Below are 43,171 nucleotides of genomic sequence, written 5' to 3'. Positions count from 1 at the left end.
CGGGCGTGCGGTGCTGGACGCGCTGATCGCGCTGGCCGCCCGGCGCGGCGACCGCGAGATCGTGCTGAGCGCCCAGCTCTCGGCCGTGCCGTTCTACGCACGCGCCGGCTTCACGCAGAGCGGTCCGGGCTTCGAGGAAGCGGGCATCCCACACGTGGAGATGCGCCGCAGCCTGTAGCGCGCCGGCATCGGCCGCGCTTGGTGCGACCGGCGCTGCGAGGCATCATGCCGGGATCATGACGAGGCAGCCCCGATGAGCACCGCAAGCGACGCACTGTTCAAGAAACTGGCCAACGACCTGGGCGTGGAGTTCTCCGAGGAGATTCGCGCCGTGCCGCACTACGAGGTGTCGGTCGAGCACGACGGCATCCTCTACGTCAGCGGCCAGATCCCGCGCATCCGCGGTGCGGTAGCGGTGGCAGGGCGCGTCGGCGCCGAGATCTCGCGCGAGGAGGCCCGCCATGCGGCCCGCATCTGCGTGGTGAAGGCGCTGGCCGTCGTGCGCCAGGCCGCCGGCGGCGACCTGAGCCGCGTGAAGCGCATCCTGCGCATGACGGTCTACGTGCAGAGCGCGCCGAACTTCACCGAGCACAGCGAGGTGGCCGACGCCGCCTCGGACATTCTCTACACGCTGTTCCAGCCGGGCGGCGGCCACACCCGCACCACGGTCGGCGTGGCCCAGCTGCCCAAGAACGCGGCGGTCGAGATCGACATGATCGTCGCGCTGGGCGACCGCGAGGCGGGCAGCAGCACGTTCTGAGCGGCCGGGGCGGACCGCGCGGCGGTTCAGGCGGTCGCGCTCAGCGCTTCGATGGCTTCGCCCAGCTCGAGCCAGCGCGTCTCGAAGGTCTCGATCTGCTCGCTGAGCAGCTTGAGGCGCTTGCCGCGCTCGGCGCGTTCGGCCGCCGTCAGCGACGGGTCGGACAGGCTGGCCGCCAGGGCGTCGCGCTCCGGCACCGCCGTGGCCAGCCGGGCTTCGAGCTTGCCGAACTCGGCCTTCAGCGGACGGGCCTGCTCGGCTGCCCGCTGGCGCGCCTGGGCCTGGGCCTTGCGGTCCTCGCGGCGGTCGACAGGCTCGTCCGGGGCTTTCGACGGCTTCGCGGTCGCCTCGACCACGGTCGGCGCTGCGGTCGCGCCCCGCGCCGCCTGGGCGTAGGCGCGGGCCTGCTCGCGCGACTGCTCCAGCAGCCAGCGCTGGTAGTCGTCGAGGTCGCCGTCGAACTCGCGCACGCCGCCGGCGGTGACGAGCCAGAACTCGTCGCAGACCTCGCGCAGCAGCGCGCGGTCGTGGCTGACCAGCATCACGGTGCCCTCGAACTCGTTGAGCGCCAGGGACAGCGCCTCGCGGGTGGCGAGGTCGAGGTGGTTGGTCGGCTCGTCGAGCAGCAGCAGGTTGGGGCGCTGCCAGACGATCATCGCCAGCACCAGGCGCGCCTTCTCGCCGCCGCTCAGCGAGCCGACCGGTTGGTGGACCATGTCGCCGGTGAAGCGGAACTGGCCCAGGAAGTTGCGCAGCTCCTGCTCGCGCGCGCCCGGCGAGACCTGCTTGGCCAGCCGGATCATGTGTTCCATCGGCCCGCTCTCGGGCGTCAGCACGTCCATCTCCTGCTGTGCGAAGTAGCCGATCGCCAGGCCCTTGCCCTCGGTCACGCTGCCGCCCAGCGCCGGCAGGGCGCGCGCCAGCGTCTTGACCAGCGTCGACTTGCCCTGGCCGTTGGCACCGAGGATGCCGATGCGCTGGCCCGGCATGACCGAGCGGTCGATGTCGCGCACGATGGTGATCGGCTCGCCGCCTTCGACCGCGTAGCCACAGCGCATTTCGCGCATGGCCAGCATGGGGTTGGGCAGGTTGTCGGGCTCCCGGAACTCGAAGGCGAAGTCGGCCGCGGTCAGCACCGGCGCGATCTTCTCCATGCGCTCCAGCGCCTTCACGCGGCTCTGTGCCTGCTTGGCCTTGCTGGCCTTGGCCTTGAAGCGGTCGATGAAGCGCTGCAGCTGCGCCACCTTCTCCTGCTGGCGCCCGAATGCGGCCTGCTGCTGGCTCATGCGCTCGGCGCGCATGCCCTCGAAGGCGCTGTAGTTGCCGCCGTAGCGCGTGAGCTGGGTCTCCTCGAGGTGCACCGTCACGCGGGTGATGGCGTCGAGGAACTCGCGGTCGTGGCTGATGACCAGCATGGTGCCCTCGTAGCGCTGCAGCCAGGCCTCCAGCCACACCAGCGCGTCGAGGTCCAGGTGGTTGGTGGGCTCGTCGAGCAGAAGCAGGTCGCTCGGGCACATCAGCGCGCGGGCCAGCTGCAGCCGCATGCGCCAGCCGCCGGAGAAGCTGTTGACCGGCGCGTCCAGCTGGGCGCTCTTGAAGCCCAGGCCCAGCATCAGCGCCTGGGCCCGCGGCGAGGCGTCGAAGGCGCCGACCTCGGCGAGCAGGCCGTGCGCCTCGCCGATCGCGTTGCCGTCGTCGGCCGCTTCGGCGGCGGCCAGCGCGGCCTGTGCCTCCATCAACCGGGTGTCGCCTTCCAGCACGAAGGCGGTGGCCGGCTGGTCGGTCTCGGGCATGTTCTGCGCCACCTCGGCCATGCGCCAGCGCGGCGGGATCGAGAAATCGCCGGCATCGGCCTGCAGTCGGTGCGTCAGCAGCGCGAACAGCGAGGACTTGCCGGCGCCGTTGCGGCCGACCAGGCCGACCTTCTCGCCGGGGTTCAGCGTGAGGTTGGCGCCGTGCAGCACGATCTTGGGGCCGCGGCGCAGGGTGAGATTCTTGAGAACGATCATGAGGACAGCAGGGAAGCCCGGGTCAGCAGCAGCACCTGGTCGTCGCCGGCGCTGGTTTCGAGCCACACGGCCTCGAGGGTGGGAAAGGCGCGCTCGAAGTTCGCGCGCTCGTTGCCGATCTCCAGCACGAGCACGGCATCTTCGGTCATCTGCGCCGGCGCGTCTTGCAGCAGCTTGCGCACGAAGTCCATGCCGTCCTCACCACCGGCCAGCGCCAGCTCGGGTTCGGCCTGGTACTCGGGCGGCAGGTCCGCCATCGACGCGGCATTCACGTAGGGCGGGTTGCAGAGGATCAGGTCGTAGGGGCCGTGCACGCGCGCCAGGCCGTCGGAGCGTAGCAGCGTGACGCGATCGCCCAGGCCGTGAGCGTCGACGTTGATCTTCGCCACGGCGAGCGCGTCCTCGGACAGGTCGCTGCCGTCGACGCTCACCTCGGGCCAGGCCATCGCGGCCAGCACCGCGAGGCTGCCGTTGCCGGTGCACAGGTCGAGCACGCGCCGCGTGTGGGCGCCGAGCCAGGCGTCGATCGTGCCGTCGGCCAGCAGCTCGGCGATGAAGCTGCGCGGCACGATGGTCCGCTCGTCGACGTAGAAGGCCACGCCCTGCAGCCAGGCCTGCCTGGTCAGGTAGGCCGCCGGCAGGCGTTGGCGGATGCGACGGTCGATCAGCGCGTCGACCACCAATCGCTCGCTCGCGGACACCGGTCGCGCGGCGTGCTCGTCCAGCCCGTCGAGCGGCAGGTCCAGCGCCCACTGCACCAGCCAGGCGGCCTCGTCGAAGGCATGGGTCGTGCCGTGCCCGAACGACACCCCGGCCTCCTGCAGGCGCGCGGCCTGCGCCTCGACCAGCTCGATCAGCGTCATGCGACCAGACGCTCGAGCGTGCTGCGGTAGATCTCCTTCAGCGGCTCGATCTCGGCCACCGCGACGTGCTCGTCGATCTGGTGGATGCTGGCATTGACCGGCCCGCATTCGACCACCTGCGGGCAGACGGTGGCGATGAAGCGGCCGTCGGAGGTGCCGCCGGTGGTGGACAGCTCGGTCGTGCGGCCGGTCACCTGCAAGATCGCGCTGCCCAGCGCCTCGGTCAGGCTGCCGGGGCGCGTGAGGAAGGGCCGACCGCCCAGCGTCCAGTCGATCGTGTACTGCAGGCCGTGGCGGTCCAGCACCGCGGCGAGGCGCTGCTGCAGGGTCTCCGGCGTCGATTCGGTCGAGAAACGGAAGTTGAAGTCGACCACCGCCTCACCCGGGATGACATTGCTCGCGCCGGTGCCCGCGTGCAGGTTCGAGACCTGCCAGCTGGTCGGCGGGAAATGTTCGTTGCCGCCGTCCCAGACCACTTGCACCAGCTCGGCCAGCGCCGGCGCCACCGCGTGGATCGGGTTCTTCGCCAGGTGCGGGTAGGCGATGTGACCCTGCACGCCTTGCACGACCAGCCGGCCCGACAGCGAGCCGCGGCGGCCGTTCTTGATCATGTCGCCCACCGCGTTCACCGAGGTCGGTTCGCCGACGATGCAGCCGTCGAGCCGCTCGCCGCGCGCCTGCAGCCAGCGCACCACCTGCGTGGTGCCATCGAGCGCCGGGCCTTCCTCATCGCTGGTCAGCAGCAGCGCGATCGAACCAGCGTGTCGGGGATACGCCGCGACGAACTCCTCGATCGCGACCACCATGCAGGCGATCGAGGTTTTCATGTCGGCCGCGCCGCGCCCGTAGAGACGGCCATCGCGGTGGCTGGGCACGAACGGGTCGCTGGTCCAGCGCTCCAGCGGGCCGGTGGGCACCACGTCGGTGTGGCCGGCGAACACGAGCGTGAAGCCGTCGGCGGAACGGCCGCGGCGCACGGCCCACAGATTGGTGACGCGGAAGTCGTCCGGGCCGCTCTCGAGGGTGTGGCAGTCGAAGCCCAGCGCCTGGAGCCGCTGCGCGACCAGCGCCTGGCAGCCGGCGTCTTCGGGCGTGACGGAAGCGCGCGCGATCAGTTGCTCGGCGAGCGCAAGCGCCGTCGGGGGCAGGGCACTCATCCGCGCGATCGACTCACAGCGCGCCGAAGTTCGTGCGGCGATCGTCCTGCCGCACGTCGAGCGTGATGTCGGTGAAGGACGGACCCTCGTCCTTCTCTTCCTTCTTCGGCACCAGCTTCGACTGCGTGGGACTGTCGTTCTGCAGCCGCCACATCAGGTTGGTGGGCGAATCGGCATAGCTCAGGCCCTCGTCGCGGGTGATCACGCCGTCGTTGATCAGGCGGGCGAGCTCCTGCTCAAAGGTCTGCGAGCCTCGGCCAGCGACTGCTCCATCGCCTCCTTGACGCCCGGGAAATCGCCCTGCGCCATCAGGTCGGCCACCAGCTTGGTGTTGAGCAGCACCTCGACGGCCGGCACCCGCCCGCCCTGGGTCGAGCGCACCAGGCGCTGCGACACCACGGCCTTGAGTGCGGAGGACAGGTCGCCCAGCAGGGCCGGGCGCGCCTCGGGCGTGTAGAAGCTCAGGATGCGGCCCAGCGCGTGGTAGCTGTTGTTGGCGTGCAGCGTCGAGACCACCAGGTGGCCCGACAGCGCATAGGAAATCGCCGCGGTCATGGTCTCGCGGTCGCGGATCTCGCCGATCAGGATGCAGTCGGGCGCCTGGCGCAGCGCGTTCTTCAGACCGATCTGCAGCGACTGCGTGTCGCGACCCACCTCGCGCTGGTTGACGATCGCCTTCTTGTTGGTGAACAGGAACTCGATCGGGTCCTCGATGGTGAGGATGTGGCCGGCGAGGTTGCGGTTGCGGTGCTCCAGCATCGCGGCGAGCGTCGTGCTCTTGCCGGTGCCAGTGGCGCCGGCCAGCAGGATCAGGCCGCGCTTCTCGAGGATCAGCGTGTTCAGGATCTCCGGCAGCTTCAGCGAATCGAGCGTCGGGATCTCCACCGGGATGCAGCGGAACACCGCGGCGATGGAGCCGCGCTGCCGGAAGGCGCTGAGCCGGAAGCTGCCGACGCCCTGCAGGCCGACGCCCATGTTCAGCTCGCCCAGCTCCTCCAGCTCCTCGAGCTGCTTGGGTGTCAGCAGCTCGGCCAGCAGCTGCCGCGGCTGCTCCGGCGTGAGCGACTGGTCGGACAGCTGCAGCAGCTGGCCGTTGATCTTGATCTGGATCGGCGCGTTGGCCGTGAGGTAGACATCCGAGGCCCGCTTCTCGGCCATCAGCCGCAGCACCCGCTCCATGTTTCCGCTCATCGCACCGACCCTTCCCGTTTGTTGTTCCGGTCGCCGCCCCCGCGCCGCTCGATCAGGCGCCGCGCAGCAGCTCGTTGATGCTGGTCTTGGCACGCGTCTGTGCGTCGACCTTCTTGACGATCACCGCACAGTACAACGAGTACTTGCCGTCCGCGCTGGGCAAATTACCGGAAACCACGACCGAACCCGCCGGCACGCGGCCGTAGCTCACCTCGCCGGTGGCGCGGTCGTAGATCTTGGTGCTCTGGCCGATGTAGACGCCCATGCTGATCACCGAGTTCTCCTCGACGATCACGCCTTCCACCACCTCGGAGCGGGCGCCGATGAAGCAGTTGTCCTCGATGATGGTCGGGTTGGCCTGCAGCGGCTCCAGCACGCCGCCGATGCCCACGCCGCCCGACAGGTGCACGTTCTTGCCGATCTGCGCGCAGGAGCCCACCGTCGCCCACGTGTCGACCATGGTGTTCTCGTCGACGTAGGCGCCGATGTTCACGTAGCTGGGCATCAGCACCGCGCCCTTGGCGATGTAGCTGCCGCGCCGGGCCACTGCCGGCGGCACCACGCGCACGCCGGTGGCCCGCATCGCGGCCTCGTCGAGGTGGGCGAACTTGGTGTCGACCTTGTCGAAGAAGCCCAGGTCGCCGGCCCGCATGATCTTGTTGTCGGTCAGTCGGAAGCTCAGCAGCACCGCCTTCTTGACCCATTGGTTCACCTGCCACTGGCCGACGCCCTGGCGCTCGGCCACGCGCAGGCGGCCCTTGTTCAGGTCGGAGATGACCTGCTCGACCGCCTCGCGCACTTCGGGCGCGTTGGCCGCGGTGATGGTGGCGCGGGACTCCCACGCGGCGTCGATGGTCGATTGCAGTTGGGTATGGGACATGGAGACTCAGCTGGACTGGATGAAGGAAACGATGCGTTCGGCCGCTTCGACGCATTCGTCGATGCCGGCCACGAGCGCCATGCGGATGCGCCCCTGGCCAGGTTCGTGCCCTGCGCCTCGCGGGCGAGGTAGCTGCCGGGCAGCACCGCCACATTGTATTGAGCGAGCAGCTCGCGGGCGAAGCGGATGTCGCTGCCGCCGCAGACGGCCGCCGGCAACCTGGCCCACAGGTAGAAGCCGGCATCGGGCAGCGCGACGTCCAGCACGCTGGCGAGCCTCGGCGTCACTTGCTCGAATTTCTGGCGGTAGAGCGCCCGGTTGGCCGCCACGTGGGCTTCGTCGCCCCAGGCCGCGAGGCTGGCGCGCTGCACCGCCGGGCCCATGGCGGCGCCGTGGTAGGTGCGGTACAGCAGGAAGGCCTTCAGGATCGCCGCGTCGCCGGCCACGAAGCCCGAGCGCAGCCCCGGCACGTTGGAACGCTTGGACAGGCTGGTGAAGGCGATCAGGCGCCGGAAGTCGCTGCGCCCCAGCGCCAGCGCGGCCTGCAGGCTGCCGAGCGGTGGCTCGTCACGAAAATAGATCTCCGAGTAGCACTCGTCGGAGGCGATCACGAAGCCATGCCGGTCCGACAGCTCGAACAGCCGCTGCCATTCGTCGAGCGGCATCACCGCGCCGGTCGGGTTGCCCGGCGAACAGACGTAGAGCAGTTGGGTGCGGGCCCAGGTGGCGTCGTCGATGGCCGACCAGTCCACCGCGAAATTGCGCGCCGGATCGCTGTTGGCGAACACCGTCTGCGCACCGGCGAGCAGCGCCGCGCCTTCGTAGATCTGATAGAACGGGTTGGGGCAGACGACGGTGGCGCCGGGGCGCGTGGGGTCGATGACGGTCTGCGCCAGTGCGAACAGGGCCTCGCGCGAGCCGTTGACCGGCAGCAGCTGCGTCGACGCATCGAGCGTCACGCCGTAGCGCCGGTGCACCCAGGCTGCGCACGCCTCGCGCAGCGCCGGCTCGCCGGCCGTGGCCGGGTAGCTGGCCAGGCCGTCCAACGCTGCAGTAAGCGCCTCGCGGATGAAGGGCGGCGTCGGATGCTTGGGCTCGCCGATACCGAGGCTGATGGGCCGCAGCGCCGGATTCGGCAGCACGTCGCGGGTCAGTTCGCGCAGCCGCTCGAACGGGTAGGGCTGCAAGCGGGAAAGCAGGGGGTTCATGCGGGCGGATTATCCTGCGGGCTGCATCGTGAACGGCCCGCCCGACACCGCGATTCTTTCGTGTGCAAAATGCTTGCGGACGAACCAACGCCACCGCATGAGCCAGACACGCCGACTTCCCGCATCGCTTCCGGCCGACGCTTCGGACCTAGCGCTCGACGGCCAGTTGTGCTTTGCGCTGTACGCCGCGTCGCTGGCAATGACCAAGGTCTACCGGCCGCTTCTCGCGCGCATCGGCCTGACCTATCCGCAGTACGTGGTGCTGCTGGCGCTTTGGGAGTGCGACGGGCTCAATATCGGTGAGCTCGGCGAGCGCGTCTCGCTCGATTCAGGCACGCTGACGCCGCTGCTCAAGCGCATGCAGGCGCTCGGCCTGATCGAGCGCACCCGCAGCGCCGCCGACGAGCGCCAGGTGCTGATCACGCTGACGCGGGCCGGGCGTGATCTCAGCACCGCCGCGTTGACCATCCAGGAGCAGGTGGCCTGCGCGACGGCCTGTTCCAACCGGGAGCGCCAAGGCTTGACGCAGGCGCTGCAGCAGTTGAGGGCGGCGCTGCTCTCGAACGCCGACACCTGAGGGCCCGACCGCGGGCCTCGCTCAGGTCGGCAGCCCGCGCTCCGTGGCGTGCTGCGGCAGCACGACGAGCGGTTCGGGCTTCCAGCCCTTCTTGCGGTGCTCCGCGACCACGTTGGTGTAGATACCACCGCGCACGTACCACCTGGCGGTGATGCGGGCGAAGCGCGGCGCGGTGGTCTCGACGATCTTGCCGAGGATGTCGTTGGTGACCTTCTCGTGGAAGGCGCCCTCGTCGCGGAAGCTCCACATGTACATCTTCAGGCTCTTGAGCTCGACGCACAGCCCGTCGGCAATCATGTCGATCGTGAAGTGCGCGAAGTCGGGTTGCCCGGTCAGCGGGCACAGGCAGGTGAACTCTGGGATCTGGAACTGGATGACGTAGTCGCGCTCCGGCGCCGGGTTCGGGAACACATGCAGTTCCTTGCTCGGCGCGGTGGGCGGATTGGGGGGCATCGGGGCGCTGCCGGGGCGGCGTGCGCGGGCTGGATTTCTTGGCGGTCTTGGCCATGGTTCGACGCCGCTGCACATCCCGCGCAGTCGACGTTTGCTTGCAGTTCAGGGGAGGGCCCGATGCTATCATCCCGAGCACTCTCAAGCCGGCTCGCGAGCCGGTTTCTCATTACAAATCAACGAGTTAGCGGCGCAGTGCGGGGCCACGCAACAGCCCGGCGCAGCGCCCTGCGAACCGCCCGCGATGCGCCTCAACTCGATCAAGCTCTCCGGTTTCAAGTCCTTCGCCGAGCCGACGAACTTCCAGCTGCCCGGTCAGCTCGTCGGCGTGGTCGGGCCGAACGGCTGCGGCAAGTCCAACATCATGGACGCGGTGCGCTGGGTGCTCGGCGAGAGCAAGGCATCCGAGCTGCGCGGCGAGTCGATGCAGGACGTGATCTTCAACGGCTCGGGCAACCGCAAGCCGGCCAGCCGCTCCAGCGTGGAGCTGGTGTTCGACAACGCCGATGCGCGCGCCGGCGGTTCCTGGGCCCAGTTCGCCGAGATCGCCGTCAAGCGCGTGCTCACCCGCGACGGCACCTCCAGCTACTACATCAACAACCAGCCGGTGCGGCGCCGCGACGTACAGGACGTGTTCCTCGGCACGGGCCTCGGGCCGCGCGCCTACGCGATCATCGGCCAGGGCACGATCAGCCGCATCATCGAGTCCAAGCCCGAGGAGCTGCGGCTCTTTCTCGAAGAGGCTGCCGGCGTCTCCAAGTACAAGGAACGCCGCCGCGAGACCGAGAACCGTCTGAAGGACACGCGCGAGAACCTGCAGCGTGTCGACGACATCCTGCGCGAGCTCAACGCCAACCTCGACAAGCTGGAGAAGCAGGCCGAGGTCGCCGCCCAGTACCGCCGCCTGCAGGAGGCCGGCACGCTGAAGCTGCACCAGCTGTGGTTCCTGAAGCACCGCGACGCGGCGTCCGAGGAGGAGCGCGTGCACAAGGCCGTGCTCGAGGCCACCAATGCCATCGAGTCGCGGCTGGCCGAATTGCGCCACGTCGAGGCCGAGCTGGAGACGGTGCGCCAGTCGCACTACGCGGCGAGCGACGCGCTGCACACCGCCCAGGGTTCGCTGGCCGAGGCCGCGCTCGAGGTGAGCCGGCTCGAGGAACGCATCCGCTACGTGGTAGAGGGTCGCCAGCGCGTCGAGCAGCGGCTGGCCGAACTGACGGGCCAGAACGCGAACTGGGACGAGCGGCGCCTGCAGGCGGTGGCCGAGCTCGACGAGATCGCCGCGCAGATCGCGCTGGCCGACGAACAGGCCGAGCTGCTGGCCGCGCAGGCCGAGGAGCAGTCGGGCGCCTTGCCGGGCGTGGAAGACACGGTGCGCGCCGCGCAGGGCCGCGCCAACGAGCAGCGCGGCAAGGCCGGCCAGGTGCAGCAGCAGATCCAGTTGCTGGCCGCCGAGTCGCGCAGCGTCGAGGAGCAGAGCCGCGCGCTCACGCAGCGTCGCGAGCGCCTGGCCGGCGAGCGCCAGACGCTGGCAGCGCCCGACGAGGCGCGCCTCGAAGGCCTGCGCGTTCAACTCGCCGGCGCCGAGGAAGGCCAGGCGGTGGCCGATGCGCGTGCCGAGGAACTGACCGCGTCGGTGCCCCAGCTCGATGAAGATCGCCGCGCCCGGCAGGAGCGCGTCAACACCGAAGCGGCCCGCCAGGCCGACCTGAGCGCCCGCCTCGATGCGCTGCGCGCGCTGCAGGAGAAGGTGCAAACCGAGGGCAAGCTCAAGCCCTGGCTCGCCAAGCACGGGCTCGACGGGCTGAGCGGGCTGTGGACGCGGCTGCACATCGAGGCCGGTTGGGAGACCGCGCTGGAAGCGGCGCTGCGGGAGCGCATCAATGCGCTCGAGGTCGGCCGCATGGAGACGGTGCGCGCCTTCGAGGGCGATGCTCCCCCGGCCAAGCTGGCCTTCTACACCCCGCCGAGCGGCGCGATCGCCAACACCCATGCCACGCTGCCTCGGCTGTCGGACCTATTGCGTCTGGGCGGGCAGGTCGGTGATGCCGGGCTGGCAGCGCTGCTGAACGACTGGCTCGAAGGCGTGTACACCGCGGCTTCGCTCGACGAGGCGCTGGCCGACCGCGGCAAGCTGACCCACGGCGAGGTCATCATGACGCCGGCCGGCCACGCGGTCAGCCCGTTCGCGGTGAGCTTCTATGCACCCGACTCCGAGCAGGCCGGCATGCTGGCGCGCGCCCAGGAGATCGAGAACCTGGAGAAGCAGACACGCGCCCAGGCACTGATCGTCGACGAGTCGCGCGCCGCCCTGGTGCGGGCCGAGGCTGCCTACACCGATGCCTCGTCGCGGCTGGTTAGCGCACGTCGCGAGGCCGCCGAGGGCCAGACGCGCACCCACCAGCTGCAGGTCGAGGTGCTGCGGCTCGCCCAACTGAGCGAGCAGACCAGCGCACGGCGCGAGCAGATCGAATCCGAGCTGGCCGAGATCGACGCCGGCCTGGAAGAGCTGCAGGAGCGCCGCGTCACCGGTGAAGCCCGCTTCGAGGAGCTCGACCTGCAGCTCGCCAACGAGCAGGAGCGCCATGCCGACCTGGAAGAGGCGGTGATCCAGGCCGAACGCCAGCTCAGCGCCGCGCGCGAGCAACTGCGCGCCCTGGAGCGCGAGGCCCAGGAGGCCCAGTTCAGCTCCCGCGCGCTGGCCGCGCGGCGCGGCGAGCTGCAGCGATCGATCGAGACCGCCGCCCAGCAGGTGGCCACCAACGAGCAGAGCGCCGCCCAACTGCAGGAAGAGCTGGGGCGTCTGACCGACGCCGCCGCGCAGGCCGGTCTGCAGACCGCGCTGGCGCTGAAGCTCGAGCGCGAGCAGGCGCTGGGCGCGCAGCGCAGCGCCTACGACGAGCTGTCGGCCCGACTGCGCCAGGCCGAAGAACAGCGCCTGGGTTTCGAACGCAGCCTCGAGCCGCTGCGCGAGAAGATCGGCAAGCTGCAGCTCGAGCAGCAGGCCGCACAACTGGGCGGTGCGCAGTACCTGGAGCAGTTGACGGCCGCGCAGGTCGACCTGGAGGCGCTGGGCAAGAACATCGAGGACGACGGCGTCAAGCTCTACGGCCTGCAGGGCGAGATCGACCGCATCAACCGCGAAGTGGCGGCGCTGGGCGCAGTGAACCTGGCCGCGCTCGACGAACTGACCGCCTCGCGCGAACGCAAGACCTTCCTCGACGCGCAGTCGGCCGACCTGATCGACGCGATGACCACGCTGGAAGACGCCATCCACAAGATCGACCTCGAGACGCGCGACCTGCTCAAGGGCACCTTCGACACCGTCAACGAGCATTTCGGCCGCATGTTCCCGGAGCTGTTCGGCGGCGGCAACGCCAGGCTGGTGATGACCGGCGACGAGATCCTCGACGCCGGCGTGCAGGTGATGGCGCAGCCACCGGGCAAGAAGAACAGCACCATCCACCTGCTGTCAGGCGGCGAGAAGGCACTGACGGCGATCGCGCTGGTGTTCGCGATCTTCCAGCTCAACCCGGCGCCGTTCTGTCTGCTCGATGAAGTGGACGCGCCGCTCGACGACGCCAACACCGAGCGCTACGCCAAGCTGGTGCGCAGCATGGCCGAACACACGCAGTTCCTGTTCATCTCGCACAACAAGATCGCGATGGAAATGGCCGAGCAGCTGATCGGGGTGACCATGCAGGAGCAGGGCGTGTCGCGCATCGTCGCGGTCGACATGGACGCGGCGGTCTCGATGGCCGAGGCCGCATGAGAGAGGCCATGAACCAAGCGTTCGCGCGGGCCGCAGCGCCGGGCCGCCCCCAGCAAGGCCCGACCCTCCGGGAGGGTCGCTCGACGGACCCGGCGAGCGGGGAGCCGTCATGAGCACGCTGCAATTGTCCTTGGCCATTTTGGGGGGGCTGGTGCTCGCCGCGATCGTGGCCCACGGCACCTGGCAGGCGCGCCGCAACGAGGTGAAGCGTGTGGCGCTCGAGCCCGGGGCGGAGCCCGCGCCGCTGCAGGAGCCGAGCTTTGCGCCGACCGAGCCCCCCCCGGCCGACGATACCGGCCCGAAGGCGGAGGCCGAAGACAGCCAGCCGCCGCGCATCGAGCCGACGCTGGTGCGCCGCGCCGCCGGCCTGCCGCGTCTCGACGCGCTGATCGACGCGATCGCCACGCTGACCGTCGACAACCCGGTGAGCGGCGAGACCGCGATCGCCCACCTGCCACCGGCCCGGCGTGCCGGCAGCAAGCCGTTGCTGGTCGAGGGACTGAACGCCGAGTCGGGTGAATGGGAAACGCCGGCCGCCGGCCAGCGCTACGGGGAGTTCCAGGCCGGTGTGCAACTGGCCAACCGCAGCGGGGCGCTCAACGAGATCGAGTACTCCGAGTTCGTGCAGAAGGTGCAGGCCTTCGCCGAACCCATCGGTGCGCTGCCCGATTTTCCCGACATGCTCGACGTCGTCGCGCGGGCCCGCGAGCTCGACGCCTTCGCCGGCCAGCACGACGCTCAGCTCGCGCTGCGGCTGGTATCGCGCGGCGCCGCGTGGTCGCTGGGCTATGTGCAGCAGCACGCCGCCCGCCACGGCTTCATGGTCGGTGCGCTGCCGGGCCGCCTGGTGCAGCCCGGCGAGGACGAGGGCGCGCCGCCGGTGCTGACGCTGCAGTTCGATCCGCAGGCAGCGCTGGCCGACGAGCCCAGCCAGGCCGCCGTCCGCGAGCTGACGCTGGCCTTCGACGTGCCGCAGACCGCTGCCGCGGCCGCACCGTTCGCTGCCTGGTGCGCCGCAGGCGAGGCGCTGGCTGCCGAGCTCGACGCCGCGATGTACGACGACAGCGGCCAGCCGCTGCAGCCGGCGGCCTTCGCCTCCATCGGCCAGGCGCTCGAAAGCCTGTACGAGGCGCTCGCGGCACGCGACCTCGCGGCCGGCAGCGCCGCGACGCGCCGGCTGTTCAGCTGAACGCGAGCGGGCACCTGCCGATGTCCGACCGCGCGGAAGATCCGGCCGCCCGCGCCGCGCAACTGCGCGAGCAGCTCGAGTACCACGCCCACCGCTACTACGTGCTCGACGCTCCGGAGATCCCGGACGTCGAGTACGACCGCCTGTTCACCGAACTGCAGGCGCTGGAGGCGGCGCACCCCGGGTTGCGCACGCCGGACTCGCCGACCCAGCGCGTCATCGGCGCGGTGCTCGAAGGCCTGTCGGCGGTGCGGCACGCGGTGCCGATGCTGTCGATCAAGACCGAGACCGACACCACGCCCACCGGTGCGCTGAAGTTCGACGCCGCGGTGCGCAACGCACTGAAGCTGCCGCCCGACGCGCCGCCGCTGCGTTACGCCGCCGAGCTGAAATTCGACGGCTTGGCGATCAACCTGCGCTACCAGGCCGGCCGGCTGGTACAGGCCGCCACGCGCGGCGACGGCGAGACCGGCGAGGACGTGACGCACACCGTCGGCACGATCGAGTCGGTGCCGAAGCAGCTGCGCGGCATCACGGTGCCGGTGCTGGAGGTGCGCGGCGAGGTCTTCATGCGGCGAGACGACTTCGAGGCGCTCAACGAGCGCCAGCGCGAGGCCGGGCTCAAGACCTTCGTGAACCCGCGCAATGCGGCGGCCGGCATCGTGCGCCAGCTCGACGCCAGCATCGCACGCCAGCGGCCGCTGAGCTTCTTCGCTTATGGACTGGGCGACGTGCAGGGCTGGGACGTGCCGCCCACGCACGCCGGGTTGCTGGACGCGCTGGCGGCGCTGGGGCTGCCGGTCGACGGGCACCGCACCGTGGTCGAGGGCGGCGAGGCGCTGGCCGCCTTCCACGCCGGCATCGCGGCTGAGCGCGACGCGCTGCCGTTCGACATCGACGGTGTGGTCTACAAGGTCGACGAGCGTGCGCTGCAGCAGCAGCTCGGCTTCAAATCGCGCGAGCCGCGCTGGGCGGTGGCGCACAAGTACCCGGCGCAGGAGCAGTCGACCCAGCTGGCCGGCATCGAGATCCAGGTCGGCCGCACCGGCAAGCTCACGCCGGTGGCCAAGCTGCAGCCGGTGTTCGTGGGCGGCACGACGGTGAGCAATGCCACGCTGCACAACCGCTTCGAGCTGCGCCGCAAGGGCATCCGCATCGGCGACACGGTGATCGTGCGGCGCGCGGGCGACGTGATCCCCGAGGTGGTGGGTCGCGTGCCCGTCCCGCGAACGGCATACGTCCCCAACTTCCGCATGCCGCGTGCCTGCCCGGTGTGCGGCAGCCAGGCGCTGCGCGAGCGCGGCAGCGTCGACTACCGCTGCTCGGGCGGCCTGTTCTGCGCTGCACAGCGCAAGCAGGCGCTGCTGCATTTCGCCGGGCGGCGCATGATGGACATTGAGGGACTGGGCGACAAGCTGGTCGAGCAGCTTGTCGACGGCGGCATCATCCGCACGCTGCCGGAGCTCTACAGGCTCGGCGTGGCCAAGCTCGTCGCGCTGGAGCGCATGGGCGACAAGAGCGCGGCCAACCTGGTGGCAGCGCTGGAGGCGAGCAAGGCCACGACGCTGGCGCGCTTCCTGTTCTCGCTGGGCATCCGCCACATCGGCGAGGCGACCGCCAAGGACCTGGCGCGACATTTCGGCGCGCTCGACCGCGTGATGGACGCGAGCGTCGAGCAACTGCTGGAGGTCAACGACGTGGGCCCGGTGGTAGCGCAGAGCCTGCGTACCTTCTTCGATCAGCCGCACAACCGCGAGGTGGTCGAGCAGTTGCGCGCCGCCGGCGTGCACTGGGACGAGCACGCCGGCGAGGCCGACCTCACGCCCAGGCCGCTGGCCGGCAAGACCTTCGTGCTGACCGGCACGCTGCCGAGCCTGGGTCGCGAGGCCGCCAAGGAACTGATCGAGGCCGCCGGCGGCAAGGTGGCCGGCTCGGTGTCGAAGAAGACCGACTACGTGGTGGCCGGCGAGGAAGCCGGCAGCAAGCTCGAGAAGGCACAGGCGCTGGGCGTGGCCGTGATCGACGAGGCGGCGCTGCGCGCGCTGCTGGACTGAGGACGAAACCGGGAGGGGCAGACGCCATGGCCGTTCGAGACATCCTGAAGATGGGCGATCCGCGCCTGCTGCGCGTCGCGCACCCGGTGCGCGAATTCGACACGCCCGAGCTGCATGCGCTGATCGAGGACATGTTCGACACGATGGAGGCCGCCAACGGTGCCGGCCTGGCGGCACCGCAGATCGGGGTGGACCTGCAGCTCGTGATCTTCGGCTTCACGAAGAGCGAGCGCTACCCGGAGGCGCCGCCGGTGCCGCGCACGGTGCTGATCAACCCGCAGATCACCCCGCTGTCGGAGGATCTGGAAGACGGCTGGGAGGGCTGCCTCTCGGTGCCCGGACTGCGCGGCGTGGTGCCACGCCACCAGCGGATCCGCTACGCCGGTTTCGACCCGCAGGCCGGCGCATCGAGCGCGAGGCCGAGGCTTCCACGCCCGCGTGGTGCAGCACGAGTGCGACCACCTGGTTGGTGTGCTCTACCCGATGCGGGTGCGCGACTTCAGCCGCTTCGGCTACACCGAGGTGCTGTTCCCCGGTCTGGACGCGAGCGACGACGAGTAGGGCCGCCTGCGGCGGCGGCTTACTTCAGCAGCGGCCGCAGCACCGGCCACACGTTGCCCAGGATGATGGGGTGGGCCGCTTCCTTCGGGTGGATGCGGTCAGCCTGGAACAGCTCGCTCGCGTTCGGCGCATCCCCCACGCCCTTCAGCAGGAAGGGCAGCAGCGCCGTACCCTCGGCCCGGGCGACCTTGCCGAACAGTGCCGCGAAGTCTTCGTTGTACTGGCGGCCGTAGTTCGGTGGCACCTGCATGCCGGCCAGCAGCACCCGCGCACCGGCCGCCTTCGAGGCCCGCGTCATCTCGACCAGATTGCGTTCGGTCATCGCCAGCGGCAGGCCGCGCAAGGCATCGTTGCCGCCCAGCTCGACGATCACCACCGCCGGCTTGTGCTGCGCCAGCAGCGCCGGCAGGCGCGAGCGGCCACCCGAGGTGGTGTCGCCGCTGATGCTGGCGTTGATGACGCCGGCGGCGACCTTCTCCTGCGCCAGCCGCTTCTCCAGCAGGGCCACCCAGCCACTGCCGCGCTGCAGGCCGTACTCGGCCGACAGGCTGTCGCCCACGACCAGGATCACCGGCCTGGCGGCCTGCGCCCGCACCGGCGAGACCACAAGCCCCGCCAACGCCGATGCGGCGAGCTGCTTGATACAGTCCCTGCGACTCACTGCCATCCGACTCCCCCTCAATGACCGAAGCGATCATCGCCGTCGAGCACGTCAGCAAGCGTGTGCAGGACTCCAGCGGCGAACTGACCATCCTGCACGATATCGACTTCTCGCTGGCGGCGCAGGAGTCGGCCGCCATCGTCGGAGCGTCGGGCTCGGGCAAGAGCACGCTGCTGGCCATCATCGCCGGGCTGGACACGCCGAGTGAGGGCACCGTGAGGCTCGCCGGCATCGACCTGTTCGGCCTCGACGAGGATGCCCGAGCCGCAGTGCGCGCCGAGCGCGTGGGTTTCGTGTTCCAGAGCTTTCAGCTGATGGGCAACCTGACCGCGCTGGAGAACGTGATGCTGCCGCTGGAACTACAGGGCCGCAGCGACGCCCGCACGGCGGCGACCGAGATGCTGGCGCGTGTGGGGTTGGGCGAGCGGCTGGGGCACTACCCGAAGCTGCTGTCCGGGGGCGAGCAGCAGCGCGTGGCGCTGGCGCGTGCCTTCGTCGTGAAACCGGCGCTGTTGCTGGCCGACGAACCCACCGGCAGCCTGGACTTCGCGACCGGCGAGAAGGTCATGGAGTTGATGTTCGAGCTCAACCGCGAGCAGGGCACGACGCTGGTGCTGGTGACCCACGACCGTGCCATCGCCGCCCGCTGCGACCGGCAAGTCAGGATCGAGGCGGGGCAGCTGACTTCCTCGTGAGCTCGGTCGCGGCGGCCGTTGCGCAGCAAGGCACCCGCGGGCACGGTCAGTCCTGGCGGCACGGTCTTGCTGACTTCCTCGTGAGCTCGGTCGCGGCGGCCGTTGCGCAGCAAGGCACCCGCGGGCACTGAGACCGCCCCCGATAATCCCCGCATGTCCTCCTCCCCCCGCATCCTGTTCGGCTTCCACGCCGTCACCGTCCGTGTCAAGACGGCCCCCGGCTCGGTCGTCGAGCTCTATATCGACGGCACGCGGCGCGATGCGCGCATGCGCCAGTTCATCGAACGTGCCAAGGAAGCCGGCGTGCGCCTGATCGAGAGCGACGAGCTGCGCCTGCAGGCGCTCTCCGGCACGCACCGCCACCAGGGCGTGGTGGCCAAGGTCACCGCAGCGCCGGCCACGAAGTCGCTCGACGACCTGCTCGACACGGTGGAGGGCCCGCCGCTGCTGCTGGTGCTCGACGGCGTGACCGATCCGCACAACCTCGGCGCCTGCCTGCGCGTCGCCGACGGGGCCGGGGCCCACGCGGTGATCGCGCCGAAGGACCACGCCGTCGGCATCAACGCCACGGTCGCCAAGGTGGCCAGTGGCGCGGCCGAGACGGTGCCCTATTTCATGGTCACGAACCTGGCGCGCACGCTGGGTGAACTGAAGGAACGCAACATCTGGGTCATCGGCACCGCCGACGATGCGCCGCGCACGCTGTACGCGGCGGACCTGAGGCAAGCGGTCGCGCTGGTGCTGGGCGCCGAAGGGCAGGGCATGCGCCAGCTCACGCGCAAGACCTGCGACGAACTCGTCAGCCTGCCGATGGCCGGCGCGGTGGAGAGCCTGAACGTCTCGGTGGCGAGCGGCATCGGTCTCTACGAGGCGGTGCGCCAGCGCGGCGCGACCTGACGCGGAGCCGTGACCACCGTCTGCACATAGACTGCCGACATGCCCGTCCTCGAAGTCCTGCATCCGCTGGTCCGACACAAGGTCGGGCTGCTGCGCGCCGCCGACATCTCGACCAAGAAGTTCCGCGAGATCACCGCCGAGATCGCCCGACTGCTGGCCTACGAGGCCACGGCCGACTTCCCGCTGGAGCAGGTGACGGTGGAGTGCTGGAGCGGACCGACGGCGGTCGATCAGATCAAGGGCAAGAAGGTCACCATCGTGCCGATCCTGCGCGCGGGCCTGGGCATGCTGGACGGCGTGCTCGACATGATCCCGAACGCCAAGATCAGCGTGGTGGGTCTCTCGCGCAACCACGACACGCTGCAGCCGGAGCACTATTTTGAGAACCTGGTCGGTTCGCTGGAAGAGCGCACCGCGCTGATCATCGACCCGATGCTGGCGACCGCCGGCTCGATGATCGCCACTGTCGACCTGCTCAAGCGCAAGGGCTGCCGCGACATCCGCGCGCTGGTGCTGGTGGCCGCGCCGGAGGGTGTGAAGGCGCTGAATGCGGCCCATCCCGAAGTGCGCTGCTGGACGGCGGCGATCGACAGCCACCTCAACGAGGTCGGCTACATCATCCCCGGGCTGGGCGACGCCGGCGACAAGATCTTCGGGACCAAGGGCTGAGCGGCACGTGCTCAGGCGTGGCGGCTGTCGCGCCGCATGCGGTTTTCGGCCCAGCGGCTGAGGGCCAGCGCCGCGAGCAGCCAGCCCAGGCCGACCCAGTGCAGGCCGCCGTAGAGTCCGGGCCCACTGGCGCCAGCGGCTTCCTGCGCCGCGACCAGCGCACCGCCCCCCGCTGCGCCAACCGCCTGGCCGAGGTAGATGGCCGACGTGTTCAGCGCCATCAGCGCCGGAGCCAGGGCCGGCGCGGCCTGACCCAGGCGGGCCTGCTGCGCCGAGTTGGCCGCGAACATGCCCAGCGCCCACGGCAGTAGCACGCAGGCCATCGACAGGTAGCCGGTGCCCAACGGCCAGATCAGCATCGTCAGGGCCACGGCACCGAGCAGCAGGGTCACCGCACGCGCGGCACCGATGCGGTCGACGTGGCGCGACAGCAGCACGTTGCCGATCAGCCCGAAGGCACCGAACCAGGCGAACAGCAGGCTGATCTGCGTGGGCCCGGCACCGAGCACCTGCTTGTAGTACGGCGCGAAGTAGGTGAACACGGTGAACTGTCCCGCACCGAACAGGGCCGTGACCGCCACGATCGCCATCAGCAGCGGGTGCGTCAGCACCTCGCGCCAGGCGCGCAGGTTCATGGCCGGCGGCCGCACGCCATCGGGCATGACCAGCCACACCCAGACTGCACCGCCGGCGGCCAGCAGCGCCACGAGGCCGAAGGCCCAGCGCCAGCCGAGCGCCTCGCCGATGTAGCTGTGCAGCGGCATGCCGAACACCGAGGCCACCGACCAGCCGAGGAACACGAAGGTGATGGCCCGGCCGCGCTGCGCCGGCGGCGCCAGCCAGCCGATCGCCGCCGCGGCCTGGGGCGTGAACACCGCCGCGCCCAGCATGCAGAGCGCGCGCACCGGCGCCAGCGCGGCATAGCTGGGCATCAGCGCCGACACGGCATGGCCCACCGCATACCAGGCCAGCGTGAAGGCCAGCAGCCGGCGGCGGTCGACGCGGCCGACCGCCGCGGCCAGCAGCGGAGCGCCCAGGCACATCATCACCGCGGCGATCGCGATCAGCTGCCCGCCGAGCGCCACGCTCACCTGCAGCGAGCGCGTCAGGTCGTTCAGCGAGCCGGCGATGACCATCACGCCGCAGCCGATCACGAAATTGCCGAACAGCAATGCCCAGCGTGCGCCGCGCAGCGCGTCGGCCGGCGGGGGGGCGACGCTGCGGGGGCGTCGGCGCTCAGCCCCGCGCGCGGCACGTCAGCCACGCAGGACCCGCAGCGCCTCGGGGTTCACCACGTTGGTCGGCTGGCCTGGATGAAATTGACGACGTTGTCGAACGCGGCGTCGAAGTACTGCTGGTAAGTCTCCTGCTCGACGTAGCCGATGTGCGGAGTGCAGATGGCGTTCTCCAGCCGCAGCAGCGGGGTGCCCTGCATGATGGGCTCGCTGTCGAACACGTCGACCGCCGCCATGCCCGGCCGGCCGCGGTTCAGCGCCGTCACCAGCGCGTGCTCCTCGAGAAGTTCGGCGCGTGCCGTGTTGACGAACAGCGCGGTCGGCTTCATGCGCTGCAGATCCTCGAGCCGGACCAGGCCGCGGGTGGCCTCGTGCAGACGCAGATGCAGCGAGATCACGTCGCAGGATTCGAAGAAGCCCTCGCGCGACGTGGCCGCCTCGTGGCCGTCGGCCTGCGCCTTGCCGCGTGAGGTGTCGCTGCCCCACACCACCACCTTCATGCCGAACGCCCGGCCGTAGCCGGCGACCAGCTGGCCGATGCGGCCGTAGCCCCACAGGCCCAGCGTCTTGCCCCGCAGCACCATGCCGAGCCCGAAGTTGGCCGGCATCGATTGCGACTTGAGCCCGGCCTGCTGCCAAGCGCCGTGCTTGAGGTTGCTCACGTACTGCGGCAGGCGGCGCATGGCCGCCATGATGAGTGCCCACGTCAGCTCGGCCGGCGCCACCGGCGAGCCCACGCCCTCGGCCACCGCGATGCCGAGGCGGGTGCAGGTCTCGATGTCGATGTGCGGGCCGGCGCGGCCGGTCTGCGCAATCAGCTTCAGGCGCGGCAGCTTCTCGAGCAGTTGCCGCGTGAACTGGGTGCGTTCACGGATCAGCACCAGCACGTCGGCGTCGCGCAGTCGCACGGCCAGCTGGCCATTGCCCTTGACGGTGTTGGTGAAGACCTTGGCGCTGTAGCCTCGAGCTTGGCGGCGCAGGGGAGCTTGCGGACCGCGTCCTGATAGTCGTCCAGGATGATGATGTTCATGGGCTGCAATGGGCCGCCGTCCCGCGGCCGGAGCGGTCGATTGTGCACGCCCTGCGCCGGACCGGGGTTACCGGTAGCATCCGCCACCTCACGAGGAGACTCCCATGGCAATCACGATGCATTCGGCCAGCGTGCCCATCTTTCTGACGATGCTCGGCAACCTCGCGAAATGGCTGGACAAGGCCGTGGCGCATGCCCAGGCGAAGAAGTTCGATCCCGACACGCTGCTGACCTCGCGGCTGGCGCCCGACATGCTGTCGCTGGGCAAGCAGATCCAGATCGCCTGCGACAGTGCCAAGTTCGGCGTCGCGCGGCTGGCTGGCGGCGAGGCGCCGAAGTTCGATGACACCGAGTCCACCATCGCCGAACTGCAGGCCCGCATCGAGGCGACCGCGGCCTACCTCCGCAGCGTGCCCGCGGACCAGGTCGACGGCAGCGAGGGCAAGCCCATCAGCGTGCCGGTGCGCGGGCGCGAGCCGCTGCAGTTCACCGGTGAGCAGTACCTGAAGCACTTCGCGCTGCCGAACTTCTTCTTCCACGTGACCACCGCCTACGCGCTGCTGCGCCACAACGGCGTGGAGCTCGGCAAGGCCGACTATCTGCGCGGGGGCTGAGCCCGCCGCGCCCGTGCGAACCCCGATGCGGCGGAGGAGGGCAGCGACTAGCCTGTCCCCATGAAGTGGATGCGTCGGTGCCTGGCGGTCCTGCTGCTGGCGGGCGTGGGCGTGATCGCGGCCTTGCTGGTCTATCGGCAACTCGCGCTGCCGATCGCCGAGGGCCGGCTGCGCGTCGAGGGCCTGCGCGCCGGGCTGCAGATCGAGCGCGACGCGCAGGGCGTGCCGACGATCCGCGCCGCCTCGATCGACGACGCCTGGTTCGGCTTGGGTTTCGTGCATGCGCAGGACCGGCTGTGGCAGCTGGAGACCCACCGGCGCATCGGCGCGGGCCGGCTGGCCGAGGCCTTCGGGCCGCGCGCGGTGGAGAGCGACCGTTTCCTGCGGCGCTGGGCGTGCGGCGCGCCGCGCAGGACCAGTGGGAGCAGGCCGGGCCGGGCGTGCGGGCGATGCTCAATGCGTACGCGGCGGGCATCAACGCCTACCTGCGCGGTCACCTTCGGGCCCGGCCGCCGGAGTTCCTGCTGCTGGGGCTGCAACCCGAAGCCTGGAGCCCGGTCGACAGCCTCGCGTGGTCGACCATGATGGCCTGGGACCTGGGCGGCAACTGGAGCACCGAGCTGCTGCGCATGCGCCTGGCACTGACGATGCCGGTCGCACGCATCCAGCAGCTGCTGCCGCCGTATCCGGGCGAGAAGCCGCTGGCCACGGCCGACTACGCGGCGCTGTACCGCCGGCTGGAGCTGGGTGACGGGCAGCCGCCGCAGCGGGCCGACGGAGCCGACGCGAACGGCCTGCCATGGCAGATCGAGAGCGGCGTCGAGGGCGTCGGCTCGAACAACTGGGCCGTCGCCGGCACACGCAGTGTCACCGGCAGTCCCTTGCTGGCCAACGACCCGCACCTCAAGCTGAGCGCGCCGACCCTCTGGTACGTGGCCCGGCTCGAGGCTCCGGGCCTGAAGGTGGCCGGTGCCAGCATTCCGGGCCTGCCATTGATCGTGCTGGGGCAGAACGAACGCGTGGCCTGGGGCTACACGAACACCGCGCCTGACGTGCAGGACCTCTACATCGAGCGCATCGACACCGGCGACCCCGAGCGCTACGAGACCCCGGACGGCTGGGCCCATTTCGAGAACGTCCCGGAAACCATCCGTGTGAAGGGCGCTGCCGACGTGAGCTTCATCGCGCGCCGGACGCGCCACGGCCCGGTGCTCTCCGACGCGCTGCCGGCCCTGCACGGCGTCACCGGCGCCGGCGGCCCTGTGCCGCGCTACGCGCTGGCGCTGCGCTGGACCGCCCTGGAACTCGACGCGTCCGACACTCTGGCCGCGGGCCTGGCCTTCAACCTCGCCGGCTCGGTGGACGAGTTTCTCTCCGCGTCGGCGCAGTACATGGCGCCGATGCAGAACATGGTGGTGGCCGACGCCCAGCACATCGGCTTCGTCTCGGCTGGCCGCGTGCCGCTGCGACGCCCCGACAACGACCTGCGCGGGCTGGTGCCCGCGCCGGGCTGGGACGCCCGCTACGACTGGGCTGGCTGGCTGGCACCAACCGCCACGCCGCGCGACCGCGACCCGGCGCGCGGCTGGATCGCGAGCGCGAACCAGCGCATCCACGGGCCGCAGTACCCGCACTTCATCAGCAGCGAATGGGCACCGCCGTACCGGCAGCAGCGCATCGAACGGCTGCTGGCCGCGCGACCGCTGCACAGCCTGGACAGCCTGGCCTCGATCCAGGCCGACCTGCTGTCCACCGCCACCCAGCGCCTGCTGCCTTTCCTGCGCCAGGCGCACTCCGTGCACCCGCTGGCGCCGGCGGCACAGCATGCGCTCGAGGGCTTCGAGGGCACGATGGCCGCCGAACGGGCCGCGCCCCTGATCTTCATGGCCTGGGTGCGTCAACTGACGTGGGGCCTGTTCGCGGACGATCTCGGCGAAGCCCTGTTCATGGAACAGATGGCCCGGCGCAGTTTCCGCGAGGCGCTCGAGGGCGTGCTCGACCGCAACGACACGAGCTGGTGCGATGACCTCGGCAGCCCCGCGGTCGAGACCTGCGCCGAGCAGGTCGACGCGGCCTTCACGCGCGCGCTCGACGAACTGCAGACCGCACAGGGCGATGACGTGAGCCAGTGGCGATGGGGACAGGCCCACCAGGCGCGGCTCGAGCACCGTCCCTTCAGCAGCGTGCCGTGGCTGGCGCGATGGTTCGAGCTGAGAAGCCCGGTGGGCGGTGACGCCTTCACCGTCAATGCCTCGCGCGTGAGCCTGCGGCCGGATGCCGGCAGCGGCGAGCTCTACCTGGGCGATCACGGTGCCGGTCTGAGGGCTCTGTACGACCTGGGGGCCCGCAAGCGCTCGCGTTTCATCCACTCGAGCGGGCAGAGCGGCATCGTGTTCAGCGCCGACTACCGCAACCTCAACGAACGCTGGTCGCGGGTGGAGTACCTGCCGCTGTGGGGCGATGGCCGGCCGGGCCGGATCCTCGAACTGGAGCCGCGCTAGGGCAGGGGGCCAGTCCTCGCGACGCCGGGTGGCAGCGAGGGCAGCAGCGTCGACACGGCCTCCGCCAGCGCGAACACCGAGAGTGGGGCGCTGCCTTCAGCCTTGTTGTTGATGGTCGTGAAGACCGGCTGACCCGCCGCCGCCGTGACTGCGATCAGCCGCGCCAGCGCCTGGCGCGTGACCGGGTCGGGCGCGGCGAGCGCGTCGAAGGGCTCGAACCGCGCCTTGGCCTGCCGGTAGCGCAGCCCCCGCTGCAGGTTCCACCGGCACACCAGGGGGCCGGGCCAGGTCGCGCGCAGCATCGGGAGCTGCGCCTCGAGTGGCGGCATGCGGTCGTGCAGGCCGAGGCAGTAGCGAACACCGTGCAACTTCAGCAGCGCGGCCAACTCGGGAACCAGCAGCTCTGCGTCGCGCAGCTCGATGGCCAACAGGCTGTGATCGGGGCGCGGCAGCTTGGTGAACAGGCAGTCGAGCGCCTGCAACAGCCGGCCGGGCTGTGAAGTCGACAACCACTCGTCAGGCAAGGGCGACAGCTGGAACAGCAGCACGCCCAGCTTGCGTCCCAGCCCCTCGACCGCCGGCCGCAGCACCGTTTCCAGCGTGAGCACCGGATCGAGGAACAGCGGATTCGGGCGCGCGGGTGCGCCGCTGGATGGGTCCCGCAGTGCCGCGTCCGTCACCGACGAGCCGGCCTTGACGACGAAGCGGAAATCGTCGGGGACCTGGTCAGCCAGTGCAGCGTACTCCGCGGTCGACAAGGGCCGGTAGAAGCTGCGATCGAGGCTCACGGTCCGCAGCAGCGGGTGCTGCGCGTAGGCGGCAAGACCGGATTTCGACAACACGCTCTCGGAATGCCGGTCGCGAAACACCAGTCCTTCCCAGCCCGGAAAGTACCAGGACGACGTGCCGAATCGGACCAGCGGCCCGAGGTCGACCGCCCATTGCTTCAGTCGCGCATCGGCTTCAACGGCTCGAACCCTCGTCGTACCGCGCGCTCTGCCAGGCCGGGCCGGGTCGATGAGTCAATGCCGAACAAGTCTGGGTGCGAGGGGTCCACGCGCAGCAGTATCGGCGCCGAATCGACCAGCGAACGTGCGAACGATGGGAGCCGTCCGACAACACTGATCGATCACGCGCGCGGCGACAGCCCGTCGGCCAGCGACAGCCGGTAGGCGCGCCAGCCCGGCATCAGGCTGGCGAGCCAGCCCGCGGCCAGCACGCCGCCGATCAGCAGCCACTGCGAGGACCCGGGCGCCGAGCGCGACAGCGTGATGCCGAACTGCTGCTGCAGCCACGGCCCGGCGAGCAGGACCGCGATCGCCGTGGCGACGATGCCCGCGCACACGCCCGCCGCGGTGACCAGCGCGCCCTCGATGGCCAGCAGGAACAGCATGTGGCGCGGCGCCGCGCCGACCGCGCGCAGCACCGCCAGCTCGCGGCGCCGCTCGTTGAGCCCTGCCAGCACCACCGACACCAGTCCCGCCAGGCTGACGATCGCGACGATCACCGACATGCCGAGCATCGCGCGCTCGCCGGCGCCGATCACGTCCCACAGCTCGTCGAGCGCAACGCCGGGCAGCACCGCCATCAGCGGCTCGCCTCGTAGTCCGCCACTGCGCGCTGCACGCCGAACACCGCGCTGCGGCTCTTCAGGCCGACCAGCGCCGCGGTCGCCAGCTTGGGCGTGAGGTCGAGCTTGCGCGCCTCGTCGGCCGTCACGCGCATGCCCGGCAGCGGCGTGCCGGCGACCCAGTCGACGTGGATCGCCTCCATGCCCTCCATGCCGATGTGCACCGTGCGGTCGACCGGCGTGCCGGTGCGCGCGAGGATGCCGACCACCGTGAACGGCTTATCGGCATGCTCGGCGCCGGGGATCGTGCCGGCGCCGTGGCTCAGCGTGATGCGATCGGCGAGGCGGTAGCCGAGGCGCTCGGCGACGTCGGCGCCGAGGACGGTCGCGTAGAGATCCGCCGCGTCGGCGTTGAACGCACGGCCCTGCGCGAGCGCGAGCAGTTGGCGGTCGCCGTAGCGGAAGCGCTCGAAGTAGGCCGGCGTCGTCGCGAGCACTGCGAAGCCGCGGTGCGAGTCGCCGAGCGACAGCGGCACGACCCAGTCGACCCCGCGCAGCGCGGCGAGATCGCGGAGGCTGCTCATGCGGATGTTGTTGGTCGCGCCGCCGATGCGAAACACCGCGTACAGCATCAGCTGGACCGAGCCGGTGCGCGCGCCGACCACGAGGTCGGTGCCGCTGACCGACTGCGAGAAGCTTTCGCGCACGTCGCTGCGCAGGCGCTCGACGCCCAGCAGCAGGAGCGTCGCCAGCGCGACCGACAGCACGACCAGCACGAGCGTGGAGCGGCGGTGCCAGGCGCTGTGCCAGGCGATCGAGACGAGCGGCTTCATGCGCCGGCCTCCTTGCGCACGCCATGCAGCTGCGCCGTCGACACGCGCCGGTCGAAGCGCGCGGCCAGGCGCTCATCGTGGCTGACGAAGACCAGCGTGCTGCCGGCGCGGCGGCATTCGCCGAGCAGCAGGTCCATGAAGCCGTCGCGCAGGTCGGCGTCGAGCGCCGAGGTCGGCTCGTCGGCGATCACGATCTCGGGCGAGCCGATCAGCGCGCGCGCTGCCGCGACGCGCTGCTGCTGGCCGACCGAGAGCTGTGCCGCAGGGCGCGACCACAGCGCGCGCGGCAGACCGACTTGCCCCAGCAACTGCTCGGCACCCGCCGAGGTGCTGCCGGCAAGCTGCGCGGCCCGGTGCGCGCGCTGGGCCGAGAAGCGGCAGGCGAGCAGCACGTTGTCGAGCGTGCTGAGGTAGGGCAACAGGTTGAACTGCTGGAACACGTAGCCGACGTGGTCGGCGCGAAAAGCGTCGCGACGCGCGCCCGACAGTGCGCTCCACGACTGGCCGAGCAGCCGAACCTCGCCGACACGCGGCAGCAGCACGCCGGCGAGCAGGCCCAGCAGCGTGCTCTTGCCACTACCGCTGGGGCCGTGCAGGAATACGCTGGCGCCGGCGTCGATGGCCAGCGCGTCAATCGCCAGCGTGTCCTCGGCGGATCCCGGCCAAGCGTAGCGTAGCGCCTCGAGCTCGATCGTGGCTGCAGTCATTTGACGAGCGTGAGCTTGTTCGCCGGTCGCTTCAGCGTCTGGCGCGACTGACCGTGCGGCCCGGCGACCTGGACGTCGAGCTGCTGCAGCTTCGGGAACGCCTTGAACAGGCCGATGTCGACCTGGCTCGCGCGCGCCGTGTCGGCACAGGCGAACACGAAGCGGCCCTCCAGGTCGGCGTGCTCGCCTTGCTCGGACGGCGCTGCGGCGGCGCCCAGTCCGAGCACCGGGGCCGTCAGCTCGACGTCCTGCTGCCGGCACTGCGCGGCCGGATCGAATCCGAACAGCTTGGCCGCGTCGCGCAGCGTCGCGACCGCCGCGTCGGCGCGCTTTCGCTCGGCGTCGTTGCGCGGCGCGCGCTCGATGCCGATCAGGTTGTCCAGTGGTGTATCGAGTTCGAAGGTCACGCGGTTGGACTCGACCGCGACGTCGAGCTTGGCGACGCCGTGCTGGTGCGCCGTGCCATGGGCATGGGCCAATGCCGTGCCGAGCGCGAGCACACGCCGGCGGTCCGACGGACCGATCGTTTCGTCATCATGGGGTGGTCTCCAGGCTTGCGTCGCCCCGACATCGCGGGGCAAGGTGCAACGCGCGCCGGTGCGCGCGGTCGACGGGCTCAGCCGGCGCTGGGCGGACCGCGATTGCGCAGGATGCGCGAAGGCGTCGCGGCAGGTCGCGGCGACACGACGGTGACCACGTCGTCGACGCTCGCCAGCAGCACCGTGGCGGGCAGCGCCGCGAACGGCGCGCACGCGAGGACGGCACCGACGGCCACGCAGGTGGCGCAGCACGTCTCGTCGTGCCCGGTGTCGGGCGCGCCCTGCACGGCGGCGAACGCCGCACGGTCGTGGAACACGTGGCCGAAGCCGTGCTGAAGCGCGGACAGTTGCAGCCAGGGCAGCAGCAGGGCCAGGGCCAGCGCCAGCACGGCGCCGTTCAGCGCGCGGCGGCGCAGGGGGTCGGTCGCAATCGCGGCGCAACGCGTCATGGCCGCGGCTTCGCCACGTAGCGCTCGATCGCGCCGGCCTGCAGGCGATAGCCGCTCGCGCCCATGGCCGCGTCCTCGCGGTGCGCGATCGTCAGCTTGCCGCTGATCCACACCGCGTCCATCGAGCGATAGCCCTTGGCCGGCTGCGTCATAACGACGTGGATGATCTGGTTGGCCGGCGGCGGCGGCGTGTGGATGCAGGCTCCGAAGTAAGGCACGAGCAGGAACTCCTTGAGCTCGCCCTTCACTTCCTCGAGCGGCACGATGTAGCCGGGCAGCTTGACGAGGTTGCCGTCCATCGCGCCCACGGTCGGCGCGGTGTCCCAGATCTCGCGCATCGCCTTCATCGCATCGCGTGCGCGCGGATCGGCATCGCTGAACATGCTGACGCCATTGGTCGCCTCGCGCATCTGCTTGGACGGGTCCCAATCGGGCGGCACCAGGTCGTCCCAGGAGATGGTGCGCATCTGATCGCCGGGCGCGGCGCGCAGTGCAACGGTCAACCCGCCGCCCGTGGCGGCGACGGCGGCAGCGCTCAAGGCACGCAGGAAGGGGCGTCGTTCCATCGTCGGTCTCGCGAAGGCGCCCATTACGCCACATCTGCGCAATGCCCGCCCCGCGGCGCCCCGCTGGGCGCGCGGTCGTCAGCCAGCGGCCAGCCTGCCTTTACGTTCGGGCAACGTGGCGGCGCACGATGAGTCCCGGTGATGGCACGCCGCGGCATGTCCGTCCCTGGACAATGCGTGCGACGCCGAACGGCATGTGCCGTTGCGCACCAGCATCCTGCGCATGAGCACCTGGGTCCTGCTGCGAGGTCTCACGCGAGAGCATGCCCACTGGGGCTCGTTCCCCTCCGAGCGACTGAGCGTCTGGCGCGCGCTCGGATCAGTGGGGTGTTGTCGCATCTCGGCCGGATCGACCGAGGAAATTGATGGGTTCAGGTAATCGTTGGGTTGTGCGGGGCAACCTAAGTGGTTGATCCTAAAGGGATCAGGACCCGTGGTGCACAACTCTTGCCTGCCCGAAGGCAACCGCACAGTTGTGTGACAGCGCCAATGTGGGCGAACTTTGTGTGACAGCGCCAGTTTGAGGTGATTGTTGTGCCACCCATCCACGGCGGTTTGCCCAGATTGTTGACGCTCACCCAGAACTGACCCCGCGGAAATTGATTGCGTTGGCTGCCATTGTCACTCCCTGCTCGGTTGATCCCGTTGTCCTGCCGTCCGGCACGTCCGCGAGACGCATCTTCCACGGCTGCAGGGTGTGACCGGCCTCGGCTGCGCACCGATTCAGGAGGGCCGCGATCCGAAGCCGCCCTCGTCGACGTCGCCCCAGTGGAGCGCCGGCGTGCTGGTGGGCAGCTCGGCCAGTAGCCGTAGATGCATGGCTCGCCAGGCTGGGGAGGGCATCCCGGTGGTGTAGAGGCCAGCCGCTGACGCCGTCAAGCTCGCTCAGACCCTTGACGATTGAATTCGCGCACCCGCCGCACTTGAGGTTGTCGATCTCGATCTGCATCGTTTCGTTGTCAGGCATGGCTGGGTTCTCGGTCGAGGGTGGTCGGGGTTGCCGTTGCCGTGCCGTTGAGGACGTCGGGAGTCAGTGCGGCGACGGCCTGGAAGTGCGTGAGGAACACTTGGCCGCTGAGATGGCGCAGGAATTCGGTGGTCCTCAGACGGTCCATCACCGGGCCTTTCACCTCCGACAGATGTAGCGCGATGCCGGCGTCTCGCAGGCGGTGCTCGATGGTTTCCAGGCTTTCAAGTGCGCTGGCGTCGATGTTGTTGATGGCCGAACACTGCAGCACCACATGTCGCAGCGCGGGCTGCGCAGCGGCAGCGTCGTTGACACGGTCTTCCAGGCTGCGGGCATTGGCGAAGTACAAGCTCTCGTCGACGCGCAGGCTGAGCAGCGCCGGGCTCACACGAACTGGATGGCGCAGCACATTGCGGAAGTGCTCGGTGCCAGCCACGAGGCCCACCGTGGCAATGTGTGGCCGGCTGGTGCGCCACAGGTGGAGTGCCAGCGACACGCCCACACCCACCAGCAACCCTGTTTCGACACCGACGGCCAGTGTGACCAGCAGGGTGGCGGCCACGGCGACGAAGTCCGGCTTGGAATAGAACCAGGTGCGCTTGAGGACGCCGAAATCCACGAGCGACAGCACGGCCACGATGATGGTGGCGGCCAGCGTGGCCTGCGGCAGGAAGTACAGCGCAGGGGTCAGCAGCAGCGTGGCCAGCAGGATGCCGACAGCGGTGAAGACGCCGGCAGCAGGCGTCTGCGCGCCAGCATCGAAGTTCACCACGGAGCGAGCGAAACCGCCGGTGACGGGGAAGCCGCCGGTGAAGGCCGCGCCCAGGTTGCTGGCGCCCAGCGCCACCAGTTCCTGGTCGGGCTCGATACGCTGGCGGCGCTTGGCGGCCAAGGTCTGGCCCACCGAGACCGACTCGACAAAGCCCACCACGCTGATCAGCAGCGCCGGGACGGCAAGTTCACGCCATAGCGCGGCGTCCCAGGTCGGTAGCGTCAAGGGTGGGAGTCCCTGCGGGATGGCGCCGACGATCTTCATGCCCTGTTCCCGCCAGCCCAGGCCCCAGGCTAGGCTGGTGGTGATGGCGATGGCTGCGACCGGGCCGGCCTTGGTGATGATGTCGGCGACCTTGGGTCCTATGCCCCAGCGCATCAGCAGGGGTTTCAGCCCTTTGCGCACCCAGAACAGGAATGCAGTGGCGAGCACGCCAACCGTCAGCGTCAGCCAGTGGGTGTTGGACGCCTGGCGCGCCAGTGCCGCGAGCAGGTCGACGAAGTTGTGCCCCTCGGCCTTCACGCCCATCAGCGTCTTCACTTGGCTGGCTGCGATCAGCAGACCCGAAGCCGTGATGAAGCCTGAGATCACGGGATGGCTGAGGAAGTTGGCGATGAAGCCAGGCGCAGCAGGCCCATGGCCAGCAGCATCGCGCCCGACAGGAAGGCCAGGGTGATGGCCACCTGCCAGTAGGCGGCAGTTCCCGCCGCGGCGTGTTCGCCGACCGTCGCTGCGGTCATCAACGACACCACCGCCACCGGGCCGACAGCCAGCACCCGGCTGCTGCCGAACACCGCATACAGCAGCAACGGGGCCACGCTGGCATACAAGCCCACCTCAGGGGGCAGGCCCGCCAGCAAGGCGTAGGCGAGGCTCTGCGGGATCAGCATGATGGTAACGATCAGCGCCGCCACGCCGTCGCCCATCAGCGTCTCGCGGTCGTAGCGCCGGCCCCACTCGAGCAGGGGCAGAGAAGGCAGCGCCTGCCGCCATGCGAATCCCGTCGCCATCAGCCCACCATCTCAGGCTGGGCCAGCCACTCTCGGCCCTTGAGCATGCCGTCCCAGTACAGCGGCGGCAGGACACGTTCTTTCAGGTACCAGGCCAGAGCGGACGGCTTGGTTCCGTCGATCACCCACTTCGGGAAGCTCGGAGCCACCTTGCCGCCGTAGGTGAACTCGGCCAGCACGATCTTGCCGCGTTCGACCGTGAGAGGGCAGGAGCCGTAGCCGTCGTACTTGGCATCACCCTTGGCAGAGCTCCGCGCCGCGAGCAGGTTGTGCGCCACCACCGGCGCCTGCTTGCGGGCTGCTGCAGCCGTCTTGGCGTTGCTGGTGTTGGTCACGTCGCCCAGGCCGAAGATGTTGGCGAACTGCTTGTGCCGCAACGTGCCCGGATCCACGTCGACCCAGCCCGCTGCGTCGGACAGCGGGCTGACCCGGATGAAGTCAGGTGCCTTCTGCGGCGGCACGGCGTGCAGCATGTCGAATTCGCGCGTGATCAGCTCCTTGGTGCCGTCAGCGTTGGCCTTGCTGAACACCGCCTTCTTGCCAGGACCGTCGACCGAGACCAGCGTCTGCCCGAAGTTCAGCCCGATGCCATACGCCTTGACGTACTCCATCAAGGCCGGCACGTAGTCGGCCACGCCGAAGAGCACCGCACCGGCGTTGCAGAACTGGATGTCGATGGCGCCGAGTACGCCCGTGCGCTTCCAGTGATCGGCCGACAGGTACATGGCCTTCTGCGGCGCACCGGCGCACTTGATGGGCATCGGCGGCTGGCTGAAGATGGCCTTGCCACGATGCAGCTGCTGCACCAGGTGCCACGTGTAGGAAGCCAGGTCGTAGCGGTAGTTGCTGGTCACGCCATTGCGGCCGAGTGATTCAGCCAGGCCTTCGATGCCATGCCAGTCGAGCTTGAGGCCCGGGCAGACCACCAGCTGCTTGTACTTCACCACCCGGCAGCCATCGAGGATGACGGCGTCGCGCTCGGGCTCGAAGGCGGCGACGGCGGACTTGATCCAGTGCACGCCGCGTGGCAGCACGCTGGCCATCGTGCGCGCGGTGGTGGCCGGGTCGAACACGCCCGCGCCCACCAGGGTCCAGCCGGGTTGGTAGTAGTGGATGTCGGCCGGGTCGATGATGGCGATGTCCAGGCCCGGGCTGCGCGCCAACAGGCTGGACGCCACTGAGATGCCCGCGGCACCGCCACCGATGATGACGACCTCGTGAGTGGCATCGGCCACTTCCACCGGCGTCTTGCCCCCGTTGACGATGCGGCGAACCACGCCCTTGAGGTCGAAACCTGCCTTCGAGGACTTTTCGATGATCTGCGGCAGCGGCATTTGGCCGGCTTGCGAGAGCGCCCACATCGTGGTCGAACGCATCCCGGTGCGGCAGTAGGCGAGAACCGGCTTGGGCAGTTCGGCCATCAGCGCACCGAAGGCCGCGCCCTGTTCGTCGGTGACCTTGCCCGACTCGGCTGGCAGGTAGCGGCTGTGCAGGCCGTGCTGGCCGGCCGCGCGTTCGATCTCTTCGAAGTTGGGCTGGTCGGCGCCTTCACCGTCGGGCCGGTTGCAGATGATCGACTTGAAACCCGCGTCGGCCAGCGCCTTGAGATCCAAGGCAACGATCTGCGGGGCGACCGACAGTTCGCCGGTAAGGGTTCGGATGTCCATGGGGTTTGTCTCCTGAGCAATCGCTGAAACGCATCGTTGAAATGGCAAGCGGTCGCTCTGATGGCGGCCTGCAGCGGCGGAAACGCTCTACACGGCGTTCAAGGGGATCTTGATGTAGCGCGTGCCGTTCGATTCCGGCTCGGGCAGCTGGCCCGCGCGCATGTTGATCTGCACCGACGGCAGGATCAGCGTAGGCATGCCCAGCGTGGCATCGCGTGCATGGCGCATGGCGACGAACTCTTCTTCGCTGATTCCATTTCGCACGTGCACGTTCTTCTCGCGTTCTTCGGCTACCGTGCTGACGTACTGCACTTCGCGACCGCCGGGCTGGTAGTCGTGGCACATGTAGAGCTTGGTTTCGGGCGCAGGCTCAGCACCTTGTTGATCGACCGGAACAGCGTGCGCGCGTCGCCGCCGGGGAAGTCGCAGCGTGCCGTGCCGTAGTCGGGCATGAAGAGCGTGTCGCCGACGAAGGCGGCGGTCTGGTTGGCGTCGCCGATCACATAGGTCATGCAGGCCGGCGTGTGCCCCGGCGTGTGCATGGCGCGCGCCTCCATGCCACCGATGTGGAAGGTCTCGCCATCGCTGAAGAGGTGATCGAACTGGCGGCCATCGTGGGCGAATTCGGCCCCGGCGTTGAACAGGCTGCCGAAGACCTTCTGCACGGTGGTGATGTGCTGGCCAATGCCGAGCTGGCCACCGAGTTCCTGCTTCAAGTAGGGCGCGGCCGACAGGTGGTCGGCATGGACGTGGGTCTCCAGGATCCACTGCACCGTGGCGCCAAGTTCGCGCACGCGCGCGATGAGGAGGTCGGCGCTGGCGTTCGAGGTTCGGCCCGACTTTGGGTCGTAGTCGAGCACGCTGTCGACCAGCGCGCATTGCATCGTGCCCTTGTCGAGCACGATGTAGCTGACCGTCCAGGTGGCGGGGTCGAAGAAACCTTCGACTTGCAGGGCGCTGCGGTTGGGCATGTGCGGTCTCCTGTTCAGCGGATGCATCAGTGCGTCGGGCAAGTCTTGATGCCGAGCACGGTGTAGAGCGGGCACCAGCCGACCGCGCCGGTGAGCAGCGGCACCACGCCGATGTAGCCCCACAAGCCCACCTTGCCGGTGGCAGCCAGGCCGATCAGGACCAGACCTGCGACGATGCGCAACACGCGATCCACACTGCCTTCGTTCGTCTTCATGCTCGGTCTCCAGTGGGTTGTTTGACAGGCGTGGCGGCAGCCACACCCTGTTCCTGATCAAGACGCGTGCCATCCCCCGTCGAAATCAGTGCCGTCTTCCAAGTCATTGATTGGCAACGAGTTTCTTTCCGCCGCGGACCGTTGGCGAGAACTTCGGCGATGCCAGGGCGGCCTCTGGCAGTGAGGCATGGCAGTGTGATGGACCCGGATTGGCAGTGCTGGCAGCAGCGCGCACAATCACCGCAACCTGCCGCCCAACATGCCTACCAAGACCCCTGCGCACATTCCGATCGAATCGGCTGCCCTGCGGACTGAGCCCCAGGTCCAGGCCCTGATCTCGTTCCTCGAGCACGAGGCGCAACCGATGATCGTGCTGGACCCGGACTACAACATCCTGGCCGCCAACACGGCCTACCAACGTCAGTTCGGAACGGTGGACAAGCCCTACATCGGGCACAAGTGCTTCCGCGTCTCGCATCACTACGACGTGCCATGCGACCAGGCGGGCGAGCATTGCCCGATGCGCAAGGCCTTCGAGCTCAAGGGCCCGGATCGGGTGCTGCACATCCACCACACGCCGCGTGGCCCGGAGCACGTGGACGTGGAACTGCGCCCCATCCTCGGCGCGCAGCGGGAGGTGGTGGCCTACGTGGAGCGATTGGCCACCGTCCGCAGCGCCTCGGCCCGACCCAGTTCCGATGGCCTCGTCGGGCGGGCAGCAGCCTTCAACACCGCTTTGGCGGCGGTACAGCGCGTGGCGCCGTCCACGCTGCCGGTGCTGTTGCTGGGCGAATCGGGTACAGGCAAGGAACTGTTCGCGCGTGCGGTGCACGAGGCCAGTCCGCGTGCGAACGGCCCCTTCGTCGTGGTCGACTGTTCGGGGCTGACCGAGACGCTGTTCGAAAGCGAGCTGTTCGGCTACGAGAAGGGCGCCTTCACGGGTGCCAATGCGCGCAAGCCCGGTCTGGTCGAGACGGCCAAGGGCGGCACGCTGTTTCTCGACGAGATGGGCGACGTGCCGCTGTCGATGCAGGTCAAGCTGTTGCGCTTGATCGAGTCGGGCACCTTCCGTCGCGTGGGTTCGATCGAGTCCCAGCAAGCCGACTTCCGCCTGGTGGCCGCCACCCACAAGCCGCTGCAGCAGATGGTGGCCGACGGCCGCTTCCGCCAGGACCTCTACTACCGCATCAGCGCGTTTCCGATCCACCTGCCGCCGTTGCGCGAGCGCGCGGACGACATCCCGATGCTGGTGGATTCCTTCCTGCAACGGGGCGGGCCCGTCAAGCATCGCATATCGGTCGACGCCCAGGCGATGGCGAGATTGCAGGCCCATGACTGGCCGGGCAACATCCGCGAGCTGCGCAACGTGCTGGACCGTGCCCGCCTCTTTGCCGATGACGGCATCGTGCGAGTTGAACATCTTCCCGAGTCTCTCAGTGGCGACGGACCGCACCCGGTCGCCATCCCGGCCCCTGCCTCGGCACCAGCCGGAACCGTCGCGCGCGGTGGGGAGATCAGCGACGCCGACCTGCGCCGACTCGCCGAGACCTCGCGCTGCACACGCAAGGAACTGGCGCGCCAGGCGGGCTTGAGCGAACGCACCCTTTACCGACGCCTGAAGGCGCTGGGCCTGGTCTGAGGGCTGGCCGCCGAAGCACGCTGGCGGACATCGACGTCAGGCCGGCGCCATGCCGGCGCCTGCGCTGATGGGCACGGTTTCGGGTGCCAGGAGGCTGCCGTCGCGCAACCCGCGAAGAGTGGCCAGCACGAGTGCAGCGATCAGCAGCGATGTGGCAGCCAGCAGCGTGATGCCCAGCACGCTCAGGGGCCCCGTCGGTGCCAGGCGAAGTGTCAACGCCGTGAAGGCGGCCATCGGAAAGCTCATGCCCCAGTGCGCCATGCCGAAGGGCTGGTCCGCGATGCGGCGCAAGAGGGGCGTCACCCAGAGCAGCGCAAACAGTGCTGCGCCCCACGAGCCCCAGACCACCAGCGGCGTGATGCCAAAGCGCAGCGCGGACAAACCGATGGCTGCCGGCGGCGCGATGAAGATAAAGGTCGTCGGCAACAGTCGCTTGGACCAAAGGCCCTGATTCGCCAGTCGCACGAGCAGCAGCACCAGCACCACCGGCCAGAACAGCGCGCCGATGCCGAACTGCGCAGCCGACCACTCAGCTCGGCCCAGCGGCACGCCCGCGAGGGGCACGAGCACGTTGCCGACGATCGGGATGAAGAGAGCCGGCGTCAGGCTCGCCCAAGGCAGTCCGCCGCCGGGGCCGCTGCGCCACCAGCGCGACATCACCCAGGCGGTGATCGACAGTTGAAGCAGCGATGCCGTCCACCACAGCGCTTCGAGCACGGGACCTCCGAGTCCGGCGGACACCGCGGCTGTGACGAGCAGCAGCAACGCGATGGGCACGGCGGCCAGGAACACATGCCGCACCGGGTGCTTGAGGTCGTCGGCCCAGGCGTCGGGGTGGCGATGAAGGCGCCACAGGCTGGCCGCAAGCAGCGCGGCGAACACAAGCGCAGCGGTGGCGCCGATCACGAGGGCGCCAGCACCTGCGCCATCGCCCAGCACAGGCGCGGCAGCATGCCAGGCCAGCGACAGCCCCGCCAGGCCCATCACCATGCATACCAGCCGGGCGCCAGGTGCTTCAGGGGCGAACGAACCGTGCTCATGGCCGCGTGCTCGTCACTTGAGGTGGGCCCCGAGGGCATCCAAGACTTCGACCGTCACCGGGATCGCTGGGCTGACGCTTTGCGTGACGGTGCAATAGGCTTCGAAGGTGGCGAGCACGCGTTCCAGGTGTTCGAGGCGGGCGGCAGGAACGCCCAAAGTCAGCCGGACGGTCATGGCCAGCACGCGCATGCGGCCTTCGGCATTGCGCCCGACGTCTGCGTGCACGCTGCAGGACAGGGGCTCCGGTGCCTGCTTGAACTTGCGCAGTGCGAACAGCAGTGAGGCGCTGAGGCAGTTGCCCACCGCGGCAGCAAGCAGCTGAACGGGCGAAGGACCGCCGCCCTGGCCCAGCGGTGGCGGTTCGTCGGCGCGCAGTGCAGGGCCCGGCGTGCCGAAGCCGACGTCGAACTGGTAGTCCTGCACTTGTGTCAGGCAGACGCTCGGGGTGGATTCGCTCATGGCGGTGTCTCCTCGGGGGTGGGGTGTCGAGCGTTCAAAGCGGCAGCGCGAGAATCGGTTGGCGATGGAGCGAGGGTGGGTCTTCCTCTGTGTTTGGTACAGAAGAAGCGATCGGCACGGCCGCGTCGTAGCCGCCGGTCGAGGCACCGGCCCTCGCGAGTTGCGGCTGCGGTTCGGAACGGGGAAGGTCCATGGCTCGAGCCCTGACTCCAAGGCAGCAGGAGCACGACACCACTCGGCCGTTTGCACCTACGCCATGCCCTGTATCTGCGAATCTCATGCCAGCGGTGTGAGCGGCTCCGACCCAACGCATGGCGTCTGGCTGATGCGAATTCCTTCCTCGGAAGACAGGGAAGCCTGACGCAAGTCGGTGCCATTGCAGGCGCTGCTGCCGACAAGTCAATCACTGCCGAACGCTGCCAAGAGCACCGCCAAGTGCCCTTGACTGGCAGCGTCGCGACGCGCTTTGGCAGTCACGGCCACGCTCGACTTCGCATTGGGAGCAGACCGCCACAACGCGAACTCACCTGCTGGGCGCGCAAGCATCGCCGCTTTGCCGACGGCATGGGGGGGCGGTGGCACGGAACTTGGAGAGAGGGAGCCCATGAACCGCGATGACAGTCGACTGCTGCGCCACCTCACCACTGCCGTGGCGGTGAAGCTGGCCGTGCTCGCCGTGCTGTGGTGGACCTTTGTTCGCGACAGCTCGGTCGATGCCGGCAGCGAGCAGACGGCTGCGCATCTCGTGGCACCAACAACCCCTTCGGCCACCCGGCAGCCGAACTCACCGACAACAAGACAGGAGCATCCCCAGTGATTTCCGAGCAACTCGTCGACTTGTCGCGGCTGCAGTTCGCGGCCACGGCGATGTACCACTTCCTCTTCGTGCCTCTCACCCTTGGCATGGTCTGGCTGCTGGTGATCATGGAGAGCGTCTACGTGATGACGGGCAACGTCATCTGGAAGGACATGACCCGCTTCTGGGGCAAGCTCTTCGGCATCAACTTCGCGCTGGGCGTCACTACCGGCATCACGCTGGAGTTCCAGTTCGGCACGAACTGGGCCTACTACTCGCACTACGTGGGCGACATCTTCGGCGCCCCGCTGGCCATCGAAGGGCTGATGGCCTTCTTCCTCGAGTCGACCTTCATCGGCCTGTTCTTCTTCGGCTGGGATCGCCTGCGCAAGACGCAGCACCTGATGGTCACGCTGCTGATGGCCATCGGCACCAACCTCAGCGCCCTGTGGATCCTGATCGCCAATGGCTGGATGCAGAACCCCGTCGGCGCCGAGTTCAGCTACCAGACCATGCGCATGGAGATGACGGACTTCTGGGCCGTCGTCTTCAACCAGATGCCCAGGCCAAGTTCGTGCACACGGTGTCGGCCGGCTACGTGACCGGGGCCATGTTCGTGCTGTCGGTCTCCAGTTGGTATCTGCTGCGGGGCCGCGACGTCGAGTTCGCCAAGCGCAGCTTCCGCGTGGCCGCGGCCTTCGGCCTGGCCTCGACGCTGAGCGTGATCGTGCTGGGTGACGAGTCCGGCTACACGGTGGGCGAGGCCCAGCAGACCAAGATGGCGGCCATCGAAGCGATGTGGGAGACCGAGCCTGCGCCGGCGAGCTTCAATGTGGTGGCTTGGCCCAACGAGGCAGCGCAGAAGAACGACTGGGCGATCGAGGTGCCGTGGGTGATGGGGCTGATCGGCACCCGCAGCATCAGCAAGGAGATTCCCGGCATCCGCGAGATCAAGGCGCGCAACCGTCAACGCATTGAAGGCGGCATCGTGGCGGTGACCGCGCTGGAAGCCCTGCGCAAGCACCGCGATGACGTCGCGGCCAAGGAGACCTTCGAGCGGCACAAGGCCGACCTCGGCTTCGGTCTGCTGCTGAAGAAGTACGTGGTTGACGTCAGGACAGCCACGCCGGACATCATCGACCGGGCGGTCAACGACACCGTGCCGCGGGTGGCGCCGATGTTCTGGAGCTTCCGCCTGATGGTGGCGCTGGGCATGGCCATGCTGCTGCTCTTCGGTCTGGCCTTCTGGAGCACGCTGAAGGGCGCCTGCACCGGCAAGCCCTGGCTGCTGAAGTGGGCTGTGTGGATGCTGCCGGCGCCCTGGCTGGCCTGCGAACTGGGTTGGGTGGTGGCGGAGTACGGCCGCCAGCCCTGGACGATCTATGGCGTGCTGCCCACGCACCTGAGCGTGTCGACGCTGAGCGTGAACAGCCTTTATGGCTCGCTGGCCGGCTTCGTCGGCTTCTACACGGTGTTGCTGATCGTCGAGGTCTACCTCATGCAGAAGTTCGCGCGTCAGGGTCCGGGCAGCCTCGGCACCGGCCGCTACCAGTTCGAGCCGGCTCACGCCTGAAGGAACCGCGATGCTTGACTATCCAACCCTCAAGGTGATCTGGTGGCTGCTCGTCGGCGTGCTGCTGGTCGGCTTCGCCATCATGGACGGCCACGACATGGGCGTGGGCACGCTGCTGCCCTTCGTCGGTCGCGGCGATGAAGAACGCCGCGTCGTCATCAACACCGTCGGCCCGCACTGGGACGGAAACCAGGTCTGGTTCATCACCGGTGGCGGCGCCATCTTTGCAGCCTGGCCGCTGGTCTATGCCACCGCGTTCAGCGGCTTCTACTGGGCCATGCTGGCGGTGCTGTGGGCGCTGTTCTTCCGCCCTGTGGGCTTCGACTACCGCAGCAAGATCCACAACGCCACGTGGCGCAGCACCTGGGACTGGGGCCTGTTCATCGGCGGCGCGGTGCCGCCATTGATCTTCGGCGTGGCCTTCGGCAACCTGCTGCAGGGCGTGCCCTTCGGTTTCGACGACTACCTCGTCAGCACCTACGCCGGCAGCTTCTGGCAGTTGCTCAACCCATTCGCGCTGCTGGCCGGTGTGGTGAGCAGCGCGATGATCACGATGCACGGCGGCATGTACCTCGCGCACCGCACCGAGGGCGAGATCCAGCGGCGCGCGGCGCGGGGCGCTGTCGGCGCTGCCCTGCTGATGGCATTGGCCTTCGTGGCTGCAGGGGTGTGGCTGCGCATCGGCGACATCCAGGGCTTCGTCATCACGTCGGTGCTGGACCCGGCCGCCATGCCCGACCCCTTGGCCAAGACGGTGGTGCGCAGCGCTGACGGCTGGTGGCTCAACTATGCCCGGCAGCCCTTGATCTGGTTGCTGCCGGCCATGGGTATCGCAGGTGCGTTGCTGGCAGCCGGGCTCGTGACGTTGCGCCGGACGCTGGCTGCCTTTGTGGCTTCAGCACTGGCCATCGTCGGTGTGGTGGGCACGGCTGGCGCCGCCATGTTCCCGTTCATCATGCCCTCGTCGAGCATGCCCAACGCGAGCCTGACGGTGTGGGACAGCGTGTCCAGCCCCATGACGCTAGGCCTGATGTTGGCTGCCACGCTGGTCTTCATGCCGCTGATCGTGCTCTACACGTCATGGGCCTACCGGGTGATGCGCGGCAAGGTCACCGTGGCCCACATCCGCGCGAATGAACACAACGCGTACTGATGCCACTTTCTCGGCCGTGGCCAGGAGCCGAACCATGAACCCGACACTCCCCCTTGCATGCCCGGGCGCCCGCGCATCGGTTGACGCAACTCCGCACGATCCTGACAAGCGGCAGTGGCTCATTGCCACCGGTGCGGCTGGCGGTGTCGCAGCCCTGGCCACAGCCGTTCCCTTTGTCCCCACCTTCGCGCCCAGTGAGCGGGCCAAAGCCGCGGGCGGTCCGGTGGAGGTGGACTTGTCCGACATGGCCACCGGAGGCAGCAAGACCGTGGAATGGCGTGGCAAGCCCGTCTGGGTCGTGAAGCGTACGCCCGCCATGCTGGCAGCCCTGCAGGGCCACGATGCCCAGCTCGTGGATCCGCAGTCCCAGAAGGACCAGCAAGCCGCCTATGCGCGCAACGAAGCGCGTGCGGTCGGCGCCGCGAATCCCAGTCTCCCTGATGACTGGCCCGGTGGCGTCTTCTGTCCTTGCCACGGCTCAACCTTCGGTGGAGCAGGGCGTGTCTTCAAGAACAAGCCGGCGCCAGCGAACCTCGAAGTTCCGCCTTATCGCTACGCGAGCGACTCGCGCATCCTCATCGGCGAAGACGCCGCCTGAAAGGGACATGTCATGTGGTACTTCGCCTGGGTCCTCGGTGTCGGCTTCGCGGTGCTGCTGGCCATCATGAACGCGATGTGGGGTGAGAACGAGGCTGCGCGCGCAGCCGCTGGAAGGCACGCCCTGGGTGACACGGATCTGCCGTGAGTCGTTCGCTGTCAGACCACCGTGACGCAGCACCCGATGGGGCGTCCATGCATCTGCCCAGCCTGGCGGTCGGGCTGACGATCATGGTCGGCGGTACGGTGTATCCGCTGATGATGGCCAAGGCGTCGGGTCATGCCGACCACGGCTTGGCTACGCTGCTGTTCTGGGCCATGAGTGCCGGATTCATTCGTGGTGTGGGGTTCGTCCCGCACCACAGGACCTGGCGGTGGATCTTTTCTGGCTGGGCTTGCGCTGTAGCGCTGGCAGCGGCCGCTGTGGCTCGATGGGCGGCATGAGTGCCGACCGAAGGCACGCAAACCATGTTCAAACTGTTGCACGAGGGGGCCAGCGGCGCCATGGGCTACCTGCTGGCTGACGACGACACGGCAGAAGCCGTTGTCATCGCATCCGTTGGTCACCTAAAGATGGCGATCTGTGACACAGACTTCACCTGAGTCCACCAGCCGTAGAGAGCCAGGCGCAGCAGTCGCAACCACATGCGGGAGACCCATCTGTAAATTGACAT

Annotated in this window: 34 protein-coding genes and 9 pseudogenes; 20 read left to right on the top strand and 23 right to left on the bottom strand. The window is 69.2% G+C overall.

Annotated elements, in window-relative coordinates:
- Window positions 1-10: 10 nt before the first annotated feature.
- A complete protein-coding gene (locus tag Y694_RS23160; protein ID WP_255343762.1) occupies window positions 11-178 on the top strand; it encodes a GNAT family N-acetyltransferase in 168 nt (55 codons plus the stop codon).
- Between the two features lie 75 nt (window positions 179-253).
- Window positions 254-760 (top strand): RidA family protein, encoded by a 507-nt coding sequence (locus Y694_RS04720; protein ID WP_011829397.1) that lies wholly within the window; start codon window positions 254-256, stop codon window positions 758-760.
- A gap of 26 nt (window positions 761-786) precedes the next feature.
- Here Y694_RS04720 and Y694_RS04715 read toward each other — a convergent pair whose 3' ends face one another.
- The 6 genes and pseudogenes from Y694_RS04715 to dapC all read right to left on the bottom strand — a co-directional run bounded on the left by Y694_RS04715 (window position 787) and on the right by dapC (window position 8,068).
- Entirely contained in the window at window positions 787-2,769 is a 1,983-nt protein-coding gene (locus Y694_RS04715; protein WP_036230268.1) for an ABC-F family ATP-binding cassette domain-containing protein, read from the bottom strand.
- The gene (gene prmB / locus Y694_RS04710; RefSeq protein ID WP_036230266.1) at window positions 2,766-3,632 is read right to left on the bottom strand and encodes a 50S ribosomal protein L3 N(5)-glutamine methyltransferase; all 867 of its coding nucleotides are present in this window, start codon (window positions 3,630-3,632) and stop codon (window positions 2,766-2,768) included. The genes Y694_RS04715 and prmB overlap by 4 nt, the downstream gene beginning before the upstream one ends.
- Window positions 3,629-4,780, bottom strand: coding sequence for a succinyl-diaminopimelate desuccinylase (dapE, locus tag Y694_RS04705; protein ID WP_036230282.1), 1,152 nt, complete (start codon window positions 4,778-4,780; stop codon window positions 3,629-3,631). The genes prmB and dapE overlap by 4 nt, the downstream gene beginning before the upstream one ends.
- Window positions 4,781-4,802: 22 nt before the next feature.
- Window positions 4,803-5,980 (bottom strand): annotated as a pseudogene (locus tag Y694_RS04700) (PilT/PilU family type 4a pilus ATPase).
- Window positions 5,981-6,032: 52 nt separating this feature from the next.
- The gene (dapD, locus tag Y694_RS04695; protein WP_011829402.1) at window positions 6,033-6,860 is read right to left on the bottom strand and encodes a 2,3,4,5-tetrahydropyridine-2,6-dicarboxylate N-succinyltransferase; all 828 of its coding nucleotides are present in this window, start codon (window positions 6,858-6,860) and stop codon (window positions 6,033-6,035) included.
- Between the two features lie 6 nt (window positions 6,861-6,866).
- Window positions 6,867-8,068: pseudogene (gene dapC / locus Y694_RS04690) on the bottom strand (succinyldiaminopimelate transaminase).
- Window positions 8,069-8,165: 97 nt separating this feature from the next.
- Between dapC and Y694_RS04685 the strand changes: the two are divergent.
- Window positions 8,166-8,645 carry a MarR family winged helix-turn-helix transcriptional regulator gene (locus tag Y694_RS04685; protein ID WP_036230264.1) on the top strand — a complete coding sequence of 160 codons (480 nt, stop codon included), beginning with the start codon at window positions 8,166-8,168 and terminating at the stop codon, window positions 8,643-8,645.
- A gap of 21 nt (window positions 8,646-8,666) precedes the next feature.
- On the opposite strand, the gene queF is transcribed toward Y694_RS04685, so the two are convergent.
- Entirely contained in the window at window positions 8,667-9,098 is a 432-nt protein-coding gene (queF, locus tag Y694_RS04680) for a preQ(1) synthase (RefSeq protein ID WP_036230262.1), read from the bottom strand.
- A gap of 241 nt (window positions 9,099-9,339) precedes the next feature.
- Here queF and smc point away from each other — a divergent pair, with 241 nt between their 5' ends.
- The 4 genes and pseudogenes from smc to def all read left to right on the top strand — a co-directional run bounded on the left by smc (window position 9,340) and on the right by def (window position 16,671).
- On the top strand, window positions 9,340-12,867 hold the full coding sequence (smc, locus tag Y694_RS04675) for a chromosome segregation protein SMC (protein ID WP_036230260.1): 3,528 nt from the start codon (window positions 9,340-9,342) through the stop codon (window positions 12,865-12,867).
- Between the two features lie 109 nt (window positions 12,868-12,976).
- Window positions 12,977-14,056, top strand: a complete 1,080-nt coding sequence (locus Y694_RS04670) for a cell division protein ZipA C-terminal FtsZ-binding domain-containing protein (RefSeq protein ID WP_036230258.1) — start codon at window positions 12,977-12,979, stop codon at window positions 14,054-14,056.
- A 20-nt stretch (window positions 14,057-14,076) separates the two neighbouring features.
- Window positions 14,077-16,110: an NAD-dependent DNA ligase LigA gene (ligA, locus tag Y694_RS04665; RefSeq protein WP_036230256.1), complete on the top strand. Its 2,034-nt coding sequence runs from the start codon at window positions 14,077-14,079 to the stop codon at window positions 16,108-16,110.
- 26 nt (window positions 16,111-16,136) lie between these two features.
- Window positions 16,137-16,671 (top strand): annotated as a pseudogene (def, locus tag Y694_RS04660) (peptide deformylase).
- Window positions 16,672-16,690: 19 nt separating this feature from the next.
- Here def and Y694_RS04655 read toward each other — a convergent pair.
- Entirely contained in the window at window positions 16,691-17,338 is a 648-nt protein-coding gene (locus Y694_RS04655; protein ID WP_051495566.1) for an arylesterase, read from the bottom strand.
- A 14-nt stretch (window positions 17,339-17,352) separates the two neighbouring features.
- On the opposite strand from Y694_RS04655, the gene Y694_RS04650 reads away from it, so the two are divergent.
- The 3 genes from Y694_RS04650 (at window position 17,353) to upp (ending at window position 19,593) form a co-directional block, all read left to right on the top strand.
- Window positions 17,353-18,027, top strand: coding sequence for an ABC transporter ATP-binding protein (locus Y694_RS04650; RefSeq protein ID WP_051495565.1), 675 nt, complete (start codon window positions 17,353-17,355; stop codon window positions 18,025-18,027).
- A 153-nt stretch (window positions 18,028-18,180) separates the two neighbouring features.
- Window positions 18,181-18,924, top strand: coding sequence for a 23S rRNA (guanosine(2251)-2'-O)-methyltransferase RlmB (gene rlmB, locus Y694_RS04645; RefSeq protein WP_036230248.1), 744 nt, complete (start codon window positions 18,181-18,183; stop codon window positions 18,922-18,924).
- A gap of 39 nt (window positions 18,925-18,963) precedes the next feature.
- Entirely contained in the window at window positions 18,964-19,593 is a 630-nt protein-coding gene (upp, locus tag Y694_RS04640) for a uracil phosphoribosyltransferase (protein WP_036230245.1), read from the top strand.
- 11 nt (window positions 19,594-19,604) lie between these two features.
- Here upp and Y694_RS04635 read toward each other — a convergent pair whose 3' ends face one another.
- Both Y694_RS04635 and Y694_RS04630 read right to left on the bottom strand, forming a co-directional pair.
- A complete protein-coding gene (locus tag Y694_RS04635) occupies window positions 19,605-20,765 on the bottom strand; it encodes an MFS transporter (RefSeq protein WP_231497534.1) in 1,161 nt (386 codons plus the stop codon).
- Window positions 20,766-20,849: 84 nt separating this feature from the next.
- Window positions 20,850-21,858 (bottom strand): annotated as a pseudogene (locus tag Y694_RS04630) (D-2-hydroxyacid dehydrogenase family protein).
- A gap of 104 nt (window positions 21,859-21,962) precedes the next feature.
- Here Y694_RS04630 and Y694_RS04625 point away from each other — a divergent pair.
- Together Y694_RS04625 and Y694_RS04620 are read left to right on the top strand one after the other, a co-directional pair.
- On the top strand, window positions 21,963-22,472 hold the full coding sequence (locus Y694_RS04625) for a DUF1993 family protein (protein ID WP_036230238.1): 510 nt from the start codon (window positions 21,963-21,965) through the stop codon (window positions 22,470-22,472).
- A gap of 60 nt (window positions 22,473-22,532) precedes the next feature.
- A pseudogene (locus Y694_RS04620) lies at window positions 22,533-24,973 on the top strand (penicillin acylase family protein).
- Here the strand turns inward: Y694_RS04620 and Y694_RS04615 are convergent.
- The 11 genes and pseudogenes from Y694_RS04615 to Y694_RS04570 all read right to left on the bottom strand — a co-directional run bounded on the left by Y694_RS04615 (window position 24,970) and on the right by Y694_RS04570 (window position 35,239).
- Complete coding sequence (locus Y694_RS04615; protein ID WP_161727996.1) at window positions 24,970-25,812, bottom strand: DUF72 domain-containing protein; 843 nt, start codon at window positions 25,810-25,812, stop codon at window positions 24,970-24,972. The pseudogene Y694_RS04620 and the gene Y694_RS04615 sit on opposite strands and share 4 nt — an antisense overlap.
- 290 nt (window positions 25,813-26,102) lie before the next feature.
- Window positions 26,103-27,376 (bottom strand): annotated as a pseudogene (locus tag Y694_RS04610) (ABC transporter permease).
- Window positions 27,373-28,083: an ABC transporter ATP-binding protein gene (locus Y694_RS04605; protein ID WP_011829422.1), complete on the bottom strand. Its 711-nt coding sequence runs from the start codon at window positions 28,081-28,083 to the stop codon at window positions 27,373-27,375. The pseudogene Y694_RS04610 and the gene Y694_RS04605 overlap by 4 nt, the downstream one beginning before the upstream one ends.
- Window positions 28,080-28,583, bottom strand: a complete 504-nt coding sequence (locus Y694_RS24690; protein WP_051495563.1) for a DUF2796 domain-containing protein — start codon at window positions 28,581-28,583, stop codon at window positions 28,080-28,082. The genes Y694_RS04605 and Y694_RS24690 overlap by 4 nt, the downstream gene beginning before the upstream one ends.
- A 116-nt stretch (window positions 28,584-28,699) precedes the next feature.
- Window positions 28,700-29,071 (bottom strand): hypothetical protein, encoded by a 372-nt coding sequence (locus Y694_RS24685; RefSeq protein ID WP_011829424.1) that lies wholly within the window; start codon window positions 29,069-29,071, stop codon window positions 28,700-28,702.
- Window positions 29,068-29,637 carry a DUF3299 domain-containing protein gene (locus Y694_RS04590; RefSeq protein ID WP_036230275.1) on the bottom strand — a complete coding sequence of 190 codons (570 nt, stop codon included), beginning with the start codon at window positions 29,635-29,637 and terminating at the stop codon, window positions 29,068-29,070. The genes Y694_RS24685 and Y694_RS04590 overlap by 4 nt, the downstream gene beginning before the upstream one ends.
- Before the next feature lie 959 nt (window positions 29,638-30,596).
- On the bottom strand, window positions 30,597-30,992 hold the full coding sequence (locus tag Y694_RS25440) for a sodium-independent anion transporter (RefSeq protein ID WP_231497535.1): 396 nt from the start codon (window positions 30,990-30,992) through the stop codon (window positions 30,597-30,599).
- 222 nt (window positions 30,993-31,214) lie between these two features.
- Window positions 31,215-32,266 (bottom strand): annotated as a pseudogene (locus tag Y694_RS25435) (SulP family inorganic anion transporter); the annotation flags it as partial.
- Between the two features lie 119 nt (window positions 32,267-32,385).
- Window positions 32,386-34,053, bottom strand: a complete 1,668-nt coding sequence (locus Y694_RS04580) for a bifunctional protein tyrosine phosphatase family protein/NAD(P)/FAD-dependent oxidoreductase (RefSeq protein ID WP_036230234.1) — start codon at window positions 34,051-34,053, stop codon at window positions 32,386-32,388.
- A gap of 87 nt (window positions 34,054-34,140) precedes the next feature.
- A pseudogene (locus Y694_RS04575) lies at window positions 34,141-35,024 on the bottom strand (MBL fold metallo-hydrolase).
- Between the two features lie 26 nt (window positions 35,025-35,050).
- Complete coding sequence (locus Y694_RS04570; RefSeq protein ID WP_036230230.1) at window positions 35,051-35,239, bottom strand: DUF2892 domain-containing protein; 189 nt, start codon at window positions 35,237-35,239, stop codon at window positions 35,051-35,053.
- Between the two features lie 364 nt (window positions 35,240-35,603).
- Between Y694_RS04570 and Y694_RS04565 the strand changes: the two genes are divergently transcribed.
- Window positions 35,604-36,878, top strand: a complete 1,275-nt coding sequence (locus tag Y694_RS04565) for a sigma 54-interacting transcriptional regulator (protein WP_051495568.1) — start codon at window positions 35,604-35,606, stop codon at window positions 36,876-36,878.
- A gap of 36 nt (window positions 36,879-36,914) precedes the next feature.
- Here the strand turns inward: Y694_RS04565 and Y694_RS04560 are convergent, their stop codons facing one another.
- Together Y694_RS04560 and Y694_RS04555 are read right to left on the bottom strand one after the other, a co-directional pair.
- Complete coding sequence (locus Y694_RS04560; RefSeq protein WP_231497533.1) at window positions 36,915-37,868, bottom strand: C4-dicarboxylate ABC transporter; 954 nt, start codon at window positions 37,866-37,868, stop codon at window positions 36,915-36,917.
- 63 nt (window positions 37,869-37,931) lie between these two features.
- Window positions 37,932-38,378 carry an OsmC family protein gene (locus Y694_RS04555; protein WP_036230227.1) on the bottom strand — a complete coding sequence of 149 codons (447 nt, stop codon included), beginning with the start codon at window positions 38,376-38,378 and terminating at the stop codon, window positions 37,932-37,934.
- A gap of 604 nt (window positions 38,379-38,982) precedes the next feature.
- Between Y694_RS04555 and cydP the strand changes: the two genes are divergently transcribed.
- From cydP to Y694_RS26425, 7 genes and pseudogenes are all read left to right on the top strand, one after another.
- Window positions 38,983-39,195 carry a cytochrome oxidase putative small subunit CydP gene (gene cydP / locus Y694_RS04550; protein ID WP_036230224.1) on the top strand — a complete coding sequence of 71 codons (213 nt, stop codon included), beginning with the start codon at window positions 38,983-38,985 and terminating at the stop codon, window positions 39,193-39,195.
- Window positions 39,192-40,747, top strand: a pseudogene (locus tag Y694_RS04545) (cytochrome ubiquinol oxidase subunit I). The gene cydP and the pseudogene Y694_RS04545 overlap by 4 nt, the downstream one beginning before the upstream one ends.
- 10 nt (window positions 40,748-40,757) lie before the next feature.
- Window positions 40,758-41,900 carry a cytochrome d ubiquinol oxidase subunit II gene (gene cydB / locus Y694_RS04540; protein WP_036230220.1) on the top strand — a complete coding sequence of 381 codons (1,143 nt, stop codon included), beginning with the start codon at window positions 40,758-40,760 and terminating at the stop codon, window positions 41,898-41,900.
- Between the two features lie 34 nt (window positions 41,901-41,934).
- A complete protein-coding gene (gene petA, locus Y694_RS04535; RefSeq protein ID WP_036230218.1) occupies window positions 41,935-42,498 on the top strand; it encodes a ubiquinol-cytochrome c reductase iron-sulfur subunit in 564 nt (187 codons plus the stop codon).
- A gap of 12 nt (window positions 42,499-42,510) precedes the next feature.
- Window positions 42,511-42,645 carry a cytochrome bd-I oxidase subunit CydX gene (cydX, locus tag Y694_RS23150; protein WP_081771270.1) on the top strand — a complete coding sequence of 45 codons (135 nt, stop codon included), beginning with the start codon at window positions 42,511-42,513 and terminating at the stop codon, window positions 42,643-42,645.
- 47 nt (window positions 42,646-42,692) lie between these two features.
- Window positions 42,693-42,941, top strand: coding sequence for a cyd operon YbgE family protein (locus tag Y694_RS04530; RefSeq protein ID WP_011829428.1), 249 nt, complete (start codon window positions 42,693-42,695; stop codon window positions 42,939-42,941).
- Window positions 42,942-42,965: 24 nt separating this feature from the next.
- Window positions 42,966-43,100, top strand: coding sequence for a hypothetical protein (locus tag Y694_RS26425; RefSeq protein WP_255343761.1), 135 nt, complete (start codon window positions 42,966-42,968; stop codon window positions 43,098-43,100).
- Window positions 43,101-43,171 lie beyond the last annotated feature (71 nt).

The organism is Methylibium sp. T29-B, from assembly GCF_000576225.1.
In the GTDB taxonomy this organism is placed as follows: domain Bacteria; phylum Pseudomonadota; class Gammaproteobacteria; order Burkholderiales; family Burkholderiaceae_C; genus Methylibium; species Methylibium petroleiphilum.
This window is presented reverse-complemented; position numbering and strand designations above follow the sequence as displayed.

Bases quoted from the DNA above. Each gene is read 5' to 3' on its own strand.
- Y694_RS04670 (WP_036230258.1), top strand. From the start codon at position 12,977: ATGAGCACGCTGCAATTGTCCTTGGCCATTTTGGGGGGGCTGGTGCTC.
- Y694_RS04715 (WP_036230268.1), bottom strand. From the start codon at position 2,769: ATGATCGTTCTCAAGAATCTCACCCTGCGCCGCGGCCCCAAGATCGTG.
- cydP (WP_036230224.1), top strand. From the start codon at position 38,983: ATGAACCGCGATGACAGTCGACTGCTGCGCCACCTCACCACTGCCGTG.
- Y694_RS04625 (WP_036230238.1), top strand. From the start codon at position 21,963: ATGGCAATCACGATGCATTCGGCCAGCGTGCCCATCTTTCTGACGATG.
- Y694_RS04570 (WP_036230230.1), bottom strand. From the start codon at position 35,239: ATGAAGACGAACGAAGGCAGTGTGGATCGCGTGTTGCGCATCGTCGCA.
- prmB (WP_036230266.1), bottom strand. From the start codon at position 3,632: ATGACGCTGATCGAGCTGGTCGAGGCGCAGGCCGCGCGCCTGCAGGAG.
- Y694_RS24685 (WP_011829424.1), bottom strand. From the start codon at position 29,071: ATGACGCGTTGCGCCGCGATTGCGACCGACCCCCTGCGCCGCCGCGCG.
- Y694_RS04685 (WP_036230264.1), top strand. From the start codon at position 8,166: ATGAGCCAGACACGCCGACTTCCCGCATCGCTTCCGGCCGACGCTTCG.
- Y694_RS04590 (WP_036230275.1), bottom strand. From the start codon at position 29,637: ATGGAACGACGCCCCTTCCTGCGTGCCTTGAGCGCTGCCGCCGTCGCC.
- smc (WP_036230260.1), top strand. From the start codon at position 9,340: ATGCGCCTCAACTCGATCAAGCTCTCCGGTTTCAAGTCCTTCGCCGAG.
- dapD (WP_011829402.1), bottom strand. From the start codon at position 6,860: ATGTCCCATACCCAACTGCAATCGACCATCGACGCCGCGTGGGAGTCC.
- ligA (WP_036230256.1), top strand. From the start codon at position 14,077: ATGTCCGACCGCGCGGAAGATCCGGCCGCCCGCGCCGCGCAACTGCGC.
- Y694_RS04530 (WP_011829428.1), top strand. From the start codon at position 42,693: ATGCATCTGCCCAGCCTGGCGGTCGGGCTGACGATCATGGTCGGCGGT.
- upp (WP_036230245.1), top strand. From the start codon at position 18,964: ATGCCCGTCCTCGAAGTCCTGCATCCGCTGGTCCGACACAAGGTCGGG.
- Y694_RS04555 (WP_036230227.1), bottom strand. From the start codon at position 38,378: ATGAGCGAATCCACCCCGAGCGTCTGCCTGACACAAGTGCAGGACTAC.
- cydB (WP_036230220.1), top strand. From the start codon at position 40,758: ATGCTTGACTATCCAACCCTCAAGGTGATCTGGTGGCTGCTCGTCGGC.
- petA (WP_036230218.1), top strand. From the start codon at position 41,935: ATGAACCCGACACTCCCCCTTGCATGCCCGGGCGCCCGCGCATCGGTT.
- Y694_RS26425 (WP_255343761.1), top strand. From the start codon at position 42,966: ATGTTCAAACTGTTGCACGAGGGGGCCAGCGGCGCCATGGGCTACCTG.
- cydX (WP_081771270.1), top strand. From the start codon at position 42,511: ATGTGGTACTTCGCCTGGGTCCTCGGTGTCGGCTTCGCGGTGCTGCTG.
- Y694_RS04580 (WP_036230234.1), bottom strand. From the start codon at position 34,053: ATGGACATCCGAACCCTTACCGGCGAACTGTCGGTCGCCCCGCAGATC.
- Y694_RS04565 (WP_051495568.1), top strand. From the start codon at position 35,604: ATGATCGTGCTGGACCCGGACTACAACATCCTGGCCGCCAACACGGCC.
- Y694_RS04650 (WP_051495565.1), top strand. From the start codon at position 17,353: ATGACCGAAGCGATCATCGCCGTCGAGCACGTCAGCAAGCGTGTGCAG.
- queF (WP_036230262.1), bottom strand. From the start codon at position 9,098: ATGCCCCCCAATCCGCCCACCGCGCCGAGCAAGGAACTGCATGTGTTC.
- Y694_RS04720 (WP_011829397.1), top strand. From the start codon at position 254: ATGAGCACCGCAAGCGACGCACTGTTCAAGAAACTGGCCAACGACCTG.
- Y694_RS04605 (WP_011829422.1), bottom strand. From the start codon at position 28,083: ATGACTGCAGCCACGATCGAGCTCGAGGCGCTACGCTACGCTTGGCCG.
- Y694_RS04655 (WP_051495566.1), bottom strand. From the start codon at position 17,338: ATGGCAGTGAGTCGCAGGGACTGTATCAAGCAGCTCGCCGCATCGGCG.
- rlmB (WP_036230248.1), top strand. From the start codon at position 18,181: ATGTCCTCCTCCCCCCGCATCCTGTTCGGCTTCCACGCCGTCACCGTC.
- Y694_RS04560 (WP_231497533.1), bottom strand. From the start codon at position 37,868: ATGGTGATGGGCCTGGCGGGGCTGTCGCTGGCCTGGCATGCTGCCGCG.